Here is a 57671-nt window from a genome sequence, read left to right on the forward strand (position 1 = left end):
GTTAGGTCCACCAATTGTCGGAGCTCCATCAGAAAGTCCAGTTCCAGGTGAACTTGAGTGAACAACAATGTAACCTCGAGGCACCCATTTTTTGATGTGTGAATTTGAAATTATTGGTCTTTTCCCTCTGCGTTTTACATCAGGGTGGAATCTCTCTTCGCCTATTTCCCCAAGCTCATGTTTTACATTCCACATTGTACCCGGAGCATCTGCTGCCACACCTGCAAAATAAGGACTAGTCACATAAATAATTGGTAATTTTAATCCTTCTGTTTCGGTTTGTTCTGGCCGCGTCACCGACACATGCATTCTATCAGGATCTCCATCGCCATCAGTATCAAAATCAGTTTCTACCCAGAGATCGTGTCGCAACCAATTATCAGGATTACTAAATGCTTCGACAATTTGGGCTTCGCCATTTTCAAATACGGGTTTGGCTTGTGAATTGTCTTTTTGTGCACAACTTATAATTGATGTAGCCAGTGCGACCGATAGAAGTACCGTTGACTTAATAGAAAGATTCATTTATTTAAGTTTAGTTTTAGTTAAAGATAATGTGCTCTGGGCGTATTGCATAGGTAAAAACAGTTAATTAGTATGATAACCACAACTATTATTGTTTAGGTAGATATTCTTGGGGTATTGGATTGTCTTCTGATTCTTGCATCCAGTAGATATTTACTATCCACCAACGCTCACCATCGTACATTAGTTGAATGCTATTTATACCACGCATAAAAGGCGTCTCATCACTTTTCTTCTTGTAGGACTCATAAGTGCTAAAAACATGAGAGATATTACCAAAACTTTCCGTACTCCTGTTTATTTCAACTTCATGAAATCCGTTTTCTAACAGCCATTTTCCTGACGAGTTGATATAATCTTCTGGCGTTAAATATCTAGCTATTGGTTTACCTTCACTATTTTTCCCAGTAGGAATCAATTTGGCTTTTTTATGAAACAGAAATTTAAATAAATCCCAATCGCGCTCAATACCTGCATCACCAGAAATAACTGAATATAATGTTTCTATAGTGCTATCTAATGATGCAACATTTTTGGCATAGTCCTTTTCTTCAATCTCTTGTGCACTCATATTTAATGTGAACACAGCAAAAATGATACTAAAATATTTCATGCTTAAATTTAAAAGAATTTTAGACCAAATAAAAGTGCATCGCTTTGAAAACCGCCTTGGTAGGAGCGCACATAATCAAATCTTAGAAATCTAAATTTGCCCCAACCAATATTATCAATTCCAATTGTATACTCTTGATAAGGTGTATTATCTGGAGTTGCGAGATTATGTGCTCCAATTATTAAATTGAAGTTGAGCTTGTTTAATAGCGGGATCTTCCCCAAAATATAGCCATTAAAATCATGTTCTGCATGCATCTCAAAATAGCTGTCATTGGTGCTTAAATCGTAATATCCAAGATTGTTAAAGACATCTGTGTAATTGCCTCTGCGACTTACATTAATTTGGTTACCATTAAAATGTTGAAAGTCCATAAAAGCAATATTTTCAGCATTAAAGAATTTACCTGTTCTAAGATTGTAACTAAAGCGTCCTTTATCTCCAACATTAAAGGATTGATATAATCGCGCCTTGATTTGATCAAAATTATAATCGTTGTTAGTCGCACCAAGACCCTTTTCATAACTCAAAACTAAAATAGGATATTTATCAGTTGATATATTGAATTTGCTATCAGGATAATTGAGGTATTTTTGACCAAAATTAAATTGACCAGTAAGATTCAATTTTACGATATTGTGATTATCAAATGGGGCAGTGGAAAAATTATTTGGATCAATAGGATTATTGCTCAAATATACTTTATCGTCTTGAGGATAGAACGTTTGATCTGTTGTATTAAATAGAGCTGATCTATTTTCATAAGATAAGCTACTGTAAAATCTAAAGCCATTAAAAAATTCCTCGGAGTAATTTAGTTGAATAAATCGTCTTTCATATAACTTCATGTAGTTCTCTTCAAAAAACAGTGTAGCAAGGGTGTTGCCAAATGCAGTGATAGGATTTGATGGGTTAAATTGGGCAACCTGTATACCGCCAGAGAGCGTTAGGAATGATCTTGATATGTCATTAAATTTAAAGGTTAGAGAACCTGTTGCTCTTAATCTATCATCTGAAAAGCCATACTGTAAACTAGCATTTGCTCGAAAATAGCGTCTAAATTCATCAAAATTTTTGGTGTAGAATAGATTTGCGTTTGCAGTAAAACCTTGTACAGTATTAAACTGAACCCCACCCAGAGGCATATTAAAACCAAGGCTATAATCTTTAAACGAATTTTGATAGGTATATCCTAATATATTATTTATTCTAAACTTGTTATTTTCTCTATCTAACGAATCAAGGTATGGTCTAGATTCTCTTACATCTTGAATACTATCCTTTATAACATAGTCAGTACGTTCTTCGGTGGTAAGCGGTACAGGGCGAACTTGTTTCCAATAAGTTGAATCTTTTTTATTTGCTTCATTTTCGAAAGAAACTAGCTCTGGTCCGAAATCGTCTTTAGTAAGACTAGGATTGAGCTCATAATTACTGTATACAGCTGTAAACCTGCCATCTCCTTTAATACCAAAAAATTTATATTTGAAATCTATACTTTGTGAAAAAACAACCCATGCATCCTCATTTTCTGAGTATGAAAAACTTTGTTTAAGTGAAATTATATCTACTGCTGGGATTCGTGCTTGTACACCGGTAATATCCAACTCAAGTGCGTATATGGTCCATTGATCTTCAACTATATAAATAGTACCTGAAAAAATAGGATCGTTTTTACGTTTTGGAATTACATTTATTTTATTGATAAGATTGCCTCTCTCATCGTAAAAAACACCTTCTAACTTGTAGTTATAGTAACCAAATGCATTGTTGGCAATAGGTGAGATAATTTCATTTCCAAATTCTACGGTGTTATTATAAAAATTATAATCTACGTCTATTGCATTATTAAAACTAAAACCGCTGTCATCGCCACTGACTTTAGAAGCTGTTATTTTTTCTTTGAGTTTATCTGGTCTTAAAAACTGAATTTTAGAAATGGTTTCAGATAAGTAAATGATACCACTTCTTGTTGAGTCTAGTCCACCGCCTAAATCACCAATCTCTTGACCTAGTATTTTTTCTGGGGCATCCTTAATACGTATTAAACCACGAGAGTAAAAATCTGCTTTGTACGATTTTATTTTTTCTAAATTTCCTTTTCGTTTAGCAATGGCATTTCGCATTATGGCATTTGCTGGATTTTCTTCGGCATTAACCACTACTTCACCTAAAGACAACGAGCCCTCCTCTAAAACCACATCTAAGTTATAGGGGAATTCTTCAATCTCAACTTTCATTGATTCTGTTTTATATCCTAAATAACTAAATACAACGGTATAAGTTCCTGGTTTGGAAATATTAAGTTCGTAATAGCCGTCATTGTTTGTAGTCGTTCCTCTATAAGTATTTTTTATTATAACATTTACAAAAGGTAAAGGTTCGTTGTTATTGTCTGTGACTGTTCCGGTAACTTGAGCTGAAACACTAAAGCATATTAGTATTGAGAAAAAGGTTAGTAATAATCTGTTCATTAATTTAGATTGATGGTTAAAAATAGTCAGAAGCGTGTAAGGATTCTCTGAATATCTATCAAACTTAAATTAAATTTAAATGTGTTGAGGTTATAGCCTTCTTAAAATTATCGAAAACTTTTCTTAATGCGATCTAGGCTTCTTTTGTTGTCACGGTCTTTTATTGTCTCGCGTTTGTCATAGAGTTTTTTACCTTTTGCTAATGCAATTTCTAGTTTTGCGAGACCTTTTTCATTTATAAAAAGGCGAAGCGGAATAATGGCATTACCTTTAATATTTACCTCTTTTTCAAGTTTTTTTAATTCTCTTTTATTTAAAAGAAGTTTGCGTTCTGCTTTTGGTTTATGGTTGTAATAGTTTCCAAAGGCATATTCTTCAACCGTCATGTTAACAACAAAAAGTTCACCTCTATCGTTAAATTCGCAAAAACTTTCTGCAATTGATGCCTTACTGGCTCTAATTGATTTTATTTCGGTACCAGTTAATACAATTCCAGCTGTATACTTGTCAAGTATTTCATACTGAAATTTGGCTTTTTTATTAAGGATGTTTACTTTTTTTTGCATTAAAGACAAAGTTAATTCTTAAAGTTAGAAGTAAAAAGTTTTACCAAAAAAGAAAAGCGGTTCTATTATTATTCGGTTAGCTTTGTAATACTGTTAATAAGACCCTCATGAAACATACTATATATCTATTATTATTATTATTATTATTCTTTTGTTGTTTTTCTTGTAGCTCTAATGTTAAAAACGAAGTGTTCACTGCTCAAGAAATTATTGATAAAGCTATAGAAGAATCTGGAGGCTCAAATTTCAATAAATCTAATATACGTTTTGATTTCCGTGATAAGTCCTATTTCGCAAAACGGGATAAGGGTAAATTTTTATTAGGCAGATCTTTTGTACAAGACTCAAATAGTATAACAGATTATTTTACTAACTCTGAATTTCAACGGTTGGTAGATAACCGAAGTGTGGAAGTTGCAGATAGTTTGATATCGAAATACAAAACTTCAATCAACTCCGTTCACTATTTTGCGAAATTGCCTCACGGATTAAATGATCCAAGTGTGAATAAAGTATTGATTGGAGAGGAGACGATTAAGGGTGAAACCTATTTTAAGATTCGAGTAACATTTAATGAGGTAGGTGGTGGAGAGGATTTTGATGATGTCTTTTTTTATTGGATCAATAAGAAGAATTGGAAAACAGAATATTTAGCATATTCTTACAATGAGGATGATGGCAAAGGAATGCGATTCAGAGAAGCATATAATGAAAGATATATAAAGGGAATACGATTTTTGGATTATAATAACTACAGACCAAAAGATAGTACTATTAAGCTTATAGATTTGGGCAAAAATTTTGAAAAAAATAAGCTCAATTTCTTATCGAAAATTGAGCTTAAAAATATCGAAGTTGATTTGTTCTAATATTGCTCTACCTGCCAAGATAACCACCGTCAACAGGTATTATAGTGCCTGTAATGTAATCGCTGGCGGCAGAAGCCAGGAAAACAATTAAGCCTTTTAAGTCGTCTCCGGTTCCCCATCTTTTCATTGGAACACGCATAAATACTTCTTCTGTTCTCTTCTTGTCATTAATTAAGGCTGTATTTAATTGCGTATCCATGTAACCTGGTGCAATGGCATTTACACAAATACCTCTGGAAGCCCAATCGTTGGACAAGGCTTTGGTTAATTGTCCAACACCGCCTTTTGAGGCTGCATATGCCGGGATTGTTATACCTCCAAGGAAACTCATTAATGAAGCTATATTGATGATTTTTCCACCTCCTTGTTCTAACATCGTATTTCCGGCAAGTTTACAATAGTGAAATGTGGCATCTAGATTCACCGCAATGACTTTTGACCACTCATCATCCGGAAAATTTTCACTCGAGTATCTTCTTTGAATACCAGCAGAATTTACGAGTATATCCAATTTTCCTCCTAATACTTCCAGCGCTTTTTTATAGGAATTATCGATTTCTGATTTAATACTTACATCTGCTTGAATGGCTTCTACACTTAGTCCGTCTTTTTTTAAATTTTTACTAAGATCGAATGCGCGTTTGTCATAATCAATAATTATTGTTTGCGCTCCTGCCTGCGCAAGCGCCTCTACCATAGCGATCCCTAAATCGCCTGCACCGCCTACGACTATAGCTTTTTTACCCTTTAAACTAAAGGAATCTAATACGTTATTACTCATTCTTTTTTCTAACCAATAATTCACTTATCCCACCTATATTATGAAGTATTGGATTTTTTTAAGGTTAGGTTTTATTATTTAAATTCTAGAGATTTTTATAATTTTCGGGATTCCATAATGGAGTCCATTCTATGATCATATCTTTACCATCTTCTCCCTTGACATCTAAAATTTCTTTTATGTCTAGAATGGTTTGGTTTGTCTCTTCTACAGAATTACTAGCCGTATAAATTCTGTACAATATCTGTCTTTCCGTACCGACCCATTCTCGCATTACAGTATCTCCTTCTTTGAATCGTTCTACTACAAAATGAACATTTTTGTGATTCTTGATTTCATCTAGTCCTTTAATAGAATTGATTTTACCATCTTTCAGAAGTATCCAAACTGAACAAGCACTTTTACCACGGAACATATAATCGTTTTGCTCGGCGAAGTTATCTTCTCCAAATTTTCCGGTTAATGCAAAATTCAATAGCATTTTTCTATGATCAAAACCATTAATATGTGCTAAATGTATATGTGGCGCTTCACCTTGTAAACGGAATCCAGGATCGTAACTATAGAATACACCATTTTCTACAAAGAATTGAACATTTATTACACCGTTTTGAACTTTAGTGGCTTTAAATAATTCAGATAATTTTGGATGAACCTTTTCAACAAAAGATTTGGTATATTTAGAAGGATAAATTGTTGATAACGCTATTGGGCTAGAATCGCCTTGAATTCTGGTTAATATCCTATCGTAAGTAGCAGAAAGATAAGGCACACCATCTTTAAAAGTATAGTAGACAGCCATGTCATCACAACTGGCGTCCATATACTTTTCTACCATAACAATTCCTTTCTTAGAAAATTTAAGGGCATTAATCACGGTTTCCCTATAATCTTCTTCATTCCTACAAATTTTCATGCCTACACCACCACCGCTGTCAACTGGTTTAACCATTAATGGTAGATCTACATTATCGGGTTTTCTTATTTCCTCATCTTTGTGAAGATAGATACCTGGTATATCTTGTACGCCATGTTCTGCGCAATATTTTTTATAGCCGCTTTTACTACAAAAAGCTTCTATCGTACCATCAGTAGCATAACATGGAAGATTTAATCTATTACAGATTTCTTTATATGGTTTTACTAAAATATCTGCAACACCAACAAGCACCCCATCAACCTTATTTTCTTTTGCAACTTTGACTATTCCATCAATATCAAAACCATCAATGTCATAGGTCTCTTTTGCGAATTTTTTAGCTGGTGCATTTGGGTTAGGATCAATTACTATGGTATGTAATCCCATGCTATTTGCAACCTCTACAAGAACACCTGTTTCTGGGTTGCCCCCAAGAATTATTATTTTTTTGGACATTTTAATTTATGATTTTAGTTTACGTGTTCAATATTTTGCTTGTATAGGAAATTCTCATCAAATCCCATTTTTTTAATCAATTGGCTAATCTCTTTTTCATCAGTTTTAAATTCAGCGATGTGATCATCATGAATTCCCATGAGTAATAATTCACTTTTTATAAGTCTATGAGTTGAAGGATTAATAGTGGCAATAATTAAATAATCGAAATCATCTTCGTTTACAGAACTAATAGGTTGAACCATTGCATTTCCAATTTTTAAATCGTGAAAATCTACATCTACCCATTTTACGATTTTAAAATAGTTGGTTTTTAGATTAGTTGATAAAATGTGCTGACCAAACGAACCTGAACTGTATACTACAATCTTAGAACCCTTTGAAACATTGGTGAAGGGGTTAAAGCGAGGTTGCTCATTATTAATATGAATTAAACCACCAGACCTGACCAAAAGTTGCGAATACAAATAATAATTTAATTGGGTTGTTAAGGTATCTTCATCAAGGATATTTGCCAGTTTCTGTTTTAAATGATTCATTAACAAACCTAGTCGGTAATATTCCATTTCTGGATTTTCAATAGACTTTACAATTGAGTCATGTCTTTGTCTGTAATAATAAAGTGGAATTTTACTAATAACAAGTCTCTTCGACTTAGCTAGATAAGAATAGGTTATTGCGGCGTCTTCACCCATTAGAATATCGTTATTAACATCAAAAAGAATATCCTCAAGAAGCTCCTTTTTAAAAAGCTTATTCCATACATAAGTGGTCATACCGTGTTCACAGAATTCCCCATTGAATATTGCGTTGGGTAATATTGAAGATTTAATCTCAGCTTCATTATAAAACCCTGGGTTGTTGGGTTTCATTGTTTCAATCTTTCCATTGAATTCTCTAAAATGACCTGTAACTGTTAAATCTGCATCATTTGTTACGGCAAGTTTGTAGAGCGTATCTAAATAATAATTGTCTACCCAATCGTCACCATCTACATAGGCAATATAATTAGCAGAAGCTACTTTGAGCCCTGCTTTTCTTGCCGAAAGCAGACCTCCATTCTCTTTATGTAAAACCTTTATTCTTGAGTCTTTTTTAGCATAATCATCGCAAATTTTAGGACAATTATCAGGACTACCATCATCAACTAAGATTAATTCAAATTCTTGGAATGACTGCTCAATTATGCTTTCTATACATTTTGGCAAATATTTTTCAATGCCATAGATTGGAACAATAACACTTATTTTAGTAGGATTCATAGGTTAGATTTTGGTTTGTTTTACGAAATATAAGCCACTACCGCTTTTAGGATCTGTAGTGTCTTTTGCTGTTGTTATGAAAAGATTCTTGTCATTATCAAAACAACAGGATGTTACATTTTTATGAGGTAGTTTAATTACATTTAATTTGTCTCCAGATTCGGGATCCCATTGCGAAACACATGAGCCACCCCATTCTGCAATCCAAAGCATCCCATTTTCGTCGATGCACATACCGTCCGGACTTCCTTCGCCTGTAAATTCTATAACAAAAGAACTAAAATCAACACTCCCTCTTTCTATATCATATCTATATTTTGCTACTTTTTTCGTAGGCGTATCAATAAAATATAAATACTTCCCTTCGTTCGAGAACGCTAGTCCGTTTGAAATAGTGGTGTTATTGATTAGTATATTAGATTTTCCTTTATGGAACGAATATACATTGCCAATGCCATTTATGACTTCGGGATAACCCATAGTACCAATAATAAAACGACCGATAGGATCACTTATACCGTCGTTATATCTAACATTTTCAGGTATATTCAATTGAAATTTAAAACTTGTTTCTAGGGTATTAAAATCCAATTCGTAAAAACCATTTTTCGAGGCAACTAAAACAGTTTTTTCGGTGCTTGTTAAATACACATTACTTGTTGGCGAATCTAATTTGACACTTAAAATTTCCTTGGTTTTTGGAGAATAGCAATATACTAGACAATCCAAGATTGACACAAAATAAAGCAGGTTATAATTTGTATCGAATATTGGTCCCTCGAATAATTCGGCTTCATTTGAATAAAAAATCAAGGATGTGTCCATAGTTTTTATATATATTCTCCCCCTGTTATTCGTATTAAAGAGCCAGTTGTCATTGCGGAACTATCTGATATAAAGTACATTACTGCTGGCACAGGATCTTTTGGATTTAACATCCTACCCATTGGAATAATATCCTTTGCTCTATTTTTGAGTTCATTTTCACTTTCTCCTTCTTCCTCTCTTAGATTTATTTCACCTTCAGTGTTTGTCCAGCCCATGACCAAATAGTTAGATCTAATTCCATATTTCGCGTAATGATGTGCAATATGATTTGATAGTGTGTAAAGGCTACTTTTTGTAAGTGCATAAGCTGTACGATCTTCTTGACCATAATCCATATGAGCTGAACCAAAGAAGACAATAGAGCCCGATTGGTTTTTTTTCATGGATTTTAAAACATGCTTTAACAAGAAATATGGCGCTTTTAGGTTAACATTGAAAACAGTGTCAAATGTTTCTTCGTTGGTTTCTGTAATAGAGGCAACTGGTGTTATACCAGAATATATAATTAAAGCATCTATTTTTCCAAACCGATTTACGGTTTTGTCATAATATGCTTCTATACCGTCAATAGTAGTTAAATCAATTTTGTGGAAGTAAAGCTTCTTTTTATCTTCTGAATTTTGAATAATCTCCTTTCCTTTCCTTTCATCTCTTCCGCAAAATGAAACATTATAACCTTTTGCAAGACAGGATTTAAGGATTTCATTTCCAACACCTTTTGTTCCTCCTAATATCATTACTGTCTTCATATACTTATAAAAAACAAACACATAGTATTACAAGTTCAAATCTAAATATTAAATATTTAAATCTTGCTTTTTTTCCACATAAGGATTTGATATTCGGTAAAACTATTGAAAAGATGAATTTCTTTCACTTTAACAGTTTTTATTGAATTTTATCCTGAGACTCAGGCTAATCAATTTTTATTAAGGAAGAGGTTTTTATGCCGTTTGAAATATTTATGATATAGAGGTTGCCGTTGGTATTATCTTCAATCATCTCATATTTTTTTTCTCCAATAAGTTGATTTGCTATCATTGGGGTAGTATTGCTATGACCAACAATTAAAACGGTTTTCCCTTTAGTTTTCATTTTAAAGGTATTTATGTCAAAGTTTCTAGGGTCGTAAATTTCTACGTGAAGATTATTGGCATTTGCAGTTGGTAATGCGGTTTCTTTTGTTCTATTGTAGTTAGTAGAATAGACTTTATCAAAATTTACGTCACTAAGAATTTTTGTCCAGTTTTTTGCACGATTTAAGCCTGCTGTCGTTAAATGAGGGTCACTATTTGACTTGTCAGTGCGGTCTTTCTCAGCATGCCTGATTAAATAGTAAGTAGTTGTCTGAGCAGTTTTGTATTCTTCCATAAAAGGACCTTCCCAGAGAACTTCTTCTATCATCCATTTCCCGTCATCTTTTGAGAGTAATACATAATCTATGCCCCAAGTTGCAGTTACTTTCGCAGCGGCAATATGATTTGCAATTTCCAAGACATCTACACTTCGCATTTCGGTTTCATCTCTTAATTTACCTTGGTCCTTGAGACGTTGTGCTAACTTTAAGGCATTAGTGTAGCTTAAGTGTTCATAATAATTATATTTTCCGGTATCCTGATTTTTTAAATAACCGAATTTATATAACCTAGGCTTTAATGCCGCTTTTAATTTGGTTGTATCACCTTGGTAGAAGCCGTCTATGTAGTTGTTTAAGGTAATTTTAATTTGTTCTTCCTCGGTATTTTGTGCAATGCCGTTAGTTAAAATAAAAAAGACAAAAAGGGAAAAAAGACATTTCATTTTGAGTAAGCTGGGTTGATTAACTCAAAGATAATTTAGAATTAGAGGTAATGTCGAAAAAGTATGTTAAATATCTAGGCCAGTTCAAGAGCGATTTCGATCATACTTTTAAAAGTAGTTTCGCGCTCTTTGCTTGTTGTACGTTCGCCAGTTACTAAAGAGTCTGATATGGTTAGAATTGCTAGTGCATTAACATTGTGCTTAGCAGCGACAGTATATAAACCAGCAGCTTCCATTTCTACACATAAAACACCAAACTTAGACCACTTTTTATAGGATTTGATGTCATCCTCGTAGAATTCGTCTGATGATAACACATTACCAGCCTTTATTGGAATATTTTTTTCTTTTGCTACCTCGACTGCTTTATTAAATAGTCCAAAATCAGCAGTGGGAGCGTAGTCTGCACCTCCAAATCGTAACTCATTTACACCTGAGGTCGAGGACGCAGCCATTGCCAGTACAACATCTCTGATTTTTACATCTTTCTGATATGAACCCGCACTACCAACTCTTATAAGATTTTTTACACCAAAATCCTTTATAAGTTCGTTGGCATATATTGAAATGCTTGGGATTCCCATGCCACTTCCCATTGTCGAGATTTGTTTGCCTTTGTAGGTGCCAGTGTAGCCTAACATGCCTCTTATTTCGTTAAAACAAACTGGGTTTTCAAAAAATGTTTCCGCAATCCATTTTGCTCTTAATGGATCTCCTGGTAATAAAATAGTTTCTGCAATATCGCCTTTCTTGGCGCCAATGTGTACGCTCATGCGGTAAAGGTAATCAAAGTAAGAGAATATTAATAGTCAGTAGCAATTCTTAGATTGTTCATCATGGCAACACCAGCAGACGCACCAATCCTGTCCACACCTGCCTCAATATATCTGAGTGCCGTTTCTGCATCCCTAATTCCACCAGAAGCCTTAATTCTTAATTGATCTTTAACGGTCTTTCGCATTATTTTAACCGCAGTAAGTGTAGCACCACTTTTGGAAAATCCTGTAGAGGTTTTTACAAAATCTGCTTTTGCGTCAATACATATTTCGCAAGCCTTTACAATTTCATTTTTTGAAAGTTCGCTAATTTCTAAGATAACTTTTAATGGAATAAGACCAATAGCGCGTTTTACGGCACTTATATCTTTAAGAACTTCTACATGGTTATTGCTTTTTAATCTGCCAATGTTAATAACCATATCTATTTCTGATGCGCCATGTTCAATGGCTTTTTTTGCTTCGAATACCTTCGCTTCTGTAGACATTGCACCAAGTGGAAATCCTACAACTGTGCAGACCTTTACATCTGAGCTACCTAACGCCTGCCTAGCAAAGGTTACATAACTGCTATTAACACAAACCGAGTAAAACTTATATTTAAGTGCTTCCTCACATAGGTTTAAAATATCAGACTCGGTAGCAGAGGCACTTAATAGGGTATGGTCTATAAATCTGTTTAATTCCATTTAATTTATTTGTAGGGTTTTATCAAAAAATGCTATGGTAATTCACTCTTATTTTAGAGGGATTACATGACAAAATTGAGGGTGTCTTAAGTACTGTGGAATTAAATAGCTCGATAAAAGTAGTAATTTATCCGTTAAAACGAATAATAAATCAAAAAAATTGCCATGCAATTCGTCGAAAACTTTTTTTTCTTTGTGGTCAGTTATTGAAAATGAGTTGTTTAATAAAGGTATGGTATAAAAAAAAGAGCCCTCTGGTAGGCTCCTTTTTTATATAGATTAGGTGATTTCAATCCTCTTCTCTAACCGGAGTAACTATATATCCTTCTTCTTTTAGCAAACTAATTACTCCTTTTTCTCCGGCAAGATGTCCGGCACCAACCCCAAAAAACGTGGCCTGATCTTCTGCAAAAGCCTTAATTTTTGGTATCCAATTACTATTTCTATTGTCTAATAGTATGTTTTGATATTCTGCAACACCTGTGTAATTTTCATCATTCATCATGTCCTGCATTGCAGTGATATCTTCGTTTTTATAAACCTCGAGTAATTTGGCAAAGTTTGCTTTATCATAAACTAGATTATCCTTTGCGGTTCTCACCAGATCCTTCACTTGAGCTTCATATGGTATCTCTTCAAATACCTGAATTTGGTCTTCAATTGTCTCTAAACCAAATATTTCTTCATTTTGCTCTTCTGCTATTTTCATCAATTGCAATTCAAAGGATTGCATTGGACAATCAAGGTATTTTGGATAAAGCATGGACATCAGAAAGAAAGGTTTAACATTCTGCATCATCTTCACGGAACTTCCTAAATTTTTAATGAAGAGGGAATCTATGGATTGATATTCTTCTTCGCTGACAAGATCTTTTAGGGTTTTACCATCTTTCATATACATACCTTTCATCATCCCAACCTGTAATTCTGGGTCATCCATATCCAATTCTAATACAATTTGCGTTGTTCTATCTAATGCATTTAAGACATCATTTTCTAATGTTGCATCGCAAGTTATATGGATGGTTCCAAATAAATAGGACGGTTTATCCAAACCGTTACCCTCAATTTTCCAAAGTGTTGAATTTTCTAATTTTTGTGCATTAAGACTAAGAATTGACAAAAATGCAATTACTATTAGTGAAGCGTGTTTTTTCATGTTTTTTAATTTTGGTAAATAAGTAGTAAAAAATTAAGTTTTGTTACAAAACAGGAAAGCAACGTCGTGTTCGGCCTTTTTATCAGCTTGAATTTGACGTTGCTTTTAACCAACCAATCATTATAAAGACTATTTAAAACCCATATTGTTACATTGAGTTTTAGAATTCTTCGATTACAAGGTCACCTTGATTTCTGAAGACTAATTTATCATCAAAGGCATCAAGTAAAATAATGCTTTCCGTTGTAACTCGACCTGATAAAATCTCCTTGCTAAGTTGATTTAAAACTTCCTTTTGAATAACACGTTTTACAGGTCTTGCGCCATACTCTGGATTATAGCCTTTCTCTGCTAAATACGCTTTAGCTTCTGGAGTAGCATCGAAGGTAATACCTTGAGATGCAATCATTTTAGTCACATTCTTTAACTGAAGATCTACGATGTCTACTATATTTTCTTTTGACAGAGGCGTAAACATTATAGTGTCATCAATTCGGTTAAGAAATTCTGGTCTAACACTTTGTTTCAGCAATGCAAGAACATCAACTTTTGCACTTTCTATTGCAGATTGAATGTCTTTAGTAGCTTCAAATCGTTCTTGGATAATTTGGCTTCCCATGTTGGATGTCATAATAATGATCGTGTTTTTAAAATCTGCTACACGACCTTTGTTATCTGTCAACCTACCTTCATCCAAAACTTGTAAAAGAACATTGAAGGTATCAGGATGTGCCTTTTCAATTTCGTCCAATAGAACAACTGAATAAGGTTTACGTCTTACAGCTTCAGTTAATTGACCTCCTTCATCGTAGCCTACGTATCCTGGAGGTGCACCCACTAATCTACTAACAGCGTGACGTTCTTGATATTCGCTCATATCAATACGTGTCATGGCATTTTCATCATCAAACAAATATTCTGCTAGGGCTTTAGCAAGCTCAGTTTTACCTACCCCAGTTGTACCTAAAAACAGAAATGTTCCTATTGGTTTCTGAGGATTTTGAAGCCCAGCTCGGGAACGTCTTACGGCATCACTGACTGCTTCAATAGCCTCCTCTTGTCCAACAACACGTTTGTGCAGTTCATCTTCAAGTTTAAGTAACTTTTCGCGTTCGCTTTGAATCATCTTTGTTACTGGGATTCCGGTCCATTTTGCTACTACATCTGCAATATCCTCATAAGTTACTTCTTCCTTAATGAGTGCTGTTTCTTGCTGTTCGGCAAGTTGCTTCTGAAACGATTCCAGTTTTTCAGTGGCTTCTTTTATTTTACCATATCGAATTTCTGCTACTTTGCCATAATCACCTTCGCGCTCTGCACGTTCTGCTTCAAGTTTGTAGTTTTCAATTTCTTGTTTGATATTTTGAACGTTTTCTACCGTCTCTTTTTCACTCTTCCATTTAGCATTGAGTTCATTACGCTCCTCCTTAAGATTAGCTAAGTCTGATTTTAAAGATTTTAACTTCGCATCATCTTTCTCGCGCTTAATCGCTTCATGTTCAATTTCTAACTGCATTATTTTTCTATCCAATACATCTAATTCCTCAGGTTTTGAGTTAATCTCCATACGCAATTTTGAAGCCGCCTCATCCATTAGGTCAATAGCCTTATCAGGCAAAAATCTATTGGTTATGTATCTATTTGAGAGCTCCACTGCACCAATTATAGCCTCATCCTTAATGCGGACTTTATGATGTGTTTCGTATTTTTCCTTTATACCGCGCAGAATCGAAATTGCACTTTCTGTATCAGGCTCGTCTACAGTTACCTTTTGGAAACGACGTTCTAATGCTTTGTCTTGTTCAAAGTATTTTTGATATTCATCTAGAGTAGTGGCACCAATAGCACGCAATTCGCCACGAGCTAAGGCTGGTTTAAGTATGTTCGCAGCATCCATTGCACCTTGACCACCACCAGCACCAACTAAAGTGTGAATCTCGTCTATAAAAAGAACAATGTCGCCATCACTTGTCGTTACTTCTTTGATTACGGCCTTTAAACGTTCTTCAAATTCACCTTTAAATTTTGCACCAGCAATAAGTGCACCCATATCTAAAGCGAAGATTTGTTTGTCTTTAAGGTTTTCTGGAATATCACCATCTATAATTCGATGGGCTAAGCCCTCAGCAATAGCCGTTTTACCTGTTCCTGGCTCACCAACTAAAATGGGGTTGTTTTTAGTTCTGCGCGATAGGATTTGAAGAATTCTCCTTATTTCTTCATCACGACCAATAACAGGATCCAACTTGCCATCACGGGCTAGTTGATTTAGATTTTTTGCATATTTGTTCAAAGCATTATAGGTTTCTTCCTGACTTTGTGAAGTTACTCGGTCACCTTTTCTAAGCTCATCTATAGCTGCATTTAAATTCTTTTCCGTCACACCTTGATCTTTCAAAATTTGTGCAACTTTGCTGTTAGATTTGAATATTGCAAGGACTAGGTGCTCAATAGATACAAAGTCGTCATTCATTTTTTTAGCAATGATTGAAGCTTCATTTAGAGCTTTACCAGCCTCACGGGAAAGCATAATTTCACCACCAGTGACCTTAGAAAAACTTTGAAGCTCTTTATCGAGAATCTGCTGCAGTATATTGACATTTACATTCAGCTTTTTTAATAAAAAAGGCAGAACGTTTTCATCGACGTTGAATAGCGCTTTGAAAATGTGCTCATTTTCAATTTGTTGATGTCCAAAGCTTTGAGCAAGTTGCTGTGCCTGCTGAATAGCTTCTTGTGATTTAATTGTATAATTATTAAAATTCATCTTTTTTATGTATTAATCAATTTTTGTGTTTACGTATATTTAGACAATAATCTTACCAACTAAAAACTGTAAGAAAAAAATGACAAAATGTCTGTTGTTTTTAGCAAATAGATGACGTTTTGTCAAAATGTAAGCAACATGTATTAAAACGACTATTATAAAAAATGTCACTATGTTTAAGAAATTGTTTGGCTCGTCTGAGCCTAAAGAGGAAAAAATATTGCCATGGATTCATCTGACAAGTATGATCCAATTAGATGAAATAGCAGAAAAATCTAAAACTAAAACACAATTAATTTTTAAGCATTCGACACGATGCGGTATCAGCAGAATGGTTTTAAACCAGTTTGCAGACCAATATCAGTTAGAAAATAACGCAGACTTGTACTATTTAGACTTACTAAATAATAGGGACGTATCAAATGAAGTTGCATCTAAATTTCAAGTTATTCACCAGTCACCACAATTATTAATATTAAATAATGGAGTAGTTGTGGCACATGATTCCCATGGAGCAATTAATGAATTGGACCTTGTTAAATATATTTAGATTTAGATAAAGATGGCTTTTAACATCTATAAACGTATAGCAATTTTAAATTGTCATGGATAACTGTTAATAATCTGAATATTTTTTTATTGCCACTTACACAAATATATCAGGGTTTTATTATCCCCTATGACACTGACAAATCACATAGTATTTAAGGTGATTTTTTGCTATCTTAGTAGTTAATGCTAATCAATATAAATAGACTTTTTCTCAAGCTTTTATTGTGTGTTATTGGATTTTCACTAAATGCACAACAATATGGCTATATGCAATACAATTCTGAATCTGGAGCACCCTTTGATAAGGTTGCCACTGTACTTCAAGATCGTGAAGGATTTGTATGGATTGGAAGTCAAAATGGATTATATAGGTTTGATGGTTCTAATTTTGATATCTACAGTATACATACGGAGAGTCAATCAATCCATCAGCTACATTCCAATAAAAATAGTATTGTATTTGTAAATGACAAAGGCTTATACCAAATAGAAACTATTGTTGGCGAGCCAAAATTTTCGAAAATACTAGAGGGAACTATTAACGAGACGGAAGAGTCACCATTTTACCCTAATGATTTTATCTTCTCTAAGGATGAGTCTATTTGGATTAGCCAATCCAATCACAGTATTGGTAAATGGCATGACAATAGCTTCGAAACATATTGTTTTACTGACTCGGAAAATGCTCAAAATATTGTGTTGCAAGAAGATTCCCAAGGCGGTATTTGGGCCTTGAGTCCTCTTGATGGTTTGTATTTGTATAATCCAAGTACAAATAAATTTGATAAAAAATTAGATATTAAAAATGGTCAGGCTCTAATTGAACACAATAATCAACTTCTTGTAGGGAATGAAAATTTGCATATATTCTCAATTACCTCAAATTCCCTTAAAGAGATAAAAACATTAGTACTTCAGGATGATTTAATTACGGCATTAAATATTGACCATAACAATCAGTATTACGTAGGCACGGAAAAAGGTAACCTATTTAAGTTGAAAGATTTAAATAGTTCACCACAAACAATCTATGGTGCTAATGAAGCACACCGGGTCGAAAAATTGGATTTTGGACCAATCAATGAAATTTATATAACAACAGATAATATTAGTAATAAGGATCAGCTTTGGGTTAGTTCTGACACTGGACTTTGGTTACTTGAACAACGTTTTTTTAAGACGGTTGACAACTTGCCGATGAATAATCCGATTGGTATTTCCATAAGCAAAGAGGGTAAGGCTTGGGTTCCTATTAATTATATTTTTGAGATATTCTCCACAGAAACTGGTTTTGATTCGAAGATTATACATAAGGATGTCCAGGCTAATGCAGTAGCGATCGATGTTCAAGGTGCACTATGGGTCACGACAACAACGCCGCGAGTTGAACTCTTAAAATTTGAAAATGATAAAATTGTAAAACGTTATGACTTTCATGATAGAGGAGAATCCATTTTTTATTTATATCCTGATAGTGAGGGCAACGTTTGGTTTAATCAAGCACCAATTGATAAACCAATTATAGGTATTGCAAAAATAGACACTAATGGAAACGTTAAATTTTATGATGAGACTAAAGGATTTTCCAGTCGTGTTTTGGCCTTGAAAGAAAGTAGTAGAGGTGAAGTTTATGCAGTAGGAATAGGCGAAAAAAGCTATTTATATAAATTTGATGCTGTACAAGATCGATTCATTAATCTGAGTCCTAAACTTCCATTTAATGCAATTTTAAATTTCGAAGTTCATGATCTTACAATCGATGACAGAGGTATTGTTTGGTTGGCTTCAACAGATGGCTTACTACGTTACGATGGTGAGAAAATCACATTGGTTCAGAACGATATTTTGGGACAGGAGGAAGTAAGAGGAGTTACACATTATTCCAACAATAATATCTGGGTAGCTACCGCTACTAAAGGATTGGTGTTTCATAAAGAGAATACATCAACCCATTTGGGTGAATCTGAAGGTTTACCTGCAGTCATTAGTGCGTACCGATGTATTGCAACAGATAATGAAGGCAGGCTTTGGGTAGGAACTGCAGAAGGATTGGTTTATTCAAGAATTTCGGCGTCTACATTACCCAATTCTCATACTCCTAGAATAAGGAAAGTATTTGTTGATAGAACCGAAGAGACTATTGATTTTAATTCTGTTTTTGAAGTAGATCAACGTAAACCATTTGAATTGCAGTTTACAAATTTATCGTTTCCATCAAAAAATGTGCAGTACCAATATAGACTACTGCCCAAGGAAGACAGAGATATCTTACTAGTAGAACAATTATGGGAGTCTAATGCTAATGGTAATAGTATTAAGCTAGATGACATTGAACTTGGAGATTATTCATTGGAGGTTAGAGCAAGGCAGCCTGGCGGTTACCAGTGGAGTGAACCGTTAGAAATTGAGTTGTATGTTTTTACACCTTGGTATTCTAAAATGTGGTTTATATATGGATTGGTTTTATTGGGGATTGTTCTTGTAGGGTTCTATTTTAGGGTTTATGTCAGAAGACGATTTAAAAGATTTCAGGATATTTTGAAGTACTCTAACGAGAAATTAGCCAAAAAAGAAGAACAGCTCAATGAGAAAATAAAGGAATTAGAGGAGAAGGGAGACCAACTCGTGAGCGCGACCTCCAATATTCATACATTAGAATTATTCATTAAAGAAATTCCAAAAAAAGCAAGTTGGAACGACATTATCACAGCTATGGGCAAGGCCGTTGCTGAGTCTGTAGATGTTAATGCTTTTGAGATTGCCTTTAAAGAGAATGAAGAAATTGTGCATAAAGGCTATTCAAATCAAGAGCGCAGTGGTTATACGTTTCGTGCAAAACCTTTTAATGCCAAGACAAGTTTAACTTGTTGGGCAATGGAGAACAATCAGGAGGTATTAATAAACGATTTTGAAAAGGAACATACAATGTACATTCAGGAAAAAGATGTCTACAGATTTAGGTCACTTCTTTTTATTCCTTTTAGCTTAGACAATGACCAGCCTGTTGTCCTGTGTGCATATAGTACAAAGCAGAATCATTTTGATTCTAATGATCTTATCATGTTCAGAATATTAGCTCAATTCATACATTTCTCTATTCATGACGAATTAACCAAACAGCTATGAGAAAAATGCTTGCTTATATATTGACTTTATCATTGTTAGTTTTGAATAGCCTTCAAGTCTTTGCACAAACTGATACTCTTACCGTAGGTATTTATCAAAATCCTCCGTTTGTGATTAAGTCTGAAGGTAATAATTTTGAAGGATTGAGTATAGAGTTATGGGAAAATATAGCAAAATCGTCTAAACTTAACTTCAAATATGAACTTCATTCGGATTTCATTAGTATTCTAAAAAAGTTGGAATATAAAGAAATAGATATCACTATAAATCCAATGGATGTGAATGACCTTAGGGTAGAGAAATTTGATATGACCCAACCATACTCAATATCTAGTATCGGCGTAGCAATACCTTACTTAAACAGATCTACCTTCTCTGTTTTTGTAAGTAATATCTTTTCCATCGAATTCTTTGAAATTATACTTTTGCTTATATTCATAATTTTTGTTTTTGGTTTCTTTTTGTGGTTGGTAGAACGCAAGCATAATAAGTTTCAATTCCGACCGGGTCTACTGGGTCTTTTTGATGGATTATGGTGGTCGGCAGTTACTATGACAACGGTAGGATATGGTGATAAAGCACCAAAAACCAATCAAGGAAAAGCAATAGCAATAGTTTGGATGTTTACTGCCGTAATCATTATTTCTAGTTTTACTGCAGGTATTGCTTCGACGTTAACCATTTCAGGTTTACAAACAGATATTCATAATGCCGAGGATATTAGGCTGGTTGAAAAAATCAGTACTGTTGGTGCATCTAATGGTGAGGTCTATCTTAATCAAGAAGGAATTTCAATTAATCAAACGTATGCTTCTCCAATACTAGCTCTGAGGGCAATAGCAAAGAAGGATAATGATGTCTTATTATATGATAAATCTGTATTGCAATATTACATTAATAGGCTTTCGCTTAATGAAAAAGTAAAATTATTACCTTTCACTTTAAAGGAAAACTACCAAAGTTTTATGCTACCTAAAAACCATAAGTATTTTGACAAAATCAATGTTGGCTTAATGAAAGAAATACAAAAAGATCATTGGATAGATTTACAAAGAAAGTATGACGTACAAGAAAAATAAGGTCTAATTTTTGCTAAGCTTTGTTAAAGTAATTCTGAAATAAAAAACCTCCCTTTTAGGGAGGTTTTTGTTTACAAACTTGCTATTCTTCTTGTATTAATAAATCGTTTTAATTGAACTTTTAAATCTTCACCAGAGTCATATACCATTTGTTCATCTGATGGGAAAGGCATTTGACTTTGTCTTAGTAGGTTTCTGTCATCTCTATTAAGCGCTCTTCTGTCACCTCGATAACGGCCAAAAATATTTTCAAAGACAAAACCACTATTAAGTGTAAATGAATCAACAATTTGATTTTGTCTTAAATCTTTATAAACTATATCTGCGGTAACTTGTGCAGACTTGGTTTGCAATACCTCATAGAATCTGGCTCTGGCAGTAACTATTCTGTCTATTTTAATGTCATTTCCTAAGCTGTCTTTGGCTACATTTCCGTTGTCATCTAACAGATACTCCCAGCCGTCAACAACGGCTCTTTCTCTTAAAAACAGCCTTTCATTAAGACGCTCAGGTGAAACATATATTTGTTTCAGTTTTAATTCCATTGAAAAATCATAATTTAAAGAATCGTTTGCTTCTGTATGATAGGTTGTCCAAAACTGATTTAAATCATAGGCATTAAGATTCTTTAGTTCTGCTTCAAGTCTTTGCGGAATAATCTGTTGCGTTTCGTTTTGAATAAATACATGCACATAATTCATGCCTGTTGCATGGGCTTCTTCCATTAAACTAGTCACATTTTCAAAATTAGGATTTATTCGGTGTACGTATTCAAATAAATCATATGCAGTTCTAGCATTTTGTTTTAGTTCTGTATCCAAAAGATCCAATCCTTTATTCATTAAATGATCCGAAGTTTTATATCTATATTCAATAAGTGCATCACTATAATCGTTGAATTCAAAACTAATCAACCTGCCATTTATGTTTATTGGCATTATGCGCTTTACTGCATTTTGCCTAGCTTCTAAATCTGCATATGTTTCATAAATAGTTTTATATAATTCTGGATTTCCATCTTTTTTTAAATGCCCAATACGTGCCAAATCTTCTTCCAAGACTTTGGCGTAGGCGTCTTTTAACATTAAAACAAAAGCATGCTTACGCTTTTTATCCTTATTGTTTTCTAGTTTTCTTAAAGCCTCAGTAATGGCAAGGTCATAATTACCATGACTTATGGCCTGTTCAATTTGTTTTTTGGCACTACAAGACATGAGTACCGAAACAAGTGCTGTGTAAAGTAAAAATCGTTTCATAATCTTGTATTTTATGGGTTATATAGGGTGGAAGTCCAATCACCATGCCAAACTAATTTGTTTAATCCTGTTTTCGATATGCTGTAAACCTTTTAAATTTGCAAAATGTTTAAAACAGACGGTTCATATCTGCATATTTTAGAAGTCGATGAAACTGAGGCACTGCCTGATTTATTTACCTATCCTTTTTATTACGAACCTCATCCTTTATGCATTAAGGCATCGTTGGAAATACAAGACTATTTAGTTTCTCAAAAAGAGTTTGAACATAATTTTGGACTAGATGATATAAAATCGGGCTTGCCTATTGGTAAGATGTTTGGTGTAATGGTGGTTGAGGATAGACATAGCAACATATTTTATTTAGCAGGGTTTTCAGGTAAGCTTGCCGAAAGCAACTTTATCACGGGTTTTGTACCACCTATTTACGACACATTAAATCCTTCTGGTTTTTATAAAAAGGGAGAGGCTGAATTAAATAGGATTAATGCTGAAATTGACGCTTTAGAACATTCGCCGCAGTATATTAATGCAAAAGCAAAGTATGAGGATTTAAAGTTTCAATTTGAAGAAGCGCTACTTGAATTTAAAGCCTTGCAAAAGAGAGAAAAGGTGGCACGTGATAAAGCACGTTTTGAAGGCCAATTACATTTAAACTCAACTCAATACAAACAACTTTTAGAAGAATTAAAAAAACAGAGCATATACTATCATTTTAGATTAAGAGATCTAAAATCAGATTGGCAAAAAAAAATAGATTGGCAAAAAAAAGTTTTATCTGGATTTGAAGAAGAAATTAATCAACTTAGAAAGAAGCGCAGGGTCAAATCAGCTAAACTTCAAAAGGCCATACATGATCAGTATCAATTTTTGAATTTTAGAGGAGAGAACAGGGACTTAAATTCAATATTTGAAAGTACACAACTAGGTCAACCACCAGCAGGAGCAGGCGAATGTGTTGCTCCTAAATTATTTCAATTTGCTTATCAAAATAAATTAAAACCAATAGCCATGGCAGAATTTTGGTGGGGTGCGTCACCGAAATCTGAAGTAAGAAGACATAAACAGTTCTACCCATCGTGTCGCGGAAAATGCGAACCCATTCTTGGGCATATGATGAAGGGCCTTGAGGTTGAGCCGAACCCAATGGAAAAGGTACCCAATGAACATACGAAACTCGAAATTATATATGAAGATGATTTTTTGTTATTAGTCAATAAACCTCATGAATTTTTATCTGTTCCAGGAAAAACCATTAAGGATTCTGTCCAAACAAGGATGAAGACCTATTTACCAGAAGCTAAAGGGCCTCTTCTAGTTCATCGATTAGACATGTCCACTTCTGGATTACTTTTGGTAGCAAAAAACGAAAAAACCCATAAAAATCTTCAAAAACAGTTTATTGAACGTTCGGTAAAAAAGCGTTACATAGCCTTACTTGACGGTGTAATTGATAAATCTGAAGGGTATATCGAATTACCTTTACGTGTTGATTTAAATAATAGGCCCAGGCAATTGGTTTGTTATGCGCACGGTAAACCAGGGAAGACCAAGTACAGAGTCCTTGCTTTAGAAAAAAATCGAACAAGAGTTCACTTCTACCCAATTACAGGAAGAACGCATCAATTAAGAGTGCATGCGGCGCATCATAAAGGTCTTGACATGCCCATTGTTGGAGATGACCTTTATGGAAAAAAAGCAGAACGATTGTACTTACATGCCGAACAATTGACTTTTGAACATCCGGTAACAAAAGAAAGACTCACTTTTACAAGTGAGCCTTCCTTCTAAGTAAAATATTTGAGTAATTTATTTTTTCTTTTTTGGGTTAAAAACTGGTAGTAACTGTGTTTTTACCTGACCAAATCCTATACGGACATCCTCATTTTCGCTATGTGCCCTCATAACAACAGTATCATAATCGTTAATGAATTTGCGTTCACTACCATCTTTTAATTTTATTGGTTTCGTTCCTTTCCAAGTTAACTCCAACATAGAGCCAAAAGAATCTTCTGTTGGACCAGAAATTGTTCCACTTCCCATCATGTCACCAGCATTGACAGGACAGCCATTCACTGTGTGATGTGCCAATTGCTGTGCCATATTCCAATACATATGTTTAAAATTGGTTTTGCACACTGTGGTTTCTTTTCCACCTTTAGGGATTATTCCTGCTTCTAAATGAATATCAAAACTATGTTTGCCTTTAGTTTGAAGGTAGGGTAGCGGTTTTGGATTTTGCTTTGGGCTCTCAACTCTGAAAGGCTCCAAGGCATCAAGAGTAACGATCCATGGAGACATTGATGATGCAAAATTCTTTCCTAAGAATGGTCCTAATGGCACATACTCCCATTTTTGAATATCCCTTGCCGACCAATCATTAAGTAGTACCAGCCCAAATATATATTCTTCAGCTTCCTCAACAGGAATAGGTTCGCCTAAATCGTTAGCATCCGTAGTAATAAAGGCCATTTCAACCTCAAAATCAACTAATTTGCTCGGGCCAAATACTGGTTTGTCGGCACCTTCTGGTAAAGTTTGTCCTTGAGGTCTATTAATTGGTATATGTGTTGTAACTATTGAAGAGCTTCTACCATGATAGCCAACAGGCATGTGCAACCAATTAGGCATTAGTGCATTTTCAGGATCTCTAAACATAGAACCTACATTTGTGGCATGTTCCTTACTAGCATAGAAATCCGTGTAATCACCAACGTGAATTGGCATTTGCATTTCAATTTCATCTAATCTGAAACAGATTATTTCCTTGTGCTTAGTGTTGTTTTTCAGTGTCTCATTATTCGCATCAAAAACTTCTGCTACACGTTTTCTTACTGCACGCCAAGTTTTTCTTCCGTCAGCGATAAAGTCGTTCAGTGAGTCTTGTAGAAAGATATCATCTGTCAATGGTATTCCATCAAAATAACCTAGTTGATGCATGGCACCTAAATCAATTGCAGTATCTCCAATTCTTGTTCCTATTGTTATGATATCCTCTCTTGTTAAGAAAACTCCAAAAGGTATGTTCTGTATAGGAAAATCAGAGTACTTATTGACGTAGAGCCAAGATTTTCTATTTGGGTCATTTGCTGATAACGGCATGATGTATTTGTTGATTAAATGTTCATTATTTTCTATTCAAACCTACATAATTTTTAATATTAAAACTAATGTTTTACTATTTTTGATTTTCATTTAAAGATAGACAAAATTTATGCAACGAGACGAACAGATTTTTGAACTTATTCAAGCAGAGAAGGAACGACAAACAGATGGAATTGAGCTGATAGCTTCTGAGAATTTTGTGAGTGATCAGGTTATGGAAGCTACGGGTTCTGTTTTAACGAATAAGTATGCTGAAGGTTATCCTGGTAAGCGTTATTATGGTGGATGTGAAATAGTTGATGAGGTTGAATTAATTGCCATAGAACGTGCCAAGACGTTGTTCGGTGCGGCTTATGCAAATGTTCAGCCGCATTCTGGTAGTCAGGCTAATACCGCTGTATTTCATGCTTGCTTAAAACCAGGTGATACTATTTTAGGTTTTGATTTAGCCCATGGCGGACATTTAACACATGGCTCGCCAGTTAATTTTTCCGGAAGATTGTACAGACCTACTTTTTATGGTGTTAAAAAGGATACAGGATATATAGACTATGATATGTTATCTGATATGGCTGAGAAAGAGCAACCTCAATTGATTATTGCTGGTGCTTCTGCATATTCCAGAGATATAGATTTTGCAAAATTCAGAGAAATTGCAGACAACGTTGGTGCCATTTTATTAGCTGATATATCGCATCCTTCTGGTCTAATCGCAAAGGGTATATTAAATGATCCTATGCCACATTGCCATGTTGTTACTACTACAACACATAAAACATTGAGAGGTCCGAGAGGAGGTATGATTATGATGGGGGAAAATATAGATAATCCATTTGGTATTACTTTAAAAAGCGGTAAGCTCAGAAAAATGTCTGGTTTACTCGACTCGGGCGTTTTCCCAGGCAATCAAGGAGGTCCATTAGAGCACGTTATTGCAGCAAAAGCCATTGCGTTTGGGGAAGCCTTAAGTGATGCGTTTTTGCACTATATGCTCCAAGTAAAGAAAAATGCAGATGCTATGGCAAAAGCATTTGTTGCTAAGGATTATAATTTAATTTCAGGTGGAACTGACAACCATATGATGTTAATAGATCTTAGAAATAAAAACATAACTGGGAAGGATGCGGAGAATGCATTAGTTAAAGCAGACATAACTGTAAATAAAAATATGGTACCATTTGATACCGAATCACCTTTTGTAACATCAGGCATTAGAGTTGGTACACCAGCAATAACAACAAGAGGCCTGAAAGAAAATGATATGGCTTACGTTGTTGATTTGATTGATGAGGTCATTACCAACCATACTGATGAAACAGTTTTAGAAGGTGTCGCTACTAAGGTAAATGAATTAATGAGCGGAAGACCGTTATTTAACGCATAGCATAGATACACAGAATTCTTAGAAAGTCTTTAAGCTGTGGTTTGAAAGGCTTTTTTTGTTTTTTTAATCTTCTAAAGGGATGCTCTCATAAGCACCGGCGTCTGGGAAAGAACTACGGACTATACCCAAAATATCGTTTGGAACCAAGGCAGAAAAAATCATAGATCCAATGCCGTTTGCACCAGAATTTTCACCAATGGCCATCAAATTATCAAATGCATTTTCAAAATCAGGATCAATATTAAAAATATTACCTTCATAGACGTTAGTATCGCTGAATATATAATTGCCAGTATTGGCGAGGTTTGCATTGTCAAAACGCAATAAACAGTTATTAAATTTAAAATTAAATACGCTTCCTCTACTATCTAGGAAAAACTCTGGATTATCATTTCCGTAAACAATACAATTATTAAAATTTGCTTCAATTAGGTCGTTGGTAATGGTGACTCCATTTTCATCTTCTACATAATCATTTAACAAAAGTGCAGGAAATTGTCTAAAACTCGTATTCCAATAATTGGCAATGGTAGAATGCGTAAAGTTATATTTTCCTCCTAACGTTCCTGCAAATGAGGACTGACCTGAATTGTTAATGACAAGATTTTCACCAGAGATTGATGTTGCCCTGCCTAAAATACCAAAAGCACTTGAGTTGAAGACTTGAGAATTTGTGATGGTTAATTTGTCATTCGGTTCGTCTTGGTTGCCTTCCGACAAAATACCAATTGTGGCGTTTTTGATAGTTGCGTAATTAATGGTATTATTTATGCTTCCGTTAAACAACCAAATGGTTCCCCATTGACCAGGTACTTCAGAAAATAAGGGTTCTAATCGATCTCCTTCTAAAATCACCTCATTTTCTGGTGATTCATGATCTGCACTTATAGATCCATTAATATTAAGCGTACCGCCATTTGTAACAATTATACCTGAATCTGCATGAAAATGTACACGTGTACCAGGTTCCATTGTAAGTATTTTTCCTTCTCCAACTCCAGCATAGCCATATATAACATAGGGTTTTTCATTAGTGAACGTCAACTCATCATCTTCTAAAAATCGTCCTTGTAATGTTGTCTCATCTAAATTGCCATCACCATCAACATCAAAAGTTAATGTTTCAATTATACCTGTGTTTTCGTCTCTATTTGGGTAAATAAATACAGCATCTTTTACAAGCGTTACCAAATCTACATCCTGCTGATTATTTCCTGAGTCAAAAAGGATGCGATCGGTATATAAAAACTGTGTATCTGAATTGGTAAGCGTTTCAATATCTATTGTTGTTTCTATGAAAATGAATAGACTATCATTAGCGAGTAATTCTACATTTTCAAAAAACTTACCTTCTTGATTTCCTTCAAGTCCAGTTGTACCGTCAACATTCATTCTGTAAAATGAATTAACTCCATTTTCCAATTGAATGGTAGGAATTACAATATCCTCGTTACTTCTATTGTATACCTTTAAATTGTATGTACTTGAACCAATATTGGTAAAGATGGTATCAAGATAAACCGTATCCTTTGCAAATTCAAGATTTCCCTTGCTTGGAGAAAATTCAAAGTCATTTCGGCATGAACTCCAAAAAACAATTAATCCAAAAAAAAGTAAGAATAAAAGCAGACGCTTCATAAGTAGTAAATAAATAACCTTGGGTTAAAAATATAACTTTTGGATTAATGAATTATTATCAATTAGAACTTTTTCAATCCTAATTTTTTCGATTTATACTTTTTTTATAAGCATCTAATATTTCAAGGAAAAGACTACTATTTTCAACAAATATATCCAGAAGTTCCATTTGCTTTGATTCTTTAAGAAGTTTTGAACTAATACCTTTTGCAGCGCAAAACTCAAAGAACATTTTTAACTTGCTGGGTGGGATTTTTAAATTTTGCATCAATAGATTTTCATTAAACAAAGAACTGTTGGCAAACAGTGAATCTATCTGATGGTACTTTAAGGGTTTGTAAACAGGTGCTTTAAATTTATTCTTCTTTTTGAATAGTTTTACAACTAAGTTCAAGATTCCTAGGATATTTGCTCCACCATTATATGCTTCTTCCGGCATATATAAATGTGGATTGTTTTTAATATCTGATAATATGAGTTCTTGAAGCTCTGAATTGTAAGATTCTTTTTCAAAAACAGGTTGCTCCGCTTCTGCTAGAATTTCTACCTCCTGTAAAGTAGTTACAATTTTTTTGAGTTCAAAAACAGTGGTCTCTCCAAAATGATGCTCGGCAATAGCAATGGTTTTAGGTTGATGAAAGAGAGATTCAAAAAAAATACTATCACCTATTTTTGCACGTAGAGCAAAATTTCCTTCTTCATCTGTTGCTGTTAATCTATTTTGAGTTTTATTGTAAACCTTAATACCCTTAACAGTGGTTGTGGCATCATAAACTTTTGCTTTTAAAATTTGTGCATTTGTAAATTGATAAGTAAATAATAACAGACTTGTAAAGAAAAAACGATGCATCATTATTGATTGATGCCTTAAAGAAAAAGGTTTATCTTAAAAATCGTGTGGGCCTTAATGAAATTTTAACCTAAAGTATTGTTAATCAAATAAACCAGCAATTACTGATGGTATACGCCTAGGACGGTTTGATGCTTTGTCCATTAAACACCATTTGGTTTCGGAATTAACAAGTAATTTGTTTGTGGTTGCATTATGAATTTCAACAATTCTTATGGAAGTAACACCTTCTGAGCTTATGACATAAGTTTTTAGCTTTAAAACATCTCCAAGTACAGCTTGGTTTTTATAATTAATTATATGTTTTACCAAAACCCAATAATAATTCTGAAGTATTTCCTTGCCTGCATTTTTATTCCAATGCGCCTCTGCAATGTCCTGCACCCATTGTACATAGCGAACATTGTTTACATGATTAAGCTGATCTAAATCGTTTTTACTAACGGTTATGGTCTTTTCAAATACTTGCATAAAAATTAAATTGATGTTATTTCTATTGCAACTTGTTCATTAAATCTATTGTATGTGAGATACTTAAAATTTACATTATACTCCTTGACAAATTCCATAAATGCTTTGTATTCGCCATCGCGCCAACCAGGATAATTAAAGTATTCATCAAACACAATTACGGTACCTTTTGTAATAAGAGGCTGTAAATTTTCAAAAATGGTCTTAGTTGATGAATACAGATCGCAGTCTACATGCAAAAATGCAATTGGCATTTTATGTTCCTGGGCAAATTTTGGTAGTGTATCAGAGAACCAACCTTTTATTAGCGTAACATTTTTTGAAACCTTAGGTAGTTTATTTTTCTTATGAAAATGACCCGGTAAATAACCGTCTCTCCATGCTTCTGGTAGTCCTTCAAAAGAATCAAAACCATAAATATTCTCGTTGGGCTTTTCGTTTGCTATTAAGTTAATTGTTTGACCTGAAAAAACACCAAATTCTAAATATTGCCCATCTATAGAGACATTTTCTAATGCCATTTTAATAACAGTATTTCTCGAGGTTTTTGAATGCACATTTAGCATGTGCGCTTCAATATAAGCACAAGTGTCTTCTGCAGCCCTTATTTGTAATCGTGTTTCTAAACTTTTTGGAGAAAGAATACTAATAAGTTTGTTCAATCTCTTATTTCTTTTCAGTATGCTAATCATTATATAATGTTAAATCGAGAACTTGACTAATTGCTACTTTTTGCTAATTGTAACTTCAAAAATCTTATCCCAATTTTTACCTGTAACAAAAATAGTATTACGTTCTGGATTGTAAGCAATGCCATTTAAAACATCCAGATCGTCGTGCTGGGTAACAAGGCTTCGCAAAGGTTTAAAATCAATTACACCTTCAACGGCACCATTTTTTGGATTTATTATAACGACGCCGTTACGTTGATAAATGTTAGCGTAAATTTTACCATTAATCCACTCTAGTTCATTAAGACTGGGAATTTTACCTTTATCGGTGTAAACTTCGATATGGTGTGTTTCAGTAAGATTGCTTTTATCGATAAGCCAAATTTTTTCCGTACCATCAGATTTGTAGAGTTGTTTCCCATCATTACAAAGTCCCCAGCCTTCTTTGCTATTACCATAATTGAAAGAACCAATTCTTTCAAAACTATCTACATTATAGATAAAACCTCGTTTACTTTGCCATGTTAATTGATAAATGCTATCGTTTAAAATGGTCAAGCCTTCTCCAAAAAATGAAGACGCCAAATCTACATTCTTTAGAACTTTTCCAGTCTCAAATTCCAATTTACGAAGTTTTGATTCACCACGTTGTCCCGTACTCTCAAATAATTGACCGTTATAAAATTCTAAGCCTTGAGTGTAGGAAGTTATATCGTGTGGGTAGCTATTTACAATCTCATAGGTGTAAATGTCTGGGCGCTGATTGTTATAAATTTCAATATCCTTAGAAATTGTTTCAATTTCGTCATTATAACTTATGTTGGCCTCTATCATATTTTTGCCCAACGGCACATCCTCCAATAAGTAGTTTTCCTCAATTGGCTGACCATTTAAACTGTAACTTACAGATTCAATATTCAGTTTTTTAGGATTGTTTATGGATAGATTAAGTTGATCTCCAAGTTGAATTATTTTTGAGTTTGTATTTATGGATAAGCCACTCTTTTTTGTTGTATTTGTATCGCCACAGCATAATACTAAAAGGCCTATTGTTATAGCTATAAAATGATTAACCAATCGCATTGTTTATCCAAAATTTTTGGGCAAGTTATTAAATAAAATTCAGTTTAAAAATCATTGTGAAAGTATTAAAAGGTTGTATCTTTGCGCCCGGGCAAGTCCTGCACAACCAGCTCCTGCTTAATCCTCCAGGGCGGGAACGCAGCAAAGGTACGCGGTCGTAGCGGTGTGATGTAGGTAGCTTGCCCTTTTTTTGTACAATAAAGTCATCTTTAAATTTGTATTTTCGAAGTATAATCTAAAAAAGTATGTCTAAAGTAGTATTGGTAACTGGAGGCTCTTCGGGAATTGGTAAAGCCATAGGCGAATTTCTCCAAAACAAAGGCTTTGTGGTGTATGGTACCAGTAGAAATCCATCCAATTATAAGAATAGTAAGTTTCCTCTAGTTGCCCTAGACGTTACAAAGTCAAATTCAATAACCCAATGCGTAGAAGAAGTCTTGATTAGAACTTCGAGAATAGATGTGCTTATTAATAATGCTGGTGCTGGAATTACAGGACCCATTGAAGAAATACCTGAGGAAGAAATAAAGCGAAATTTTGAAACTAATTTTTTTGGCCCTCTTAATGTTATAAAGGCTATTTTACCTGAGATGAGGAAACAAGGCTCAGGGATAATTATAAATATAACCTCAATTGCCGGATATATGGGATTGCCATATCGTGGTATCTATAGTGCAAGCAAAGGAGCATTGGAGTTAATTACAGAAGCTTACAGGATGGAATTGAAGCCATTTAATATAGATATGGTTAACGTGGCACCAGGTGATTTTGCCACTAACATTGCATCTGGTAGGTATCATGCACCTGCTAAAGAAGATTCACCGTATCATCCGAATTATGCTAATGTTTTAAAAATGATGGATGATCATGTTGATGATGGGAGTGATCCTAAGCAAATGGCACAAGCGATTTTAAGAATAATCAATACTTCAAAACCTAAAATCCATTATAAAGTAGGTGCGTTTATGCAAAAGTTTTCGATTGTTTTAAAACGCATACTACCGGATAACATTTACGAGAAGTTATTAATGAATCATTACAAATTATAAGTAAAATTGGTACGCTGTTTGATGTAGTTATTAAAACGGCTATCATGAAAAATATCAAAACACTTTCCATAGTTTTATTATCATTTCTATTTCTCAATTGCGAGAACTTCTTAGAGTGTATTATACCAAGAGAGCCAGAACTTCAAAATGCTACCTTCCCAATTGGCAATACTGAAAGTTATTACTACACAGAAGTTAGGGCAGAGATTAATAATGAACCAAGAGACCAAGACTACGATTATTATTTTGAGGTTAGAGGGTTGCCTTTGGGTATGGATTATTTTGTAAATTTTAGGACTATTAGTTTAGAGGGAAGACCTCAAGAAACAGGAGCTTTTGAGGTTACTATATTTGTTGATGTTGACGGTCCGTTTAGAGCTGATGCTAGCGAAGTACTTTGTGATTACTCAACCTCCAAAACTTATACTTTAATTATTGAAGAATAAGGTGCAGAGCTCTTAGTAAATTGTTAATATATTTTAATGACCAAACAAAGAATAAACTGTCTTTAAATTGTAAATTCGCACATCTTTAAATTTTAATTACAGCAACATGAAGTTTTTTATTGATACTGCAAATCTTGACCAAATAAAAGAGGCTCAAGATATGGGTATATTAGATGGAGTAACAACCAATCCATCATTAATGGCAAAAGAGGGCATTACAGGTACGGATAATATTTTAAAACACTATGTTGATATCTGTAACATTGTTGATGGCGATGTCTCTGCCGAGGTAATTTCTACCGATTTCGAAGGTATGGTGAGAGAAGGCGAAGCACTTGCTGAACTTCATGATCAAATTGTGATAAAGTTGCCGATGATTAAAGATGGTGTCAAAGCTTGTAAGTATTTTTCAGATAGAGGAATAAAAACTAATGTTACACTTGTTTTTTCACCAGGACAGGCACTTTTGGCAGCAAAAGCTGGGGCAACCTACGTGTCTCCGTTTATTGGTAGGCTGGATGATATTTCTACCGATGGTTTAAATTTAATTGCCGAAATACGCCATATTTTTGATAATTATGCTTTTGATACACAAATATTAGCGGCATCTGTAAGGCATACTATGCATGTTATAGATTGTGCAAAGCTTGGTGCCGATGTAATGACTGGACCGTTAAGTTCAATTGTTGGATTGCTTAAACATCCCTTAACTGATATTGGATTGGAGAAATTCCTTGCAGACTATAAAAAAGGGAATTAAGAAAGATAATAAGGTGTAGGAAACATCCTATTTAATAAATTGCTTTTTTTTGATTAAATCTTCTAGAGCTGCGGCAAAATCAGAACTGAAGATATTAACGTTAGGATGAATGATAATACCATTTGAATCTACTATTATTGCTTTGTTTAAATAGTTGACGGCCAATGTTTTTCTTGCCTTTTCAGAGTCTTTGAATCTGTATTCATTAGATGTCGCAAAATTATAATTGCCTATAATTTTTTTCCAGAATTTGTCATCATTGTCATTTACATTTATGGATACAAAATCCATGTAATCAAATTGGTTTTTTAATGCTCTGACTTTATAATGACTATTACGGTATTGCGCTTTTGAATTGGAAGACCAAAAATATATTATAGTTGGCTTATTAATAATGGAAACTAAATCATAATCCTTATCGTCAAAACCTACTATGTCTAAATTTGGTAAAGGGTTTCCTTGTCTTAGTAACTTCAATGAAGATACCAATTCCGTCATATAAGCTTTATCCTTTTCATTTGTACTTTTTTGCAAGTAGTAATTTAAAATTTCGTCTGCTTCAGCTTCGGTGTGATTATGGCTGATGTAATCTCTTGCCTTATATTTTAGAAGATTATTTTTTATGGTTTCATCTGTAATTATACTGTCAATCAGATCTAGTTTTGATTTGTTATATGCCATTGAGTGCCTATCAAATTTGCTATGATAATCATTCTTTTCATAAAATGAATTTATGGCCAAGTTGTCTATGTGTGAAAACAAAAATCTATTATAGGCAAAAAAACGACTTAAATGTTTAGCGTTATAATCAATTTCCGCTCTGTGAGCATAAAAGCTTTCGGGTAAATCATTAACATGAACAAGCTTATTATTACCAAAGTAAGCAAACGGATATATTTCTTTATCTGCAAAATTATTGTAATTAATATTGGCCTCTACAATTGATTTAAAAAATTCCGATTGGTTATTTTTCTCAATAAACTCGTTAAGATGCGTTAAGTGCTTAAGCCTTCTGTCTTCAACAAACTTATGAAATGCTTCTGGTTCCATCTTAGAATATTCGACCAACCTATCGGCTTCACGTTCGTTAGACAAGTAAGTTTTAATTAAATAGTTGTTTTTTCTAGCACCATTACCTGTAAATACCAGCGATTCATCAAAGTCATAGGTGTTTAGTCTAAATAGGATACTATCATTTGGCTCTAATAGGACCATTTGGTATTCCCCACCGTGTGTAATAGAATATAGTCCAGGCGCGAGATTATTAATTTTATATATAAATCTATTATTAGCATCTAATTTCAAAGAATCTAAAACTTCTCCTTCAGTATTAAAAAGAACAACGTCTTGATTTTTCGGATTTACAATTTCGCCTCCTAAATAAGCAATATCGCCTTCGTCGCGATTACCTGTATTACAGCCGAGCATGATCGCGAAAAATCCTGATAAAATAAATAAGGACCGAATAATGATAAGTGTTTTAGCCATTGTTAGTGAAACAAAAATATGGGTAGTTATTATCACCTGTTGTTAATGGCTCGTTAAATCTTGTTATAGTGTGTGAATATTTCGTCTAATTGCTTTTATTTTCTACTTTTGTCGCGAATTTAAAAGGAATAAAATGCTATCAGTTTCTAACCTATCAGTTCAATTTGGTAAACGAGTATTATTCGACGAGGTAAACACTACATTCAATAGTGGTAATTGCTATGGTATAATTGGAGCTAACGGAGCGGGAAAATCTACATTTTTGAAGATTTTATCAGGAAAAATGGATCCAACTTCTGGGCATGTGCACTTAGAACCAGGGAAGCGCATGTCTGTTTTAGAGCAAAATCACAACAAACATGACGACGATACTGTATTAGAAACAGTTTTAAAAGGCAATAAACCACTGTATGACCTTAAAACCCAGATTGACGCATTATACGCAGATTACACTGATGAGAATGCGGAAAAAATTGGAGAATTACAAGTGCAGTTTGAAGAAATGAATGGTTGGAATGCGGATAGTGATGCCGCCGCTTTGCTCTCAAATTTGGGTATTAAGGAAGATTTACACTATTCGTTAATGGGTGACCTGGACGGCAAACAAAAAGTACGGGTACTTTTAGCGCAAGCTCTTTTTGGCAACCCTGATGTACTTATAATGGATGAGCCTACAAACGATCTTGACTACGAAACCATTTCTTGGTTAGAAAATTTTCTGGCAAATTATGACAACTGTGTTATAGTTGTATCTCACGACAGGCACTTTTTGGATGCGGTTTGCACACATATTTCGGACATTGATTTTGGGAAAATTAATCATTACTCAGGGAATTATACGTTTTGGTATGAGTCATCACAATTGGCTGCGAAACAACGTGCACAGCAGAATAAAAAAGCCGAGGAGAAAAAGAAGGAATTAGAGGAATTTATTAGAAGGTTTTCGGCTAACGTGGCAAAATCGAAACAAGCTACGAGTAGAAAAAAAATGATAGATAAATTAAATATAGCTGATATTAAACCATCTAGTAGACGTTATCCAGCCATTATATTTGAACGCGAGCGCGAGGCAGGAGACCAGATATTGAATGTTGAAGGACTAACTGCAAGTCTTGATGGCGAAGTTTTGTTTAAGGATGTTCACATTAATCTAGCAAAAGGGGATAAGGTTGTTTTATATTCTAAAGATTCAAGAGCTACCACAGCATTTTATCAAATAATAAACGGTAAAGAAAAAGCTGATTTAGGCAAATTTAGTTGGGGAGTTACTACTACCCAATCCTATTTACCATTGGATAATAGTGAATACTTTAATACTAAGCTAACTTTAGTGGATTGGTTGCGCCAGTGGGCTACCACGGAGGAGGAACGAGAAGAAGTTTATATTAGAGGTTTTCTTGGTAAAATGATCTTTAGTGGAGAAGAAGCACTTAAAACAGCAGACGTGTTATCAGGAGGGGAAAAAGTGCGTTGTATGCTTAGCAGAATGATGATGATCAGAGCAAATGTGCTAATGTTAGATGAACCCACAAATCACTTGGATTTAGAAAGTATTACCGCCTTTAATAATTCTTTAAAAAACTTTAAAGGAACGGTACTTCTAACTACCCATGATCATGAATTTGCACAAACGGTAGGTAACAGAATAATTGAACTTACTCCAAATGGCGTCATTGATCGATATATGACCTTTGATGAGTATATGGGTGACAAAAAGATTAAGGAGCAACGGGAAAAGATATACGCACAACCAGTTTAGAAAGTCTTACAACCCTTCTTAAGAACTAGTTGATTCCATTTCTGCCTTTATTCTTTCTACAATTGTTGTAGCTTTTTCGAGTTCGTCATTATGAACAAAGACTTCTTGGTAGCCTTGATTCAAGGACGCATAACCAGCTAGTCTTTGAGATTCACCCTCATCCTTTATTATTGGGATAATATCCGAATTCTCGAGTGCGTCTTTTATTCTTGTAACTAGGATGAAATTGCCATAATATATTTTTGTGTATTCTGAATCTGACATAACTAATATATATTTTTTATATTATAAGATACAAAAAAAATCATATATATACAATCTTTTTATACCTCGATTAAGTGCTTTTTAATCGCTAATTTTAACTGATTTTGGCAATGTTTTAGCAGAGTGTTAACTATTCAGCATAAGAAAATTCAGACTCTGATTCGTATCTTTATAATAGGTTAAACGTTTAAAAATCAAGTGCTATGAGATCAAAATTATTTTTAGTTCCACTCGGTCTAATTTTACTAAGTAGTTGTGCTGTAATTAGACCAGGTGAGGCCGGTATGAAACAAAAATTGGGTGAATTAGAAAACAAAGTTACTACCCAAGGAACAATTTGGTATAATCCATTTACAACTAAGGTAGTAAAGGAATCCATTCAAACAAATAATTTGGAGCTATCCCTTAATCTACCAACAAAAGAAGGTCTTAGTGTAACATCAGAGATTTCTATTCTTTATAGACTAGAGGTAGAGCGCGTACCGGAAATTCTTGAAGAGATTGGGCCAAATTATACCGGAGTCATTACTAGTGTTTTCAGGTCGGCTTCTGCAGATGTTTGTTCTCAATTTTTTGCTAAGGACATGCATTCAGGAAGACGTGCTGATATAGAACTGGCAATTCAGGATAAAATGGCAGAAAATTTGAATAAACAAGGTATTCTTATTGAAGCTGTGCTAATGAAAAGCATACAACTTCCAAGAGGACTTTCTAACAGTATTGAGCAAAAACTTCAAGCAGAACAAGATGCAATGCGTATGGAATTTATTCTACAACAAGAACGCTTGGAAGCACAGCGTAAAATCATTGAAGCCGAAGGGACGCGTGATGCACAAAAAATTCTTTCTGAAGGTTTAACACCAGCTATAATTAAAATTAGGAGTATTGAAGCATTTAAGGAATTAGCTAAATCTGCTAATAGTAAGGTAATTATTACTGACGGTAAAACGCCTTATTTAATTAACTCGGTAGAGAAAACAGGTTTAGAAGACTAGAATTTGAACACAAAAAATAAAAAACCTCAATAATCTTAATTGAGGTTTTTTTATGCACGAATCTTTTATTTCTAAGCATTAAAATACTTACTATCCCAAATCGCCGTATTGAAGTTCTTTCCGGCAGCAAAACCATAATAAATTACAATTGCAGCGATAGATTTAAAGATAAAAAAGAATATCATTCCAGCTTGGGTAGCGTTTGGTTCATTTGAAAAAACGCCTTCTGGAAAAAGTCCAGTTGCAAGTAAGCTAACAAGAATAGTCGTTATTATCAAATTGCCAAAACTTTTGTATGGCCACATAAGCAGTTTTCTAAATGGACTTAAATCATTTCCCCATTTGTGAATTAAGTAGTAATATCCATTTCCAATTGGCGCAAACAACAATGGATCGTCTGCGTTTTCTAGTTTAAACATTTTCGATGGCGCTATTATTTTGAAACCATTTAAAGCAGTATCATGGTTTTTTTCTAAAGCTTTTATTTTTGAAATTGCGTCATAGGGTAACTCTCCTTTAAAATATTTTGAGTCTAGAAAACGTAATCTGTAATCAATACAAATTTCTCTAATTTGATCTATGTGGTATATCTTACTCGTTTCTAAAAGATCAAAATCAAAATCGTTTGAGGAAGAAGTATTCCTAGAAGATAAGGCATCTAAAATGTCAGCATCTTTCTGATCATCATTGTCTAAGATATTCTGAACAGCCTTTAGAATTTCCTCTTCATTAGTTTGCTTAACTTTCAGTGAATGCAATCTTTCTTCAATATTTGTCTTTTTCAATAACATGAGCGAATTTTTTTTATAAAAATAATATGCAAATCAACACAGAGCAAGTCTTTAACAAATGTGTTTAGATTTTTTATCGTAAATGTCGTATTAATTTTAAAATGTTTAAACAAAACATATAAAGTCATTATTGTTTAAAACAATTCTAAATAATCAATCAATAGATAAGACCTATTGTAAAATAAAAATTTAGAATATTCTTATAAAATTACAACGCAATGTTTGGTTAACTTTATAGGGAATAAAATTGAATATAAACTAAAACTGAATCACAATGAATCACGAACAAGGAGATCCAAGTAATTGCCCTTTCTTATCCGGTAATCAACAAGCAAGTGCAGGGCATGGAACCAAAAACAGGGATTGGTGGCCTAATGAACTTAAGCTAAATATATTAAGACAGCACGCAGAAAGAAATAACCCTTACGGTAAAGATTTTGATTATGCAGAAGCGTTTAAGAGTATCGATTATGATGAACTAAAAAAGGATTTAACAAATTTAATGACAGATTCTCAAGATTGGTGGCCTGCAGATTATGGTCATTATGGAGGATTAATGATACGTATGGCTTGGCATAGTGCTGGTACCTACAGAGTTGGTGACGGTCGTGGTGGTGCAGGAACTGGAAATCAAAGATTTGCTCCAATTAATAGCTGGCCTGATAATGGTAATCTTGACAAAGCACGTTTGTTATTATGGCCAATAAAGCAAAAATATGGAAGTAAATTGTCTTGGGCAGATTTAATGATTCTAGCCGGTAACGTGGCTTTAGAGTCAATGGGATTTCCAACTTTTGGTTTTGCGGGTGGTCGTGAAGATATTTATGAACCAGAACAAGATGTGTATTGGGGTAGTGAGACAGAATGGGGTGAAAATGCTTCAAGATATGATGGTGAAAAAGATCCAACTAAAAGAGATTTAGAAGATCCATTGGCAGCTGTTATGATGGGATGGATTTATGTTAATCCTGAAGGACCAGACGGAAATCCTGATCCATTGGCGTCTGCTCATGATGTACGAGTCACATTTGGCCGTATGGCTATGAACGATGAAGAAACTGTAGCTCTTGTTGCTGGTGGCCACACATTTGGTAAGGCGCATGGAGCCGCAGACCCGGGAAAATACGTAGGCACTGAACCACATGGTGCTAAAATGGCTGAAATGAGTACGGGTTGGAAAAACACCTACAAAAGTGGTGTTTTAGAAGACGCAATCACTTCTGGTATTGAAGGTGCTTGGACACCAAATCCAACACAATGGGATGCCGATTATTTTGATGTTTTATTAAATTACGATTGGGAATTAACTAAAAGTCCAGCGGGTGCTCATCAATGGACACCAACTGCAGAATCTAAAGCACGTATGGCACCACGAGCAGGAGGAGAAGGCCAACAGGCTTTAATGATGACCACAGCTGATATAGCACTAAAAACAGATCCTGCATATCTCGAGATATCAAAGCGTTTCCATAAAGACCATAAAGCCTTCGAAGATGCTTTTGCAAGAGCATGGTTTAAGTTAACACACCGAGATATGGGACCTAAGGTTAGATATGTTGGCCCTGAAGTACCAGCCGAGGATTTAATTTGGCAAGACCCGATTCCACAAGTAAATTATAAATTAAGTGATTCAGATATCTCATCTTTGAAGAAAATGATTTTAGCTTCAGGGTTAACAATTTCGGAATTGGTTAAAACCGCTTGGGCATCTGCTTCAACTTATAGGGACTCTGATAAGCGTGGTGGTGCAAATGGTGCGCGTATTGCACTTGAGCCTCAGCGTAGCTGGAAAGTGAATAATCCAGCTGAATTGGATAAAGTATTGAATGTTTATCGCGGTATTCAAAAAGAATTTAGTGGAGACGTTTCTCTTGCAGATTTAATTGTATTAGCGGGTAATGCTGGTATAGAAGAAGCTGCAAGAAATGCGGGTCACAATATCACGGTTCCATTTGCTCAAGGTAGAGGAGATGCTACACAGGAAATGACGGACATTGAACAGTTTAATTATCTTAAACCTGTTGGTGATGGATTTAGAAACTACCAAAATTCAAATGCCGATGTTAAAGCTGAGGACCTATTGGTAGATAAGGCAAACCTTTTAACATTAACAATACCTGAAATGACTGTGCTTGTTGGAGGTATGCGTGTATTAGGTACTAATTTTGACAATTCAGATTATGGTGTATTTACGGATAATGTTGGAAGTCTTTCAAATGATTTCTTTAAGAATATACTTGACATGACTTATACTTGGAGTGAGACTTCTGAAGACGAAACACATTTTGAAGGGCGCGATAGAAGAACAGGAGTTGTAAAGTTCAAAGGAACAAGGGCAGATTTAATATTTGGTTCTAACACTGAGCTTAGAGCCGTATGTGAAGTCTATGCGGCAAATGATGCTGAATCTAAATTTGTAAATGATTTTATTGCAGCATGGACAAAGGTTATGAATTTGGATCGATTTGATTTAAAATAATACACGATTAATAGCAAATGAAAAAGAAGGGGTACGTAACATTGGTTCGTATCCCTTTTTTAAACCTTAATTTTTAAAAGATGAATGCAATAGAATTATTTTTCAGTACGATTCAAACTGGTAATCATGAAAATATAAAACTGCAAATTCAAACCAATCCAGAACTTGTAAATATGAGTGATGCTAGAGGTTTCACACCTTTAATATTTTCAACTTATTTTAACCAACAAGATATTGCCAAAACACTTATAAATAATGGAGCAGAGGTTAATGCTAAGGATGCTTCGGGAAATACAGCATTAATAGGTGTTAGCTTTAAGGGGAATATCGATATCGTCAATTTATTAATTAAAAATGGTGCAGATATTAATGCTCAAAATAATCAGGGAAGTACAGCTTTAATTTTTGCGACACAATACGATAAAAAAGATGTTGTCAGCTTGTTATTAAATCACAAGGCTAATAAGAATTTAAAAGACAACATTGGAAAAACGGCTCTGGATTATGCTAGGGAAAAGAATTTTAGCGAACTAGTAGACATTTTATCATAACTAAAAATTTAAAAGCCACTTCAAAAGAAGTGGCTTTTTTTAGTTGTCAATAGATCCTAAGACCCGTTGCATAAATGTATTTAGAGCCTCTTTTTTTGGCTTGCCCTCCTTCATGAGTTTGTTGACTTCGATGGCACCATACATATTTGAGATTAATTCTCCAATAACATCCAGTTCTTCATCTTTAAGTGAAGGAACTTCGGTTAAATTTTCAAGCGTCTCTATGGTTTCAATTACGAAGTCCTCATCGTTGTCTTCAATAAATTGCGTGAGTTGTTTTATAACTGGTAATTTCATAATTAAATAACTTCTTCTACCAATTCCTTTAAAACTTCAAACTTATTAGTTTGTACTTGGTTTTTAAACTCACCGCTTTTAAAGGTCGCAAAAGTTGGTAGGTTATCTACCGTGGCCAACTTTCTGCTTTCAGGAAATTTTTCGGCATCAGCAATGACAAATGTTGCATTTTCATTTTCAGATGCTAATTTCTTGAATTTCGGCTTCATGATTCTACAATTGCCACACCAAGTAGCAGAATATTGTACTATGACAGTATCATTGTCTGCTAATAATTGTTGCAAATTATCTTCATTTAATTCGTGTATCATCTCCTAGAATTTTTAGCGTTTTTTTAGTTTAAATGTGCTTTAAGGTATTCTCTCGTACCAGCTGCATTAGCTTGCATTGCTTCTTTACCATCTTCCCAGTTTGCAGGACAAACTTCACCTTTCTCTTGTACGTGAGTATAAGCGTCAATTAATCTTAAGTATTCATTGATGCTTCGTCCTAAAGGCATATGGTTAATTCCTTCATGAACTACTGTACCTTCTTCATCAATTATATATGTTGCTCTATAGGTAACATTATCCCCTTCTACTTGAACAGTGTCTGTATTTTCATCGTATACCTCGTTAGTAATATCTAGGATTCCTAAAACGCTAGAAAGGTTTCGGTTACTGTCCGCTATGATCGGATATGTTACACCTTCGATTCCACCATTGTCTTTAGAAGTACTTAACCATGCAAAATGTACTTCTGGAGTATCACATGATGCACCGATAACGATAGTGTTTCTCTTTTCAAATTCTGAAAGTGCAGCCTGAAACGCATGTAATTCTGTTGGACAAACAAATGTGAAGTCTTTTGGATACCAGAACAATACTACTTTTTTATTGTTTTTCTGAGCTTCCTCTAAAACATTAATTTTAAATGTATCACCCATTTCATTCATTGCGTTAACGGTGATATTTGGAAATTTTTTTCCTACAAATGCCATATCAATAATTTTAAGTTACGTATTAAATTTTTATCAAAATTAAGGACATAAGTTGTAGTTCTATGATAGTCTTTAATTATAAAATACAATTGGCAAATTGCTTCTTCTTATAGCTTCAAAATGTCATTAAATAATTTGGCAAAACAGCAATTGTAAAGGCCGACTGCTGCATAGTTTCTAAGAAATGTTTGGTCTTTTTAAAAATTATGTGAATTACTTTTTTAGTAAATACTTAATTTTTATTCTAAAGGCGGCAAATAACAGTGTCATAAAAGGACTTATAATACTAAAGAATGCAAAAGGAATGTATGCGGTAGCACCAGCATAACCAAATAAAACTTTAGAATGGTAAGCACCACAAGTGTTCCAAGGGATTAACACCGAGGTAACCGTACCAGAATCTTCTAGCGTTCTGCTAAGGTTTTCAGGAGCTAAGCCTCTATCCTCATAAGCTTTTTTAAACATTTTTCCTGGAACGACTAATGCTAGATACTGATCTGAAGCGGTAAGGTTTAGTGCTAAACAACTAGCGACAGTACTTGCGAATAAACCAAAAACAGATGTGGCCATTTTAAGTAGTGAGTCTGTTATTTTTGATAAGGCACCAATTGCATCCATTACACCTCCAAATACCATGGCGCAAACAATAAGCCAAATTGTTCCTAACATACCTTTCATGCCACCAGCTGTGAACAGGTCATTCAATTCAGCACTAGATGTAGTAATCGCAGTGTCAACAGTTAATGCATTCATAATGCCTTGATATGCAGATTGAAATGTCAACGATTCGGCACCGGCAATTTCTACGATTAAATCGGGTTGTGCGATTATGGCCATGATACCGCCCAAAAGTGCACCAATAAGAAGAGCGATTAAAGGCGGTGTTTTCTTTATTATCATGACTATCACAATAACGGGTACAACAAAAAGCCATGGACTAATATTGAAAGCATTGTCTATTGCGTTTAGTTTATCACTTATTTGTGGCGATCCTGTGGTATCGAGATTTAATCCAATAATTACAAATATGATTAGGGTTATAACAATGGTTGGTATGGTTGTATATGCCATATATTTAATATGACTAAATAACTCACCACCTGCCATCGCAGGTGCTAAATTTGTTGTGTCACTTAATGGAGACATTTTATCGCCAAAATAAGCACCTGATAAAACTGCGCCAGCTGTCATACCCAGAGATATTCCAAGTGTTTCACCAATTCCCACAAGTGCAATACCAACCGTGGCAGAAGTTGTCCAACTACTACCTGTTGCGATGGAAATAATAGCACAAATAATTACACATGCTGCCAGGAAAATTGTTGGATTTAAGATTTGTAAGCCGTAATAAATCATTGTTGGAATTATACCACTTACCAGCCATGTGCCTGCTAATGCACCAACCATTAGTAATATGAGCAAGGCTCCAGTTGTCGATTTTACGTTTTCAGCAACTTCCTCTAACATCCGATGGTAAGACACTTTATTAAAAAAACCTACAACTGCAGCAACAGATGCTCCCATTAGGAGTATAAATTGATTACTACCGCTCAAAGCATCATCACCAAACACATAGATATTATATGCAAGCATTCCAATTAAAGCAATCACAGGAATTAATGCTTCCCAAATATTTAATTCTTTATTTTGAATTACTTTCTGATTTTCTATTTTGACCTCGGTGATATTTTTTTCGTCCTGCATGCAATTTTTGTTTACCAGCGTAATGTTACGATAATCTATATTTTATAACAAATAATCAAGTTTCTAATTAGAGAACATGAGGAAATTATGCATTTCATCGAAAATTTGTGACTATAACTATCTAAGCATGTGTCTGAAGAGTAATTAAACCCCTTAGCAATGGAATTTAATGATTATTTTTTAGTATTTGCCATACTACAAATAGTATTGGTAACTTATTTCATAGTTACTAGAGAGCGCATTAAAACTGCATATCCCGTAAATAAAAAGACTTCGAGAGAATTATCATCAACCAAACACGAAAATAAAAAGTTAATTCAAAATGAAGGTTCATATTGTTCAATGCTTAACATGGAAGAAGAACTAAAACGTAACAGAAGGCAGCTTAGACGCCACATAATGACGCTCAATTATTTGGCAAAGATTGAGTCGAGCAAGTCTAATATGCAAGAATTAAGCTCAATGAAGGACATTACAAGCATTAGACAAAAATTGCATAGAGAAGTAATACGAAACACAAAACTTGTAAAACATTATGAGTCTATAGTCGTTTAAAGCAGAAATTTTTAAAGACTAGTAATAATCTGAAGAAAAAAAAGAGCAAACTAAGTTTATAATTTGCTCTTTTTGTTTATGCTAATTCATTTTCTAGAATGTTCAATTTAATCATGCATTCTTTCATTTTCATGAATGTACGTTCTATATCGGCATCTAAACCAATTGAGAACCTAATTAATCCATCACTTAGCCCCATTTTTGCTTGTTCGTCTTCTGGGATTTCGGAGGATGTAGAAGTCCCTGGAGCACTAAAAAGTGTTTTGTAAAATCCTAAACTGACTGCCAGATAACCAAGATTCTCTTTTTGCATCAATTCCATCAGACTATTTGCTTTTTCTATATTACCCACATCAATTGTGAGCATTCCACCAAAACCATAGGTTTCGTTCATCATTGATTTAAATAGGTTATGGGATGGATGTGATTTCAAACCAGGGTATACTGTTTTTAGGCCAATATCTTCAAATTTTTGGGCTAAGTACAAAGCATTTTTGCTGTGCTGAAGCATCCTAATGTGTAACGTTCTTAAATTTTTAAGAACAGAAGCAGACCTGAGACTGTCCATTGTAGAACCTAGAAGCATGGCTGCGCCACTATTAACATCTCTCAGCTGATTAATAAACTCCTGACTGCCACAAACAACACCAGCTACGGTATCTGAAGAACCATTGATAAACTTTGTTAAACTGTGAATCACGACGTCAGCACCGAGTTTAAATGGTGATATTGATAGCGGTGAAAAGGTATTATCTACAACAAATTCTAAATTATACTTTTTAGCCAGTTTTGATAGTGCTCTTATATCTGCAACTTCTAACAGAGGATTGCTTACCGCCTCACAATATAACACTTTGGTTTGGCCAGTAATTGCATCTTCAATAGCATCCAAATTAGTTATGTCTATGAAAGATGTTTTAATACCTAATCTTGGAGCAAAGTTCTTTAAGAAAGCGTAAGTGCCTCCATATATAGTTCGACTGCTTACAATGTGATCGCCAGCATCGCATAATTGTAATAAAACAGGGGTTATAGCACCCATACCAGATGCTGTAACTGTTGCAGTTTCTGTTCCTTCCATAGCCGCCAAGGCTTCTCCTAAATATAGGTTTGAAGGCGATGAATGCCTGGAATATAAATAACATCCTTCGGCATTTCCTTCAAATGTATCAAACATAGTTTTTGCCGATAGAAACGTATAAGTAGATGAATCAGAAATTGAAGGGTTAACACCACCAAATTCGCCAAAGTACTGTAGGTCTTGAATATTGTTTGCAGGTTTAAAATCCATTGTTGTAATATTTAATTAAATCAAATTTCACTTTTTTTTGAATAAATATCAATTGGTTTGCATTTTATTAGAAAAAAAAGGTATTAATATTAAATAATATAGTATATTTTTCATTATTTAAATTAGTTGCAATAGGTTTGCCGAAAAATCATAGGTCATGATACTAGATAAAACTGATAAAAAACTCTTGAAATTACTCCAAGACGATTCTAAGCAAACAAATAAAGCATTGTCCATAGAGCTTGGCTTGTCGGTTACTGCTGTTTTTGAAAGGATAAAAAAGCTTGACGCCAATGGTATAATAAAAAAATACGTAGCCTTAGTTGACAAAAAAAGAGTTAACAAAGGTTTCGTTGCATTTTGCCATGTTAAACTGATACAGCATTCTCAAGATTTTGTTGTAAGTTTTGAGAGAGAGGTGGCACAACTCGAGGAGGTATTAGAATGCTATCATATAAGTGGTGACTATGATTATTTGCTGAAAGTGTTGGTAGAGGATATGGAAGCTTTTAGGGAATTTATGGTAAAGAAACTAACTAGAATCAACCACATAGGGAGCACACATAGCATGTTTATGATTAATGAAGTAAAACATACAACGGCTATTGAACTTTAGTCAGTGCCTTAATAACTTTTTAATATTAATTATGTATTACCAACTATATAGGAAGAGATACGTTACAAGCAGTCTGATTCTGAATAGCAAGAACCTGAGGTCATTTTGTGGCTTGCTATTGCTATTTATTTTTTCATAAATTTGGTAAAACGCTACGACTTAGATGAATTATAACAAAATCTTGGACCTCTACACGTCCATATTTAGCTCCTACGATAAACCTTCGTTAGAGACACACATCAAGAAAATCATTGAGTTGGATAGTTATTTACCGTATAGCTCAACTTTTTTTTGTGTTACTAATACACAAACCTTGAGCTTTGAATACGTTAGTAAGAACTATAAGTCCTGTGTTGGATTAAATTCTGAAGATTTAAAGGAAAAGGGCATGCGTTATTTTTGGTCTAGGATTCATCCAGATGATTTGGAAAATTGGCTTAAAGCGTTAAATGAGTTGATGGAGTTTACAATGGGTAATATTACTGAGACAGATAGGCAAAAAGCAAATTACACCTGGAATTATAGATTTAAAAATGCGAATGATGTATATGTAAATATCGTTCAAAATACCACGCCACTTGCTTTTGATAGTAACAATAAACCTATCATTGGTCTTGCGCATTATACAGTATTGGATTCTAATCTTAAACTAGACATATCAGCTTCAGCAAAACTGTTGAACGATAAAAATGAATACGAAACTATTTTTTTTAATTCCTATTCACAAAAGTTGTTAAACGGTGGTATCAGTAATCGAGAACGCGATATTATAAGGCTCTTAATTCAAAATTTTAGTAGTAAGGAAATATCTGAACGTCTAAATATCTCATCTCATACGGTAGATACCCATAGAAGGAATATTCTGAAAAAATTAAACATTTCATCTACGGGTGAGCTTATTGGTATATTGAAGCTCAATCAGAACATTATTTAGTGATGAATTTACTCAAATTGAGTATTGTAGGGTAAGGAAAATTGTAAGAAATTTACAAAGCTATTAGTTTATTCTTAGGGGAATTAAAAAAAGTGTCATTGGTTTTAATCATTAGACACTTTTTTGATGCAGGTATCTTAAAAGGTATTTCGCCAAAAAACAAGCTACTTCTTACCTCAATTTTAATCTATATCGTACTTTTGTAGTCGTTTTAAAAACCGAAATACTTTTATATGAAATCATACGATGTAGCAATAATAGGTTCTGGCCCCGGTGGTTATGTAGCAGCGATAAGATGTGCCCAATTGGGTATGAAAACTGCCCTAATAGAAAAATATTCAACATTAGGCGGAACGTGTTTGAACGTTGGTTGTATACCGAGTAAGGCCTTACTAAGCTCCTCTCACCATTATGAAGAGGCTACAAAGCATTTTGAAGAACATGGGATCGAAATTCCAGGCGAAATTAAAGTGAACTTAGAAAAAATGATTGCCCGAAAACAAGCTGTTGTAGACCAAACAACAGCTGGGATTGATTTTTTAATGAAGAAAAACAAAATTGATGTTTACGAAGGTCTTGGTTCGTTCATCGACGCAACACATATTAAAATTGACGGGAAGGATGCAAGTGAAATTGAAGCAAAGAAAATAATTATAGCTACAGGAAGCAAACCGAGTAATTTACCATTTATAACAATAGATAAAGAGCGAATTATAACCTCTACTGAAGCGCTCAAGTTAAAAGAGGTACCCAAACATCTAATTATCATAGGAGGTGGTGTAATTGGTCTAGAATTAGGTCAGGTATACTATAGATTGGGTGCAGAAGTAACGGTTGTGGAGTATATGGATCGCATACTGCCAACTATGGATGCTGGACTTTCAAAAGAACTTAATAAAGTTTTTAAGAAGGCAAAATGTAATATGATGATGTCCCACAAAGTAAAGTCAGTACAACGTAAAGGGGAAGAAGTTATTATTACTGCAGAAAATAAGAAAGGAGAGACCGTTAAGTTTAAAGGCGATTATTGTTTGGTATCAGTTGGTCGCAGACCTTATACTGATGGATTAAATGCAGAAGCAGCAGGCGTAAAAATTAATGATAGGGGACAAGTAGAAGTAAATGAACATTTACAAACCTCAGCACCTAATATTTATGCGATTGGAGATGTAGTAAGAGGGGCGATGTTAGCGCATAAGGCCGAGGAGGAAGGTGTTTTTGTGGCAGAAACTCTAGCCGGCCAGAAGCCACACATAGATTACAATTTAATACCAGGTGTTGTCTATACTTGGCCAGAAGTTGCAGCTGTGGGTAAAACAGAAGAAGAATTGAAAGCTGATAACGTTGAATACAAAGTTGGCCAATTTCCATTTAGAGCTTTGGGTAGGGCGAGAGCAAGTGGTGATATAGATGGTTTTGTAAAGATATTGGCAGACAAAATCACCGATGAAGTACTAGGCGTACATATGATTGGTGCACGTTGTGCAGATTTAATTGCTGAGGCAGTAACTGCGATGGAATTTAGAGCTTCTGCAGAAGATATTTCAAGATATTCACATGCACATCCAACATTTGCAGAAGCCGTAAAAGAAGCAGCATTAGCCGCAACAGAGGATAGGGCTTTGCATGTATAAATACATTGTTTAAAGACATAAAAAAGCGAACTTATTAGTTCCCTTTTTTATGTCTGCAACTCAGCAATGAGATCATTAATCCGTAAACGTTTACTATAATCGGCTTCGTTTATATCTCTGACAAAACAATAGGCAGAAATCTCTTCGTTCTTTACTTTATGAGACAATTCTTCAACTTTAAATGGTCCAAACTCTTTAGATTTTTCTATATAATAGAATTTATGCTCATAAATAACATTACTGGCTTTCTGTTTATATTTTTCCTTTAAATAGTCCTTAATATCGTCAACCGAGTTCAACTCGCTTTCATAGTTAGTTGTATTAATATAAACAGCAAAATCCTTTTTGTCCTGTCGATTTAATACCAAAATATCGTTATCCTTAAAATAGGCTTTTACTCTAATTAATCCATCTTCAGTTTCTATAGAAAAGACATTTCTTGCGTTTATATACCAAGATGTATTTATAATCTGGTTTCTGCGCTTAATTTCTAAGATATTGTCTTTTCTAAATGTATAAACGGATTTCTTTTTTGATATACCATTTACCAAAACCCATTGCTGATTTATAAAATGGGAATCATGATGAAGATCAAAATCAAATGGTTTAAGATTAGGTATCGACTTATGTAAGTAATCTTCCATTAATTAGGTTAAATTTAATGCAACAGCACAGGTTAGATTTTGGACTACGAATTTCAAGTTAATAATAATCTGCCAAACAGAAAATTTTGAGTTTTAATCTTCGATAAACGACAAAATCTTTTCTGTTAATTGTCTAGGTACTTGATGTTAATCTTAGAATATTAACATTCATCGTTGATAACAATTTTAACATATGTTAATTTTTCAGGGTTGCTATCCTTAATATTGCAATGCTTAATTGCAATTCATTAATGGAAGAACTCACGCTAACTACACCTGCACTTTTATTTTCTGCAATTTCCCTAATTATGCTTGCATACACTAACAGATTTTTGGCTTATGCAGCAATTATAAGAAACTTGAGTGAAAGGTTTTTGGAGCGAAGGGAAGAGTCACTTATTAGACAAATCAATAATTTGAAATTACGCTTACAGCTAACGCGCTGGATGCAAATTTTTGGAATAGCGAGTTTGCTACTCTGCGTTCTTACCATGTTCTTAGTTTATATAGATCAACATGTGATTGCTGTATGGATTTTTGGAGTGGCTTTATTGCTGCTTATTATGTCTTTAGCATTTTTAATTTGGGAGATACAGATCTCAACGAATGCACTTAAGCATCACCTTAGAGATATTGAAGATCAATTTAAATTGTAATTTTTTGAAATTAAATGTGACATCATAAAGCAAAGCGTGTCTTAATTACAACCAACTGAAAACCAATAGTAAAAAATTGACACCAACGGATGTTCATAGCCTAACCGATGAAGCACTCGTAGAGGCAATCGTAAAAACCAACGACACATTGTTGTTTGAGGTACTGTACGATAGATATGCCACCATGGTGTATAATAAATGTTACGGGTTTGCAAATGGCGTCGATGAAGCAAAAGATTTAACACAAGATGTGTTTTTAAGAGTATTTGTTAAACTCGGAAGTTTCAAAGGAAAATCAAAATTCTCAACATGGTTATATGCATTCACTTACAACCATTGCGTGAACTATGTTACCCGAAATACGGCGAAGAAGATTGAGAAGAAATCCGTAAGTTCTGATAGTATTGAAAACATTGGTGAAGATGTAGACTCAACTCGAGAGTTTCAAAGTATGCGTGTGGAAAAGTTGAAAAAGGTAATGGATCTAATTTCACCAGACGAAAAAATGATACTATTACTAAAGTACCAAGACAACTTAACCATTAAGGAGTTGTCTGAAGCTTTAGATATTGGCGAAAGCGCAGTAAAAATGCGATTAAAAAGAGCGAAAGAAAAATTAGTACAGAAGTACGATAATTATACAAAGAATGGATAATCCATTTAAACATATTAATCAACCGTTAAAGGAGGTTCCTGCAGAATTGAAGAGCAAGGTTATGCATGACATTGCCATGGCAAAACTATTAATGGAATTGGCAGAATTGTTTTCCTATAATCTAGGTTATATCATTGATAGCGTTAGTAAAAACAGAAAAGATATTACTTAATAAACCCTAACTTAAATCTTATTAGTATGGAAAAAATGACAGAATTCAAAGAGGTAATGCTAAAATCCTTGACCTCCATGTGGATGGAAATTACCAATGTATTTCCAAACATTATTGGAGCCTTAGTTGTATTTATATTTGGTTGGATTATCACCAAAATAATTGTACGAATTATCAAAAAAGTGTTGAAGCTTGCTAAAGTTGATAAGTTAGACGATAAGCTGAATGAAATTGAAATTATAGAGGGTAAGGAGCTTAATTTTGATACAGTTAAAATCATTTCAAATTTTGTGAAATGGTTAATGTATATTGTTTTATTAATAACAGCTTCAGATATTTTGGGCCTTGAGATAATCTCTACTCAGATTAGTGAACTGTTGAGCTACCTGCCAAAGCTATTCGCTGCACTTTTAATATTTACGCTAGGATTATTATTTGCAAATTTTGTGAAAAACGGCTTGAGATCACTATTCGAATCAATGGATCTTTCCGGTGGTAAATTGATTAGCCAAGTTGTTTTCTTCTTGCTACTTACTTTTATTTCAATTACTGCACTAAATCAGGCTGGAATAGATACTGAAATTATTACCGATAACATAAACATGATTATTGCAGCTTTCCTATTGGCCTTTGCCATAGCTTTTGGTCTAGGTGCCAAAGAAGTTGTTGGAAAATTGCTAAAATCATTTTATGCGCGTAAGACGTACGAAATTGGGCAAAAAATTGAATTCAACAATAAGAAATATACAATTGAAGCGGTAGAAGGCATTTCTGTAAAGCTTAAAAATAAGGATGGTCTTTTAGTAGTTCCTATAAATGATATTGTAGAGAATCAAGTGCAAATGCAGGACTAACTATAAGGTTAGGGTTATAGATTTTATATTATATAAAATGCGGTCCTGTAGCACTTGAGATATTGAGAATCTCTTCCATTTTTTGGAAGAGATTTTTTTTATTTGCGTCTATTTTTTCGCTTATTTGAGCTTTTGTCACCTCGTGTTTTTGGTTTTTTATACTTTTTGGCAATTTCACGTTTATAAGAACCACCAAGATTTACCTTTTTGTTTTTTGCTTTCTTTTCATGGATTGATTGCCCCTCTTTACCATTACTAGTGCGCTTAATTGGGTTATGCCTTTCTTTTTGTTTAGGACGTTCTTCGTCAATTAATTCAGTTGATATTTCAATATATTCCGGTATCTCAGCTAAAGGAATTTTAAATTGCATTAGGGACTCAATACGTTTTCTGGCCTCTTGTTCTTTTTCTGTAGAAAGTAATATAGCATGACCTTCTTTTTCTGCTCTACCAGTCCTTCCAATTCTGTGCATATAGTTCTCTGGGTATTCTGGAGTGTCAAAATTGATTACATGAGAGATATCATCGATATCCAAACCGCGAGCCATAACATCTGTTGCTACTAGCATGCGGTGCGCTCCAACACTGAATTGTTCAATACTTTTTAGTCTGTAATTTTGAGTTTTATTAGAATGTATAACACAACATTCTCCAGGAAAAAATTCTTCCAGTTTTTCGTAAAGCAAATCTGCCATGCTCTTGTACCCAACAAAAATTAATACTTTACTATGTAAGTCTCTGATTTTAAGGAGGTCTTGAAGAAGATTTACCTTGGTGTAGAAGTTTGGTACATTATACCGTTGTTGATTTATATTTTCTAATGGTGTGCCTGAAACAGCAATTTGAATTTTTTGAGGGGTTATGAAAAAGCCTTGGATAAGACTGTCCACATCTTTTGTCATAGTTGCTGAAAACATAATATTTTGCCTGCGTTCTGGCAGAATGTCAAAAATATTCATCAGTTGATGTTTAAACCCTAAGTCCAACATTACATCAACCTCGTCAATTACCAGCTTCTGTATAGATTTGAGTTGCAAAACCCTACTCATTGCTAGATCATAAAGTCTGCCTGGGGTGGCAACAATAATATCTAATCCCTGCGCTACAGCTTGCTTTTGAGTGTTAATATTTGTACCTCCATAAACCCCTAAAACACGATTATTAATATACCTTGAAAGCTTTTCAATCTCTTCAGCTACTTGTACAACTAATTCTCTTGTAGGAACTATAACAAGTACTCTAGGGTTATCTTGTCTAGAATACTTAAGATGCCGTAAAATGGGTAGCATGTAGGCAAATGTTTTTCCTGTTCCGGTTTGCGCTATTCCAACCATGTCTCTTCCGGAAGCCACTACATTAAATGCTTCTTTTTGAATCGGGGTTGGTGTTTCAAAACCAAGGTCATCTAGAGCATTATATATTGGTGTATTAAGGTTTAAATCTCTGAAAGTCAAAATGAAAAGTTTTCACAAATCTACATCAAATAAATTGTAGCACTAAATCATCGAAACTATTTAAAAGGCATTAAATCTTTTCTAGTATTTTTGAGCTCAATAAAAAGTGTATTGAGAACAACGGTTTCCTATAAACTATCTGACCCACTAAAATTTAAGTACAACCTTTTACAGTGGTGCCAGAAATACAGCGAAATCATTTGGTTAGATTCTAATAACTATAGTGATAAATATGGTAATTACGATGCCATATTAGCTGTTGATGCCTTTACAAGTTTAAAGACTGACTTTACAAATGCCTTTAATGCCCTCCAAGATTATCAATCTAGCGTTAAAGATTGGATATTTGGCTATCTCACATACGATTTAAAAAACAATATTGAAGACCTTAAATCCCAAAATTATGACGGTCTGGGATTCTCTGATTTGTTTTTCTTTCAACCAAAAAAACTTTTTTTAATTAAAGGGAATAAAGTTGAAGTGTCTTATCTAAAACTAGTTGACGATGAAATAGAATCAGATTATAGAAGTATTGAGCGTTTTGAACCTTTAGAAGTATTCCATTCTGATGACCAGATAAAAATTAAATTAAGGATTCATAAAGACGAGTATTTTGAAAAAGCAGAACAAATGCTGAAACACATTCAGCATGGCGATATCTACGAAGCTAATTTTTGCCAAGAATTTTACTCGGAAGATTGTCAGATAAATCCGCTCGACACTTTTATTAAACTAAATAACATTTCAAAACCGCCCTTTGCTACCTTTCTAAGGGAAGACGATAAATATTTAATATCTGCTTCGCCAGAGCGCTATATAAAAAAGACTGGCAGCAAAGTAATTTCCCAGCCAATAAAGGGAACGGCCAAACGTTCCTTAAACGTTGAAGAAGATCAGAAATTAGCCTTTGAGTTATCAATAAATGAAAAGGAGCGAAGCGAAAACATAATGATTGTAGATTTGGTTAGAAATGACTTGTCGCATACCGCAAATAAAGGAAGTGTGAAAGTTGAAGAACTCTGCAAGGTTTATTCTTTCTTGCAGGTACATCAGATGATTTCTACTATTTCATCCGAAGTTAATCCGGAAGTTTCTCCGATTGAGCTTTTAAAAACTACTTTCCCAATGGGTAGCATGACGGGTGCTCCTAAAATTTCTGCCATGAAAATTATTGAGAATCTAGAAGAAACAAAACGTGGTTTATACTCTGGTTCTGTTGGTTACTTCAGTCCAAATGGCGACTTCGACTTTAATGTTATTATCAGAAGCATACTATATAACCAAACCAATAGATATGTATCCTATTCGGTAGGCAGTGCAATCACAGCTAAAAGCAATCCAACGCATGAGTACGAAGAATGTTTAATAAAGGCAAAGGCCATGCGAGAAGTACTGGAGAACTGATATAAGCTCTTATGGTTCTAATACTCAATTAAAATTCAGAAGTTTTATTCTAAATGGCTTCTAAAGCTTTTTTTAACACGATCGAAAATCAACTCTACACGCTCTTTAGTTATATGTTTTATTTTGGCAATGTCCTCGAATTCTAGATTTCCAAAGATGTATAAATCTACAATATTAGAGATGTTAATAGGCAACCAGCTATAAAATCTTCCGAATACTTTAGGAGATTCGCTTGGTGATAAATCCTCCAATTCAAAAGCACGCAACATAGAGGCCTCTTTATCTTCGTATAAGTAAAGGTGGTTATTGTGGTCTTGTTTATAGGAAATATCACTAAGTTCTGTATTCAAAATTAAATCAAGATCGGCATCTACAGTGAAGTCTTCACCTAATCTAGAGATTTCATCATCCAAAATAGAGTTAGTACTTATGGTATTTTTATGATAAGCCTCTTTTTTAAACAGCTCATTCATGTAGTTGTCTACAAGTTTAAAAAGTTCCAATTTTACTGCCATTCGGTCTGCCTCAATATTAAAACCCTTAGTATAAAGTTCAATGATACACTCATCAATAATTCCATTAGATGAGTACATGTTTTTTGGTAATATCCCTGTACTTTCTGCTATATAAATTCTATGCTTCACATAGGGATGTAAATGTGGCACTGCCGATAAAACCTTTTTGTCAAAAGCAGTTTGGGCAGATTTTGATGATAATTCTTTAAATGTACTCATGACCTATTTTTTAATGTTTTTTAAAGCTATTAATATTGTCTTTTAAATACTATGACAATTGTCATTTTGCGATATTATAAGATTGTAGGACCTGCTCAAAATTGTATCTTTACAAGATGCAAGAGGCATTTAATGAAAATACAAAAAAGCACCTTGAATTTCTGTTAAATTCTAGGATAATTATTGCGGTATCTGGTGGAATTGATAGTGTGGTATTATCCCATTTATGTGCAGATTTAGGTTTAAACTTTGCACTGGCCCATTGTAATTTTAATTTAAGGGGTACTAAAAGTGATGCAGATGAAGAATTTGTTATGGACCTTGGAGATAAATTAGAGACTGAGGTCTTTGTTCAAAATTTTGAGACCATCTCATATGCTAAGGATAATAAGCTTTCCATTCAAATGGCTGCTCGCGAATTGCGCTATAATTGGTTAAACGAACTTGCTGAGCAATTGCAATTTGATTATATCCTTACGGCACACCATGCAGATGATAATCTCGAAACATTTCTTATAAACTTCTTAAGAGGCACAGGTCTTAATGGGCTCACTGGTATTCCTGAAATTAATGGTAACATTGTAAGGCCTTTATTGTCTTTTTCAAGAAAGGAGATTGCGAATTGTGCACACCAGAAGCATATTAAATGGCGTGAAGATGAGAGCAATTCGACCAGGAAATATTTGCGAAATAAGCTAAGACACGAGGTTGTACCAGTACTTAAAAAAATAAATCCACAATTATTGGAGGGTTTTAAAAACACGTTAGAAAATTTAAATGATACAGCCGACATTGTTGAAGAAAGCC

Annotated in this window: 55 protein-coding genes and 1 other RNA gene (2 of these 56 cut by a window edge); 24 read left to right on the top strand and 32 right to left on the bottom strand. The window is 34.2% G+C overall.

Annotated elements, in window-relative coordinates; all coding sequences use genetic code 11:
- The 4 genes from LBU54_RS10915 to smpB form a co-directional block, all read right to left on the bottom strand.
- Positions 1-525, bottom strand: the 5' end (the start) of a protein-coding gene (locus LBU54_RS10915) for a Xaa-Pro dipeptidyl-peptidase (protein ID WP_224529339.1). It extends 1314 nt beyond the left edge of the window; only the first 525 of its 1839 coding nucleotides appear in the window; it begins with the start codon at positions 523-525; its stop codon lies beyond the left edge, outside the window.
- A gap of 88 nt (positions 526-613) precedes the next feature.
- Complete coding sequence (locus LBU54_RS10920; protein WP_224529341.1) at positions 614-1138, bottom strand: hypothetical protein; 525 nt, start codon at positions 1136-1138, stop codon at positions 614-616.
- Positions 1139-1146: 8 nt separating this feature from the next.
- Positions 1147-3612 carry a DUF5686 and carboxypeptidase regulatory-like domain-containing protein gene (locus LBU54_RS10925; RefSeq protein WP_224529343.1) on the bottom strand — a complete coding sequence of 822 codons (2466 nt, stop codon included), beginning with the start codon at positions 3610-3612 and terminating at the stop codon, positions 1147-1149.
- Between the two features lie 107 nt (positions 3613-3719).
- Positions 3720-4178 carry an SsrA-binding protein SmpB gene (smpB, locus tag LBU54_RS10930; RefSeq protein WP_224529345.1) on the bottom strand — a complete coding sequence of 153 codons (459 nt, stop codon included), beginning with the start codon at positions 4176-4178 and terminating at the stop codon, positions 3720-3722.
- Between the two features lie 107 nt (positions 4179-4285).
- Between smpB and LBU54_RS10935 the strand changes: the two genes are divergently transcribed.
- Positions 4286-5047: a DUF6503 family protein gene (locus tag LBU54_RS10935; RefSeq protein ID WP_224529347.1), complete on the top strand. Its 762-nt coding sequence runs from the start codon at positions 4286-4288 to the stop codon at positions 5045-5047.
- Positions 5048-5054: 7 nt separating this feature from the next.
- Here the strand turns inward: LBU54_RS10935 and LBU54_RS10940 are convergent, their stop codons facing one another.
- The 10 genes from LBU54_RS10940 to clpB form a co-directional block, all read right to left on the bottom strand.
- Entirely contained in the window at positions 5055-5828 is a 774-nt protein-coding gene (locus tag LBU54_RS10940) for an SDR family oxidoreductase (RefSeq protein ID WP_224529350.1), read from the bottom strand.
- A gap of 85 nt (positions 5829-5913) precedes the next feature.
- On the bottom strand, positions 5914-7203 hold the full coding sequence (locus tag LBU54_RS10945) for an ATP-grasp domain-containing protein (protein WP_224529352.1): 1290 nt from the start codon (positions 7201-7203) through the stop codon (positions 5914-5916).
- A 14-nt stretch (positions 7204-7217) separates the two neighbouring features.
- Positions 7218-8465: a glycosyltransferase family 2 protein gene (locus LBU54_RS10950; RefSeq protein ID WP_224529355.1), complete on the bottom strand. Its 1248-nt coding sequence runs from the start codon at positions 8463-8465 to the stop codon at positions 7218-7220.
- A gap of 3 nt (positions 8466-8468) precedes the next feature.
- A complete protein-coding gene (locus LBU54_RS10955) occupies positions 8469-9290 on the bottom strand; it encodes an SMP-30/gluconolactonase/LRE family protein (RefSeq protein ID WP_224529359.1) in 822 nt (273 codons plus the stop codon).
- Between the two features lie 5 nt (positions 9291-9295).
- Complete coding sequence (locus LBU54_RS10960) at positions 9296-10042, bottom strand: SDR family NAD(P)-dependent oxidoreductase (protein WP_224529361.1); 747 nt, start codon at positions 10040-10042, stop codon at positions 9296-9298.
- Positions 10043-10208: 166 nt separating this feature from the next.
- Positions 10209-11093, bottom strand: a complete 885-nt coding sequence (locus tag LBU54_RS10965; protein ID WP_224529363.1) for a histidine phosphatase family protein — start codon at positions 11091-11093, stop codon at positions 10209-10211.
- Between the two features lie 74 nt (positions 11094-11167).
- The gene (deoD, locus tag LBU54_RS10970; RefSeq protein ID WP_224529365.1) at positions 11168-11866 is read right to left on the bottom strand and encodes a purine-nucleoside phosphorylase; all 699 of its coding nucleotides are present in this window, start codon (positions 11864-11866) and stop codon (positions 11168-11170) included.
- A gap of 29 nt (positions 11867-11895) precedes the next feature.
- Entirely contained in the window at positions 11896-12558 is a 663-nt protein-coding gene (gene deoC / locus LBU54_RS10975; protein ID WP_224529367.1) for a deoxyribose-phosphate aldolase, read from the bottom strand.
- Positions 12559-12847: 289 nt separating this feature from the next.
- Positions 12848-13717 (bottom strand): TraB/GumN family protein, encoded by an 870-nt coding sequence (locus LBU54_RS10980; protein WP_224529369.1) that lies wholly within the window; start codon positions 13715-13717, stop codon positions 12848-12850.
- 160 nt (positions 13718-13877) lie between these two features.
- Entirely contained in the window at positions 13878-16484 is a 2607-nt protein-coding gene (gene clpB / locus LBU54_RS10985; RefSeq protein WP_224529371.1) for an ATP-dependent chaperone ClpB, read from the bottom strand.
- A 172-nt stretch (positions 16485-16656) separates the two neighbouring features.
- Between clpB and ytxJ the strand changes: the two genes are divergently transcribed.
- The 3 genes from ytxJ (at position 16657) to LBU54_RS11000 (ending at position 21241) form a co-directional block, all read left to right on the top strand.
- Complete coding sequence (gene ytxJ, locus LBU54_RS10990) at positions 16657-17034, top strand: bacillithiol system redox-active protein YtxJ (protein WP_224529373.1); 378 nt, start codon at positions 16657-16659, stop codon at positions 17032-17034.
- 185 nt (positions 17035-17219) lie between these two features.
- On the top strand, positions 17220-20162 hold the full coding sequence (locus tag LBU54_RS10995) for a two-component regulator propeller domain-containing protein (protein WP_224529375.1): 2943 nt from the start codon (positions 17220-17222) through the stop codon (positions 20160-20162).
- Positions 20159-21241, top strand: a complete 1083-nt coding sequence (locus LBU54_RS11000) for a transporter substrate-binding domain-containing protein (RefSeq protein ID WP_224529376.1) — start codon at positions 20159-20161, stop codon at positions 21239-21241. The genes LBU54_RS10995 and LBU54_RS11000 overlap by 4 nt, the downstream gene beginning before the upstream one ends.
- Positions 21242-21312: 71 nt before the next feature.
- Here LBU54_RS11000 and LBU54_RS11005 read toward each other — a convergent pair whose 3' ends face one another.
- Positions 21313-22497: a hypothetical protein gene (locus tag LBU54_RS11005; RefSeq protein ID WP_224529378.1), complete on the bottom strand. Its 1185-nt coding sequence runs from the start codon at positions 22495-22497 to the stop codon at positions 21313-21315.
- A 105-nt stretch (positions 22498-22602) separates the two neighbouring features.
- Between LBU54_RS11005 and LBU54_RS11010 the strand changes: the two genes are divergently transcribed.
- The gene (locus tag LBU54_RS11010; protein ID WP_224529380.1) at positions 22603-24288 is read left to right on the top strand and encodes an RluA family pseudouridine synthase; all 1686 of its coding nucleotides are present in this window, start codon (positions 22603-22605) and stop codon (positions 24286-24288) included.
- A gap of 18 nt (positions 24289-24306) precedes the next feature.
- Here the strand turns inward: LBU54_RS11010 and fahA are convergent, their stop codons facing one another.
- Positions 24307-25599, bottom strand: coding sequence for a fumarylacetoacetase (gene fahA / locus LBU54_RS11015; RefSeq protein WP_224529382.1), 1293 nt, complete (start codon positions 25597-25599; stop codon positions 24307-24309).
- A gap of 112 nt (positions 25600-25711) precedes the next feature.
- On the opposite strand from fahA, the gene glyA reads away from it, so the two are divergent.
- Positions 25712-26986, top strand: a complete 1275-nt coding sequence (gene glyA / locus LBU54_RS11020; RefSeq protein WP_224529384.1) for a serine hydroxymethyltransferase — start codon at positions 25712-25714, stop codon at positions 26984-26986.
- A gap of 63 nt (positions 26987-27049) precedes the next feature.
- Here the strand turns inward: glyA and LBU54_RS11025 are convergent, their stop codons facing one another.
- The 5 genes from LBU54_RS11025 to LBU54_RS11045 all read right to left on the bottom strand — a co-directional run bounded on the left by LBU54_RS11025 (position 27050) and on the right by LBU54_RS11045 (position 31699).
- The gene (locus LBU54_RS11025) at positions 27050-28624 is read right to left on the bottom strand and encodes a hypothetical protein (protein ID WP_224529387.1); all 1575 of its coding nucleotides are present in this window, start codon (positions 28622-28624) and stop codon (positions 27050-27052) included.
- Between the two features lie 79 nt (positions 28625-28703).
- Complete coding sequence (locus tag LBU54_RS11030; RefSeq protein WP_224529391.1) at positions 28704-29477, bottom strand: hypothetical protein; 774 nt, start codon at positions 29475-29477, stop codon at positions 28704-28706.
- Positions 29478-29555: 78 nt separating this feature from the next.
- Complete coding sequence (locus LBU54_RS11035) at positions 29556-29945, bottom strand: acyl-CoA thioesterase (protein ID WP_224529393.1); 390 nt, start codon at positions 29943-29945, stop codon at positions 29556-29558.
- Between the two features lie 5 nt (positions 29946-29950).
- Complete coding sequence (locus tag LBU54_RS11040; RefSeq protein WP_224529396.1) at positions 29951-30637, bottom strand: class I SAM-dependent methyltransferase; 687 nt, start codon at positions 30635-30637, stop codon at positions 29951-29953.
- Between the two features lie 33 nt (positions 30638-30670).
- Complete coding sequence (locus tag LBU54_RS11045; RefSeq protein ID WP_224529398.1) at positions 30671-31699, bottom strand: glutaminyl-peptide cyclotransferase; 1029 nt, start codon at positions 31697-31699, stop codon at positions 30671-30673.
- A gap of 89 nt (positions 31700-31788) precedes the next feature.
- Between LBU54_RS11045 and ffs the strand changes: the two genes are divergently transcribed.
- From ffs to fsa, 4 genes are all read left to right on the top strand, one after another.
- Positions 31789-31887, top strand: an RNA gene (ffs, locus tag LBU54_RS11050) — signal recognition particle sRNA small type.
- A 57-nt stretch (positions 31888-31944) separates the two neighbouring features.
- Positions 31945-32748 (top strand): SDR family oxidoreductase, encoded by an 804-nt coding sequence (locus LBU54_RS11055; protein WP_224529401.1) that lies wholly within the window; start codon positions 31945-31947, stop codon positions 32746-32748.
- Between the two features lie 44 nt (positions 32749-32792).
- Positions 32793-33194 carry a hypothetical protein gene (locus LBU54_RS11060; RefSeq protein ID WP_224529404.1) on the top strand — a complete coding sequence of 134 codons (402 nt, stop codon included), beginning with the start codon at positions 32793-32795 and terminating at the stop codon, positions 33192-33194.
- A gap of 106 nt (positions 33195-33300) precedes the next feature.
- Entirely contained in the window at positions 33301-33954 is a 654-nt protein-coding gene (gene fsa, locus LBU54_RS11065) for a fructose-6-phosphate aldolase (protein ID WP_224529406.1), read from the top strand.
- A 27-nt stretch (positions 33955-33981) separates the two neighbouring features.
- On the opposite strand, the gene LBU54_RS11070 is transcribed toward fsa, so the two are convergent.
- The gene (locus LBU54_RS11070) at positions 33982-35442 is read right to left on the bottom strand and encodes a TlpA family protein disulfide reductase (protein ID WP_224529408.1); all 1461 of its coding nucleotides are present in this window, start codon (positions 35440-35442) and stop codon (positions 33982-33984) included.
- A 133-nt stretch (positions 35443-35575) separates the two neighbouring features.
- On the opposite strand from LBU54_RS11070, the gene LBU54_RS11075 reads away from it, so the two are divergent.
- Positions 35576-37201, top strand: a complete 1626-nt coding sequence (locus LBU54_RS11075; RefSeq protein ID WP_224529411.1) for an ABC-F family ATP-binding cassette domain-containing protein — start codon at positions 35576-35578, stop codon at positions 37199-37201.
- A gap of 18 nt (positions 37202-37219) precedes the next feature.
- Here the strand turns inward: LBU54_RS11075 and LBU54_RS11080 are convergent, their stop codons facing one another.
- Positions 37220-37465, bottom strand: coding sequence for a putative signal transducing protein (locus LBU54_RS11080; RefSeq protein ID WP_224529415.1), 246 nt, complete (start codon positions 37463-37465; stop codon positions 37220-37222).
- Positions 37466-37668: 203 nt separating this feature from the next.
- On the opposite strand from LBU54_RS11080, the gene LBU54_RS11085 reads away from it, so the two are divergent.
- Positions 37669-38460: a prohibitin family protein gene (locus LBU54_RS11085; protein ID WP_224529418.1), complete on the top strand. Its 792-nt coding sequence runs from the start codon at positions 37669-37671 to the stop codon at positions 38458-38460.
- A gap of 71 nt (positions 38461-38531) precedes the next feature.
- On the opposite strand, the gene LBU54_RS11090 is transcribed toward LBU54_RS11085, so the two are convergent.
- Complete coding sequence (locus tag LBU54_RS11090; protein WP_224529420.1) at positions 38532-39251, bottom strand: hypothetical protein; 720 nt, start codon at positions 39249-39251, stop codon at positions 38532-38534.
- Between the two features lie 274 nt (positions 39252-39525).
- Between LBU54_RS11090 and katG the strand changes: the two genes are divergently transcribed.
- Both katG and LBU54_RS11100 read left to right on the top strand, forming a co-directional pair.
- Positions 39526-41730, top strand: coding sequence for a catalase/peroxidase HPI (gene katG, locus LBU54_RS11095; RefSeq protein WP_224529423.1), 2205 nt, complete (start codon positions 39526-39528; stop codon positions 41728-41730).
- Positions 41731-41810: 80 nt separating this feature from the next.
- Positions 41811-42281 carry an ankyrin repeat domain-containing protein gene (locus LBU54_RS11100; RefSeq protein ID WP_224529426.1) on the top strand — a complete coding sequence of 157 codons (471 nt, stop codon included), beginning with the start codon at positions 41811-41813 and terminating at the stop codon, positions 42279-42281.
- Between the two features lie 39 nt (positions 42282-42320).
- Here the strand turns inward: LBU54_RS11100 and LBU54_RS11105 are convergent, their stop codons facing one another.
- The 4 genes from LBU54_RS11105 to nhaC form a co-directional block, all read right to left on the bottom strand.
- Positions 42321-42578 (bottom strand): DUF6952 family protein, encoded by a 258-nt coding sequence (locus tag LBU54_RS11105; protein ID WP_224529429.1) that lies wholly within the window; start codon positions 42576-42578, stop codon positions 42321-42323.
- A 2-nt stretch (positions 42579-42580) separates the two neighbouring features.
- Positions 42581-42889 carry a thioredoxin family protein gene (locus LBU54_RS11110; RefSeq protein WP_224529431.1) on the bottom strand — a complete coding sequence of 103 codons (309 nt, stop codon included), beginning with the start codon at positions 42887-42889 and terminating at the stop codon, positions 42581-42583.
- Positions 42890-42912: 23 nt separating this feature from the next.
- Positions 42913-43557, bottom strand: a complete 645-nt coding sequence (locus LBU54_RS11115) for a peroxiredoxin (RefSeq protein WP_224529432.1) — start codon at positions 43555-43557, stop codon at positions 42913-42915.
- Between the two features lie 213 nt (positions 43558-43770).
- Positions 43771-45261 carry a Na+/H+ antiporter NhaC gene (gene nhaC, locus LBU54_RS11120; RefSeq protein ID WP_224529434.1) on the bottom strand — a complete coding sequence of 497 codons (1491 nt, stop codon included), beginning with the start codon at positions 45259-45261 and terminating at the stop codon, positions 43771-43773.
- A gap of 159 nt (positions 45262-45420) precedes the next feature.
- Between nhaC and LBU54_RS11125 the strand changes: the two genes are divergently transcribed.
- Positions 45421-45816 carry a hypothetical protein gene (locus tag LBU54_RS11125; protein ID WP_224529436.1) on the top strand — a complete coding sequence of 132 codons (396 nt, stop codon included), beginning with the start codon at positions 45421-45423 and terminating at the stop codon, positions 45814-45816.
- Between the two features lie 76 nt (positions 45817-45892).
- Here LBU54_RS11125 and LBU54_RS11130 read toward each other — a convergent pair whose 3' ends face one another.
- Positions 45893-47107 (bottom strand): aminotransferase class I/II-fold pyridoxal phosphate-dependent enzyme, encoded by a 1215-nt coding sequence (locus LBU54_RS11130; RefSeq protein ID WP_224529438.1) that lies wholly within the window; start codon positions 47105-47107, stop codon positions 45893-45895.
- Positions 47108-47264: 157 nt separating this feature from the next.
- On the opposite strand from LBU54_RS11130, the gene LBU54_RS11135 reads away from it, so the two are divergent.
- The 3 genes from LBU54_RS11135 to lpdA all read left to right on the top strand — a co-directional run bounded on the left by LBU54_RS11135 (position 47265) and on the right by lpdA (position 50291).
- Positions 47265-47723 carry an Lrp/AsnC family transcriptional regulator gene (locus LBU54_RS11135; protein WP_224529440.1) on the top strand — a complete coding sequence of 153 codons (459 nt, stop codon included), beginning with the start codon at positions 47265-47267 and terminating at the stop codon, positions 47721-47723.
- 163 nt (positions 47724-47886) lie between these two features.
- Positions 47887-48657 (top strand): LuxR C-terminal-related transcriptional regulator, encoded by a 771-nt coding sequence (locus LBU54_RS11140; RefSeq protein ID WP_224529442.1) that lies wholly within the window; start codon positions 47887-47889, stop codon positions 48655-48657.
- A gap of 233 nt (positions 48658-48890) precedes the next feature.
- A complete protein-coding gene (gene lpdA, locus LBU54_RS11145; RefSeq protein ID WP_224529443.1) occupies positions 48891-50291 on the top strand; it encodes a dihydrolipoyl dehydrogenase in 1401 nt (466 codons plus the stop codon).
- A gap of 47 nt (positions 50292-50338) precedes the next feature.
- Here lpdA and LBU54_RS11150 read toward each other — a convergent pair whose 3' ends face one another.
- On the bottom strand, positions 50339-50935 hold the full coding sequence (locus LBU54_RS11150) for a hypothetical protein (RefSeq protein ID WP_224529445.1): 597 nt from the start codon (positions 50933-50935) through the stop codon (positions 50339-50341).
- Between the two features lie 251 nt (positions 50936-51186).
- Here LBU54_RS11150 and LBU54_RS11155 point away from each other — a divergent pair, with 251 nt between their 5' ends.
- The 4 genes from LBU54_RS11155 (at position 51187) to LBU54_RS11170 (ending at position 53272) form a co-directional block, all read left to right on the top strand.
- Positions 51187-51591: a DUF2721 domain-containing protein gene (locus LBU54_RS11155; protein ID WP_224529448.1), complete on the top strand. Its 405-nt coding sequence runs from the start codon at positions 51187-51189 to the stop codon at positions 51589-51591.
- Positions 51592-51667: 76 nt separating this feature from the next.
- Positions 51668-52246, top strand: a complete 579-nt coding sequence (locus LBU54_RS11160; protein WP_224529449.1) for an RNA polymerase sigma factor — start codon at positions 51668-51670, stop codon at positions 52244-52246.
- Positions 52239-52418 (top strand): hypothetical protein, encoded by a 180-nt coding sequence (locus tag LBU54_RS11165; RefSeq protein ID WP_224529450.1) that lies wholly within the window; start codon positions 52239-52241, stop codon positions 52416-52418. Before LBU54_RS11160 ends, LBU54_RS11165 begins: the two co-directional genes overlap by 8 nt.
- A gap of 26 nt (positions 52419-52444) precedes the next feature.
- Positions 52445-53272 carry a mechanosensitive ion channel family protein gene (locus LBU54_RS11170; RefSeq protein ID WP_224529451.1) on the top strand — a complete coding sequence of 276 codons (828 nt, stop codon included), beginning with the start codon at positions 52445-52447 and terminating at the stop codon, positions 53270-53272.
- Positions 53273-53370: 98 nt separating this feature from the next.
- Here LBU54_RS11170 and LBU54_RS11175 read toward each other — a convergent pair whose 3' ends face one another.
- On the bottom strand, positions 53371-54726 hold the full coding sequence (locus LBU54_RS11175) for a DEAD/DEAH box helicase (protein WP_224529452.1): 1356 nt from the start codon (positions 54724-54726) through the stop codon (positions 53371-53373).
- A 111-nt stretch (positions 54727-54837) separates the two neighbouring features.
- On the opposite strand from LBU54_RS11175, the gene LBU54_RS11180 reads away from it, so the two are divergent.
- Positions 54838-56130: an anthranilate synthase component I family protein gene (locus tag LBU54_RS11180; protein ID WP_224529453.1), complete on the top strand. Its 1293-nt coding sequence runs from the start codon at positions 54838-54840 to the stop codon at positions 56128-56130.
- A 44-nt stretch (positions 56131-56174) separates the two neighbouring features.
- Here the strand turns inward: LBU54_RS11180 and LBU54_RS11185 are convergent, their stop codons facing one another.
- Positions 56175-56864 (bottom strand): hypothetical protein, encoded by a 690-nt coding sequence (locus tag LBU54_RS11185; protein ID WP_224529454.1) that lies wholly within the window; start codon positions 56862-56864, stop codon positions 56175-56177.
- A gap of 116 nt (positions 56865-56980) precedes the next feature.
- Between LBU54_RS11185 and tilS the strand changes: the two genes are divergently transcribed.
- Positions 56981-57671: the 5' portion of a tRNA lysidine(34) synthetase TilS gene (tilS, locus tag LBU54_RS11190; RefSeq protein ID WP_224529455.1), read on the top strand. It continues 626 nt past the right edge of the window; 691 of the gene's 1317 nt are visible here — the first part of the coding sequence; it begins with the start codon at positions 56981-56983; its stop codon lies off the right edge, out of view.

Origin of the sequence: Winogradskyella alexanderae (genome assembly GCF_020166335.1) — a bacterium.
Lineage (GTDB): Bacteria > Bacteroidota > Bacteroidia > Flavobacteriales > Flavobacteriaceae > Winogradskyella > Winogradskyella alexanderae.

Bases quoted from the DNA above. Each gene is read 5' to 3' on its own strand.
- fahA (WP_224529382.1), bottom strand. From the start codon at position 25,599: ATGCCGTTATCAGCAAATGACCCAAATAGAAAATCTTGGCTCTACGTC.
- deoD (WP_224529365.1), bottom strand. From the start codon at position 11,866: ATGAGCGTACACATTGGCGCCAAGAAAGGCGATATTGCAGAAACTATT.
- katG (WP_224529423.1), top strand. From the start codon at position 39,526: ATGAATCACGAACAAGGAGATCCAAGTAATTGCCCTTTCTTATCCGGT.
- LBU54_RS10955 (WP_224529359.1), bottom strand. From the start codon at position 9,290: ATGGACACATCCTTGATTTTTTATTCAAATGAAGCCGAATTATTCGAG.
- smpB (WP_224529345.1), bottom strand. From the start codon at position 4,178: ATGCAAAAAAAAGTAAACATCCTTAATAAAAAAGCCAAATTTCAGTAT.
- LBU54_RS11025 (WP_224529387.1), bottom strand. From the start codon at position 28,624: ATGAAGCGTCTGCTTTTATTCTTACTTTTTTTTGGATTAATTGTTTTT.
- LBU54_RS11040 (WP_224529396.1), bottom strand. From the start codon at position 30,637: ATGATTAGCATACTGAAAAGAAATAAGAGATTGAACAAACTTATTAGT.
- LBU54_RS11060 (WP_224529404.1), top strand. From the start codon at position 32,793: ATGAAAAATATCAAAACACTTTCCATAGTTTTATTATCATTTCTATTT.
- LBU54_RS11150 (WP_224529445.1), bottom strand. From the start codon at position 50,935: ATGGAAGATTACTTACATAAGTCGATACCTAATCTTAAACCATTTGAT.
- ytxJ (WP_224529373.1), top strand. From the start codon at position 16,657: ATGTTTAAGAAATTGTTTGGCTCGTCTGAGCCTAAAGAGGAAAAAATA.
- LBU54_RS10920 (WP_224529341.1), bottom strand. From the start codon at position 1,138: ATGAAATATTTTAGTATCATTTTTGCTGTGTTCACATTAAATATGAGT.
- LBU54_RS10935 (WP_224529347.1), top strand. From the start codon at position 4,286: ATGAAACATACTATATATCTATTATTATTATTATTATTATTCTTTTGT.
- LBU54_RS11100 (WP_224529426.1), top strand. From the start codon at position 41,811: ATGAATGCAATAGAATTATTTTTCAGTACGATTCAAACTGGTAATCAT.
- LBU54_RS10950 (WP_224529355.1), bottom strand. From the start codon at position 8,465: ATGAATCCTACTAAAATAAGTGTTATTGTTCCAATCTATGGCATTGAA.
- LBU54_RS11115 (WP_224529432.1), bottom strand. From the start codon at position 43,557: ATGGCATTTGTAGGAAAAAAATTTCCAAATATCACCGTTAACGCAATG.
- LBU54_RS11005 (WP_224529378.1), bottom strand. From the start codon at position 22,497: ATGAAACGATTTTTACTTTACACAGCACTTGTTTCGGTACTCATGTCT.
- LBU54_RS11045 (WP_224529398.1), bottom strand. From the start codon at position 31,699: ATGCGATTGGTTAATCATTTTATAGCTATAACAATAGGCCTTTTAGTA.
- LBU54_RS10980 (WP_224529369.1), bottom strand. From the start codon at position 13,717: ATGAAAAAACACGCTTCACTAATAGTAATTGCATTTTTGTCAATTCTT.
- clpB (WP_224529371.1), bottom strand. From the start codon at position 16,484: ATGAATTTTAATAATTATACAATTAAATCACAAGAAGCTATTCAGCAG.
- LBU54_RS11070 (WP_224529408.1), bottom strand. From the start codon at position 35,442: ATGGCTAAAACACTTATCATTATTCGGTCCTTATTTATTTTATCAGGA.
- LBU54_RS11165 (WP_224529450.1), top strand. From the start codon at position 52,239: ATGGATAATCCATTTAAACATATTAATCAACCGTTAAAGGAGGTTCCT.
- LBU54_RS11125 (WP_224529436.1), top strand. From the start codon at position 45,421: ATGGAATTTAATGATTATTTTTTAGTATTTGCCATACTACAAATAGTA.
- LBU54_RS11170 (WP_224529451.1), top strand. From the start codon at position 52,445: ATGGAAAAAATGACAGAATTCAAAGAGGTAATGCTAAAATCCTTGACC.
- deoC (WP_224529367.1), bottom strand. From the start codon at position 12,558: ATGGAATTAAACAGATTTATAGACCATACCCTATTAAGTGCCTCTGCT.
- LBU54_RS11130 (WP_224529438.1), bottom strand. From the start codon at position 47,107: ATGGATTTTAAACCTGCAAACAATATTCAAGACCTACAGTACTTTGGC.
- LBU54_RS11085 (WP_224529418.1), top strand. From the start codon at position 37,669: ATGAGATCAAAATTATTTTTAGTTCCACTCGGTCTAATTTTACTAAGT.
- LBU54_RS11075 (WP_224529411.1), top strand. From the start codon at position 35,576: ATGCTATCAGTTTCTAACCTATCAGTTCAATTTGGTAAACGAGTATTA.
- LBU54_RS11000 (WP_224529376.1), top strand. From the start codon at position 20,159: ATGAGAAAAATGCTTGCTTATATATTGACTTTATCATTGTTAGTTTTG.
- LBU54_RS10925 (WP_224529343.1), bottom strand. From the start codon at position 3,612: ATGAACAGATTATTACTAACCTTTTTCTCAATACTAATATGCTTTAGT.
- LBU54_RS11185 (WP_224529454.1), bottom strand. From the start codon at position 56,864: ATGAGTACATTTAAAGAATTATCATCAAAATCTGCCCAAACTGCTTTT.
- nhaC (WP_224529434.1), bottom strand. From the start codon at position 45,261: ATGCAGGACGAAAAAAATATCACCGAGGTCAAAATAGAAAATCAGAAA.
- LBU54_RS11140 (WP_224529442.1), top strand. From the start codon at position 47,887: ATGAATTATAACAAAATCTTGGACCTCTACACGTCCATATTTAGCTCC.
- LBU54_RS10945 (WP_224529352.1), bottom strand. From the start codon at position 7,203: ATGTCCAAAAAAATAATAATTCTTGGGGGCAACCCAGAAACAGGTGTT.
- LBU54_RS11155 (WP_224529448.1), top strand. From the start codon at position 51,187: ATGGAAGAACTCACGCTAACTACACCTGCACTTTTATTTTCTGCAATT.
- LBU54_RS11105 (WP_224529429.1), bottom strand. From the start codon at position 42,578: ATGAAATTACCAGTTATAAAACAACTCACGCAATTTATTGAAGACAAC.
- glyA (WP_224529384.1), top strand. From the start codon at position 25,712: ATGCAACGAGACGAACAGATTTTTGAACTTATTCAAGCAGAGAAGGAA.
- lpdA (WP_224529443.1), top strand. From the start codon at position 48,891: ATGAAATCATACGATGTAGCAATAATAGGTTCTGGCCCCGGTGGTTAT.
- LBU54_RS10960 (WP_224529361.1), bottom strand. From the start codon at position 10,042: ATGAAGACAGTAATGATATTAGGAGGAACAAAAGGTGTTGGAAATGAA.
- LBU54_RS11035 (WP_224529393.1), bottom strand. From the start codon at position 29,945: ATGCAAGTATTTGAAAAGACCATAACCGTTAGTAAAAACGATTTAGAT.
- LBU54_RS10940 (WP_224529350.1), bottom strand. From the start codon at position 5,828: ATGAGTAATAACGTATTAGATTCCTTTAGTTTAAAGGGTAAAAAAGCT.
- LBU54_RS10995 (WP_224529375.1), top strand. From the start codon at position 17,220: ATGCTAATCAATATAAATAGACTTTTTCTCAAGCTTTTATTGTGTGTT.
- LBU54_RS11110 (WP_224529431.1), bottom strand. From the start codon at position 42,889: ATGATACACGAATTAAATGAAGATAATTTGCAACAATTATTAGCAGAC.
- fsa (WP_224529406.1), top strand. From the start codon at position 33,301: ATGAAGTTTTTTATTGATACTGCAAATCTTGACCAAATAAAAGAGGCT.
- LBU54_RS11055 (WP_224529401.1), top strand. From the start codon at position 31,945: ATGTCTAAAGTAGTATTGGTAACTGGAGGCTCTTCGGGAATTGGTAAA.
- LBU54_RS11090 (WP_224529420.1), bottom strand. From the start codon at position 39,251: ATGTTATTGAAAAAGACAAATATTGAAGAAAGATTGCATTCACTGAAA.
- LBU54_RS11030 (WP_224529391.1), bottom strand. From the start codon at position 29,477: ATGATGCATCGTTTTTTCTTTACAAGTCTGTTATTATTTACTTATCAA.
- LBU54_RS10965 (WP_224529363.1), bottom strand. From the start codon at position 11,093: ATGAAATGTCTTTTTTCCCTTTTTGTCTTTTTTATTTTAACTAACGGC.
- LBU54_RS11135 (WP_224529440.1), top strand. From the start codon at position 47,265: ATGATACTAGATAAAACTGATAAAAAACTCTTGAAATTACTCCAAGAC.
- LBU54_RS11010 (WP_224529380.1), top strand. From the start codon at position 22,603: ATGTTTAAAACAGACGGTTCATATCTGCATATTTTAGAAGTCGATGAA.
- LBU54_RS11080 (WP_224529415.1), bottom strand. From the start codon at position 37,465: ATGTCAGATTCAGAATACACAAAAATATATTATGGCAATTTCATCCTA.